Raw genomic sequence first — 55816 nt, forward strand, 5'->3', positions numbered from 1 at the left:
CTGCGCGTACAGGGCGCCCACGTAGGTCCCGTAGGAGATGCCCCAGGCGGAGATCTTCCTCTCGCCGAGCGCCTCGCGGAAGCGGTCCATGTCGCGGACCTGGTTGGCGGTGGTGAAACTGCGCAGCTCGGGGCCGCCGTTGCGGGCGCACGCCTCGGCGATGCGCCGGGAGCGCGCCACGTTCTCGGTGATCTCGCCGTCCGGGCCCGGCCAGGACCGCAGGCTGGTCAGGTACCGGTCCTGCGGGTCGAGGGCGCAGCGGGCCGTGGTGCTGGCGCCCACTCCGCGCGGATCGAGGGCGACGAGGTCGTACGCTCCGGCCAGTTCGCGCTGGAGGGCCGCGCCCTTCTGCGTGAGGCGCTGCACTCCGGAGCCGCCCGGGCCGCCGGGGATCACGATGAGCGTGCCGCGCCGGGCCTCGGGGCGGTCGCTGCGGATGCGGGAGACGGCCACGGTGATCTGCCGGCCGGCGGGGTGTGCGTAGTCCAGCGGTACGGGCAGCTCGGCGCACTCCTGGGCGGCGGGCCCGTCCGGCTTGGCGCAGGGGTGCCACGTGAGCTGCGGCGCGGACCGCGTCGGCCCGGCGAACGCCGGTGCGGCAGCCGCGGTCAGTCCGGTGGCCACGGTGGCCGTGGCGAGGGCGAGGAGGAGGGCCTTCTTGGGGTAAGTCGTCATGGCGCAAGCCTCGTTGACCGCGCCCCGGGCCCCCATCCGGCGGCCCGGTCGGCCCGCGGTGGGGATAACCCCCGGCTCTCCCGCGGCCGGCGGCGGTCAGGGCAGCGGGACTCCGCGGGCCGTGATCCACAGCTGGTACCACTCCTCGTGGGTGAGGTCGGGTGCGCGCAGGGCGGCGTCACGGCAGGCGCGGATCCGGTCGGGGCGGGCCGTGCCGATGACCGGGGCGATGGCGGCGGGGTGGCGCATCAGCCACCACAGCAGGACCGTCTCGGGGGTCGTGTCCTTGCGCCGGGCGAGCCGTACCAGCAGTTCCGCGGTGGCCTGTTCGGCCGGGGTCTGCTGGAGCCCGGTGAACCGGCCCTGCGCCAGCGCGCCCCAGGCCTGGAGCCGGATCCCGTGGTCGCGGCAGTGCTCCAGGGTGCCGAAGGGGAACCCGCCCCGCCCGAATTCGGGCGTGTTGACCAGCACCCCGGCCTCGACCCAGTCGCGGCTGTACAGGCTCATCTCCAGCTGGTTCGCCACCAGCGGTACGTCGAGCCGGGCCTGGAGGTGGGCGATCTGCGGCGCGCCCATGTTGGACACGCCGAAGCTCCGTACGAGCCCTTCGCGGTGCAGGGAGGTCAGCGCCGCCGCGATCGCGTCCACGTCCGCGAGGGGATCGGGACGGTGCAGCAGGAGCACGTCGATGACATCGGTCCGCAGCCGGGTCAGGCTCTCCTCCACGCGCTGCCTGATGCTCGGCCCCCGCAGGTCGTACATTCCGGGGAGACTCCCGTCGCCCAGCCGGATCCCGCACTTGGTCTGGAGCGTGATGCGCTCGCGCAGTCCCGGGGTCCGCGCGAGGACCTCGCCGAACACCGCCTCGGCCTTGCCGTGCCGGTAGATGTCGGCGTGGTCGAAGGCGGTGATCCCGCTGTCGAGGGCGGCGCTGACGGCCGCCTCGGCGGCGTCGATGTCGGCGGGCCCGTACGGCTCGGGCCCCCAGCTCCCGCCCAGCCCCATGCACCCGTACAGCACCCGTTCACCCGCACCCGCGTTCGTCGTCACGGCCCCACCCTAGTCGTGCTCGTCTCGGGTGAAGAACCCTCCCCGGGGCGGCCCTGAGCGGCCCCGTGGGGGCCCTCGGGGAGGGCGTGGACGGCCGTCCACCGCGGGCGCGGGGAGGTGGGCCGCAGCCCGGCTCACACGCCCGCGAAGGGCCGCCCAGACCTGCCGCACACCTGCTCTGACCTGGGCTTTCATGGTGCACGGCCCTAGAATGGGAGCCTCGGGAAAGGGGACTTGATGCAGCAGAACGTGGACCGGAGCATCCGCACGACGGAGGACGTACTGAGCCTCCTGGACGGCCTGTTCGCACCGCAGGCCGACCGCTGGACGGCCGGCGGGGCCGACTGGTGGGACGGCTTCTACACCGACCGGTCGAAGCCGGTGCCCTTCTTCGTGGCGAAGCCGGACGAGTCCCTGGAGTCCTACCTCGAACGGGGCCTGATCTCCCCGGGCCGCGCCCTCGACCTCGGGTGCGGACCGGGCCGCAACGCCCTGCGGCTGGCCTCCCTGGGCTTCGAGGTGGACGCCGTGGACCTGTCACCGGCGGCGATCGCGTGGGCCGGTGAACGCGCGCGGGAAGCGGGGGCCGACGTCCGCTTCCACTGCGGGGACGCCTTCGCCCTCACCTCGGCCGCGCTGAGCGGTCCGTACGACCTGGTCCTGGACTCGGGCTGCTTCCACCATCTCCCGCCGCACCGCCGCGTCAGCTACCTCGCGCTCCTCGACCGGGTCCTCGCGCCGGGCGGCCATCTGGCCCTCACCTGCTTCGCGGCCGGCGCGATGGGCTCCGAGCTGCCCGACGCGGACTTCTACCGCACGTCGGGCCTCCAGGGCGGTCTGGCCTATACCCCGGAGTCCCTGCGCCACATCTTCCGCGACCTCACGGAGGTCGAGCTGCGCCGAATGCGCGACGAGCCGTCGGACTCACCGCTGTTCGGCGAGTCCTTCCTCTGGGCGGTCCTGTTCCGCCGCCCCGCGGGGTGAGGCCTACGGCGCGATCGGCAGCTGCCGCTTGTGCTCCGTGAGCCGGTAGCGGCGGGCGATGATCTCGAAGGCGCGCTCGTCCACCGGCTTGCCCTCCAGGAAGTCGTCGATGTCGTCGTACGTGACCCCGAGCGCGTCCTCGTCGGCCTTGCCCGGGTCGAGGGTCTCCAGGTCGGCGGTCGGTGTCTTCCACACCAGTTCGGCGGGGGCACCCAGGGCGTCCGCGACCGCCCGCACCCGGCGCTTGGTCAGGCCGGTCAGCGGGACGAGGTCGGCGGCGCCGTCGCCGAACTTGGTGAAGAAGCCGGAGACCGCCTCGGCGGCGTGGTCGGTGCCGACGACCAGGCCGTCGTGCGCGCCGGCGACCGCGTACTGCGCGATCATGCGCTGGCGGGCCTTGATGTTGCCCTGGACGAAGTCCTGGTGGTGTGCGTCCCGGAAGGCCACGCCGGCGGCGACGGCGGCGGCCAGGGCGGCGTCGCTCGCCGGCTTCACGTCGACGGTCAGGACGTGGTCGGCGCGGATGAAGGACAGGGCGAGCTGGGCGTCGTGCTCGTCGGCCTGGACGCCGTAGGGCAGGCGCATGGCGTAGAAGACGGCCTCGTGCCCCGCGGCGCGGGCCCGTTCCACGGCGAGCTGGCACAGGCGTCCGGCGGTGGTGGAGTCGACGCCGCCGCTGATGCCGAGGACCAGGGAGCGCAGGCCGGTCGAGGTGAGCCGCTCGGTGAGGAAGGCCACCCGGCGCTCGATCTCGCGCTCCGCGTCGAAGGTCTCGCTCACCAGGAGGTCCCGGGCGATCTCCTGCTGCAGTGCGGTGGGCGCCGGCTCGGTCACGGCTTCTCCTCGGGGTCGCGCGTACGGTACGCGGGGTGCTGTCACGAAGACCCTAGTCGACGCCGCGCAGGGGCCGCGCGGGGAGCCCTCGGGTGGGCCCGGGTGGAGCCGTGACCGGGCCCGATTGCCGTTCTGACCGGCGCATACTCAATGATGTCGGCATGCAGAAGCACATAGGGGCCGGGCGCAGGTCGCTCCGTGGCCGGTTCGGCCGCACGGCGGCGACGCTGAGCCTGTTGACCTCGGTGGCGTGTACGTCGGCGCAGGCGCCCGCCACGCTCTCGGACGCCGGGAACCCGGACGAGGTGACCGTCGCGACCTGGAACATGTGCGGGGTGCGGCAGTGGAGCTGCGAGGGGACCGGCAGCCCGAAGGACAAGTTCGAGCAGCTGCGCACCCTGGCCGGGGACTTCGGCGTACGCGTCGTGCTCCTCCAGGAGGTGTGCTCGGACGACCTGCTGTCCTCGGCCCGGCGCCTGGGCACGGAGTGGCACAGCGTCTTCGAGCCGTACGCCGACGTGGACGCGGCGGGGCGCGGTACGCCCGTGGACTGCACGGGGCAGGGCAAGGGCCGGGCCGGCTACGGGCTGCTGGCCGCCTCCCGGCTCACCGACGTGGAGCTGGTCCCGACCGAGCAGCCCACGGTGGGCCTGCACCGCGGGATCCTGTGCGCCCGGGTCCCGGCCCAGGGGCTGCGGGTGTGCAACGCGCACATCGCGCTGCGGGAGAGCGACGACAAGCACCCCGAGTGGGACTTCCGGGACGACCAGCTGAGCTCGCTGGTCGCCTCGGCGGGGACGGACGCCCGTACGGTCTTCGGCGGCGACTTCAACGCCCCGCCGCCGGTGGGCACCGGGAACAAGTCCGCGTGGATCTGGCCGGCGGAGGCGTACACGACGTACCGCGAGTGCGACCAGAAGGGCGACTCCCGGATGGGGCGCCCCACCCACCAGGACGGCTCGAAGATCGACTACCTGTTCACGCTGCTGCCCCGCACCGCCTGCAAGGTGGTGGACACCAAGGCGTCCGACCACCGGCCGCTGGTGATGCGGGTGAACCGCCCCGCGGCCGGGCCGACGGTCCCCGCGCCCGGCGTCAGTACCTCTGGTTGAGGTACCCGCCCTGCGTGGGCACGTGGTAGGCGTTCACCAGGGTGAAGGGGACGGCCACCCACGGGGAGGCGTTGCCGACCGCGTCCACCGCGACGGCCTCGACGAAGTGGTCGCCCTCGTTCCAGGCCCAGCCCGGCTCCCACACCCAGGCGCCGTCGGACCGCACCTCGCACGTCCCCAGGCTCACGCCGCCCTCCTGGAAGTCCACACGGACGGCGCCGGGCGCGTAGCCCGTGAAGCCGACGCCGGGGCCCGGCACCTGCTGGTGGGCGGCGGGAGCGGTCACCGAGAGCACGATGCGCGGGGCCGGTGCCGGCGCCGGCAGAGGTGCCGGTGCGTACCCGGCCACGGCCGCGGACTCGGGCTCCAGCGCCGTGAAGATCACTTCGGTGCGCTCGGTCTGGTAGTTGTTCGCATCGGCGGCGAAGAGCCTGACCACATGCCTCCCCTTGCCCCACGGATTGGCGCGTTCCCAGGCCCAACTGCCGTCGGCGGCAACGGGCGCGGTTCCCTGGTGCTTGCCGTCCTCCCAGAAGCTGACCCGGACGGCGCCCGGAGCGGACCCCGTGAAACGGACGGCGTTCGCGGGTACCCGCTCGTCCGCAGCTGGAGTCACGACCACCGGCCTGGGGAATGACTCGTCCCTGACCTGGGAGGTCTCGGTGAGGTACGCGTCGATGGCCGAGGTGTCGCGCTCCGGCTGCTCGTAACCGTTGCGGACCAGGCCGAACCGGGGGGTGATCCCGTCGACGAGGAGGTTCAGCACCCCCATGATGGCGGGGAGGTTGCGCAGCGTGACCTTCCCGTGGTTCGTGATGAGGGGAGAGTCGTTGAAGACGAGGTTGAAGTTCTCGTGCCCCTGGAACAGTCCGAGGAACGGCTCCACCTGGCGCTGGTACTGCTCGTCCTGGGGGGAGGTGACCAGGTAGATGTTGGCCGAGCGGTTCGCCCCGCTGCGCACCAGCTCGGGGAGCACCGCGTCGAGGACGCGCACGTTCTCGTCCGTCACCTGTCCCATCATCATCCGGGCGGCACCCGGCATGTCCTCCCTGACGTACGTGCCGATCAGGAACTGGGGAACGCTGCCCACGATGTTCCTGAAGCCGTACTTCAGCCCGAAGTACAGCGCCGCGCTGCCCCCCTTGGAGCTGCCGAACATGGTGACGTCGTCCGGCGTCAGGGACAGCGCGTTCATGACCCGCGAGATGAGTCCGGCGATGGACCGTTCGAGGCTGAAGTCCATCCCCTTGCAGAGGTAGTAACTGTTCTCGCCGTCGAACAGGTCCCGGATCCACAGGATGTTCGACCGGAGGTTGTTGAGCACTCCGTTCGACCAACCGTACTCACCGGGTGCGGTGAGATTGGCGAAGACGACGACGAGATGCCGGTTTCCGTTCTTCGCGTGGGAGAACCGGTACTCGACGGGCACCGCCCCGGAAGAGTCCACGCCCGTGAAGACGGCGCGCGCGTTCTGGGCTGCGTTAGACATGCTCGGAATCCATTCTTCTCACCGGCTGCCGCGGCACCTGGCCGAGGGTGCCTCCGTTCCAGGGACCCGCCGCGGAGGCCGTCCGGCCGCCGGCCGCGCCGACGGCCGGTGCCTGTGCCCGCGCGGGGTCGAGGTCTCCTCCGGCGATCAGGATGCGGTCGGCCAGCCGGGCCGCGGCGTAACCGTCGTCGAGATCGCAGAACTCCTGCTGGAACCAGCGGTAGCGCGCCGCGTAGGCGTGCTGGATCCCGTCGATGTTGCGGATCGCCGCGATCAGCTCGGGAGAGCTGGACAGCAGCGGGCCCGGCGCGGACCGCTCGAAGTCGAAGTAGAAGCCGCGCAGGGTGTCGCGGTAGTGGTCCAGGTCGTACGTGAAGAAGAGGATCGGCCGTCCCGTGTTGACGAAGTCGAACATCAGGGAGGAGTAGTCCGTGATCATCACGTCGGTGATCAGCGCGAGGTCCGCCATGTCCGGGTAGTCGGAGACGTCGAAGACGAACCCGTCGCCGGCGCCGGGCACGGGGTCCACCACGTTGGGGTGGCGCCGCACCAGCAGGACGTGGTCGTGCCGCAGCTGCGCGCGGGCCTCGTCGAGGTCGATGCGGAAGTCGAGCTTGTACTTTCCGGGTGCGTAGAACTGGTCGTCGCGCCAGGTCGGCGCGTACAGGATGACCTTCTTGCCCTGCGGGAGGCCGATGCGGCGGCGCACTTCCGCCGCCCGCTGCCCGTCCGCCCGGCGCAGGACGTCGTTGCGGGGGTAGCCGCTCTCGACCATCTCGCCGGGGAAACGGAAGGCCCGCTGGAGGATCGGGGTGCTGAAGCTGTTCGGGGACACGAGCATGTCCCAGTTCTGCACCTCCTTGTCCACGCGCTCCAGGTACCGCTTGTCCGCGAAGTGCACGGCTTCGATGTCGTGGCCGATCTTCTTGAGCGGGGTGCCGTGCCAGGTCTGCACGACGACCTGCCCGTCCCGCTTCTCGAACCAGTCGGGCAGGTGGTTGTTGGCGACGACGTACCGGGCCCGGGCCAGGGACTCGTACCAGTCGGGCGACCACATGCGGACCGGGCGGGCCGTGGGCGGCACCGCGACCTGGTCGTCGCGCACCACCCACAGGTGTTCGAGGTCCACGCCCCGGCGGACCATCTCCTCGTGCAGGGCGCGCGGGCTGTCGGAGTACTGGGTGCCCTTGAAGGCGTCGAAGAGCACCGCCGGCTTCAGCGACTTGCGCCGGGCGGCCGGGTAGGTCTTCGTCCGCATCAGCTTCTGCCGGTACGGGCCGCGGGCCTCGTCCGGCATCGCCGAGTGGACCAGCAGCGAGAGCCGGTCGTACGCCTCGGACTGGAGTTCGTAGCGCCGCTCGTCGGCGGTCATGTCCCTGGGGAGCTTGGGGATCAGGTCCTGCGTCATTTTGACCATGAGGTCGTTGGGCCGGTCCTCCGCGGCGACGGCGGACGGATCGTAGCGGCGCAGGAAGAAGTCCCACCGGCCGGCGGCCAGCGGTATGTTCCCGGCCAGCGTGCGCATCGCCGCGGGAGTGACGACGAAGCGGAACTGCTCTCCCTGCCAGCTGATCGGGACGGCGCGCTCCGCCCCGTGGGCGCGGGAGCGTACGACGATGTGCGAGGCGGCGTACTCGGAGGCGCTGAGCATGTCCTGCGCCGCGTAGCTGACGATGACCTCCAGGGAGCCGTCCTGGCGCCAGGTGGCCGAGGTGGCCATCGGCAGGGTGTCCCGCTCGAACAGCACGACGTAGCCGGAGCCGTTGCGGTGCACGAAGACCTCGCGGTCCCTGGTCGCGGTCTGCAGCCCGGCTGGTACCCGGTAGTGGCCGTCGGTGGCGTCCTCCGCCATGACGGGGTAGATGGCCGCCTTGCGGCCCTCGACGTGGAGGGTGGTCTTCCAGCCGTTGGCGCCGGTGTTCCAGCTCTCCGGAACGCCGTCCGTGGAGTGAGCGCGGTGCCCGGGGACGAGCGCTTTGACCGGGATGCGCGTCACGAAGGTGAACCATCCCTCGCCGCCGGGCTTGAAGTGGACCCACGAGTCGTGCCGTCCGGCACCGGTCATGCTCGTCACCCGGAACTTGCCCCACTCGGGGAGCTTCGCCCCCAGGTAGACACCCCGCAGTTCGAGGTGCTCGCCGTCGATCCGGTGCCGGGTGATACGGCAACGGACCCTCTCCACCCGGAGTTTGAGCACGCCCTGTATGAAGAGCGGCACGACGCGCGTGTTCTTCTCCACGTACCGGTAGGGCGGATTGGCCGCGCTGCCCGCACCGCCCCGGGCTATGCCCTTGTAGCGGAACAGCCCGCGGCTGAGGACCCCGGCCGCCACGTCCCAGGTGCCCTCGACCCACTCGCCCTTACGCATGAGGCGGGCGGGGTCGAAGCGGACCTGGAAGCCGGACCAGTCGTAGCAGTAGCGGTTCTGCTGGGAGTATTCGGTGGCCTGCGGGTAGTAGGTGGTCTTCGCCTTGGCGACGACCACCCGGCCCTGCTTCTTGTTCCGCAGCGCGATCGCCTTCATCGACATGTGCCGTTTGTGCACGTTGATGAAGCGGACGTACGCGGACCCTTCGAGGGTCAGCTGACCGGAGTCGTCCCAGCGGGCGCCGGACAGCGAGCCGTGCAGCGACAGTTCCTTGTCCAGCCGGTAGGCGCTCTTGTCGAGCCCGATGGAACGGTCGCCCAGGTAGGGGTAGTTGAGGTAGCGGTGGAAACGCCGCTGGACGGGCATGGGTCCGCCCTTGCGCTCGAACTCGACGACGTCGAGGAGCTCCTTCAGCCGGCCCTCGCGCACCAGCAGCCATTTGACGCGGGCATCGGCCGGCAGCTCCTGGATGATGTCCTCGTCGGCCTCGTCCAGGAACTCGTTGGCCCACCGCATGAACGCCTCGCGGTATTCCTCGTCGGCGTCCGGGAGCACCTTCAGGTGCAGCATCAGGTCCGACTTCAGGCAGGCGAGGTCGTACTTGCGCTTGTGGTCGGAGTAGGACCGGGCGCGGTGTCCGGCGAGGAACCGGCTGACCGACTGGACGGCGGCCACCCGGTCCTGGAGGTTGCTGAACTCGGTGTGCCGCTGGGTGATGGAGGGCGCGGCGCCGCCCTCGCGCCGGCGCCAGAAGTAGACGATGTCCGTGAGGATGTCGACCTTGGCGGCGCGGAAGTGGGCGAACATGTTGACCCAGGAGTCCTCGTACATGACCCCCTCGGGGAACGCGATGTAGTGGTAGTCCCAGAAGGACCGCCGGAACACCTTGTTCCACACCGTTCGGTCATAGATGAGGTCGGGCATCTTGGTGATGTGGGTGCCGCGCTTGCTGCTGCGCATGGGCGCCTTGTGCAGCGGGGACTGCCACCGCTTGGTGGAGTTCATCATCTGGACGTTGCCGGACACGAAATCGGAACCGGAGGCTTCCAGGGTCTGCACGAGCAGCTCGTAGGCGTACTCGGGGATGACGTCGTCGCCGTCGACGAACGCGAGGAACTCGGCCTGGGGGTGCGCCGCGCGGATGCCGACGTTCCTGGCGTGGCCCGGCCCCATCGGCTCCTGGCGCAGGAGCCGGAAACGCGGGTCCCGGCGGGCGAAGTCCGCGGCGATGGCGGTCGAGGAGTCGGTCGAGCCGTCGTCGACCATGATGACTTCGAGGTCCCTGAACGTCTGCCTGGCGATGGACTCCAGGCACTCCTGGAGGTACATCTCGACGTCCTGGAAAGGCACCACAACGCTCAGGCGGGGCATACCTGCCACTCAGAAAACTCCTCGATCGTCACACTTCTGCCGGAGTGTGGGGAATTGCCACGGCACGCAGCCGGACCCGCCCCCCGTTCCGGACACCTGCCGCACCCCGCCCACTCGTTCCGCCCCGCCCACCCACGACCCGCACACTTATGCGACCTTCACAGGATCTGCGCAGCGTAGGCCAAATGCTCGACGGCGAGCAACTATTCACAGGCCCTTCACGCCCTCGAAGCTTCACGTATGCGAATGGATGTGGGACGCCCGCTATGGGCCGGTCGCGCCAACTCCCCGATCGTGCGGGGTGCCCCGCGCGGCGACGGGCCGTCACCCGCCGGGGCACCGGCAAGTCCAGTGACCTACGTCACCCCACCTGGCGCCAGGACCCGAAGGCGAGGCCCGCGTCCATGAGGTCCTGACGGGCGATCCGCAGCCCGCCGTCCGTGTCGAGCATCGCGATCGTGACCGAGCCGCGGGCGTCCAGCGCGATGGCCGGCAGCCCGGCGCACCGTTCACCCACGGGGGCCCACCAGGCGCCGTACTGCTCACCGTGCGTGGGGTAGGCGGCGATCTCCGGATGCCCCTCGGCGCCCCGCTGCAACAGGACGGTGCAGTCGTAGCCGTTGATGCGCGTGCGGGCCACGCCCATCGGGCCGACGCCACCCGCCCCGCCCAACGGCATGAGGGCGGGCGACGCCCCTGCAGGGGCCTGCGGACGGTAGGCGATGACACCGCCGTCAGCCGGGTGGCGCCAGAAGTAGGTACCCGTGCCGGGGGCCGTCTCGTAGGAGCTGTACGACCCTTCGACGGCGTCGGCCTGCATGCGCCCGAGCCACCGGAAGCCGCTACCCGGCCTGTCCTGGCTCCAGTACGAGGCCCCGCCCCGGAAGGGGGCGAGGAACTCGGCCCGGCCGTGGGCCGTCACCAGGGGAACGACGGCGCCGCGCACCCACTGGCCCTGGTAGTCCGTCCAGCCGCCCCAGACGCCCTTCGCGTCCCGCGTGCGGCCGCGGACGCCCGCCCCGAACCGCGTGGCGACGACGTGGAGCGCGCCCGCGCCGTCGGGGAGCACCACGGGGTCCCCCTCCGGAGCCGGGGCGGGGGCCGGCCCGGCCTCCCGGGCGGGCTCCGGGAAGGGGTTGCCCACCGCCCGCCAGTCGCCGAGCGGGCGGCCGGTCTGGTACTGGGCGGCGAGGATCAGTTCGCGGCCGCCGGGAGCCCCCTCGCGGCGGCGGGTTCCGGCGAACCAGACGAACCCGTCGGCGTCCTGGGTCAGCGTGAACCGGCCCGCCCATCCGTCGACCGGGAACAGGTCCGGTCCCTGCCAGAGGTCCGAGCCGGGCGCCGACTCCGTCCAGCGCACCAGCCCTTCGGCGCAGGACGCGTAGGCGGTCAGCCGGCCGTCCCGGCCCAGGCGGAGCCAACCGGGGGCGGTGTGACCGGCGTCGGCCGCGGCGGCTATCTCGGAGGCCGGGACCGCGGGCGCGGCGGACGTGTCGTCCCGACCCGCTTCCGCTCGTCCGCGTCGCGCCATGTCCTGCCCACTCCTGTCCACATCCGCCCTTTTTGCCCGCCCGGCCCGGCGGGTCGTGGGCCAATGTACGGCAGTGCGGCGATCGGCCGCCGACGGGGGCGGAGTCCTTCGCTCCGCTCCCTCGCGGGGCCCCTCGGCTCGTCGGACCTCAGGCGGCGCGGACCTCGGGCGGCGCGGACCTGAGGCGGCGCCGACCTCAGGCGGCTCGGCTGAAGTCGGCCGCCAGGCGGGCGAGGGTGGTGCGCATCCCGGCCCGGTTCACCTCGGTGCGGCGCTCCGGCTTGGTACCGGTGAACACCGAGCCGAGGAGACCGGCCAGGCGGGCGCTGCGGCCGGTGCGCAGGTCGCGCCAGCCCTCCGTGACCCGGGTGCCCTCGCCGGCCGGCTCGAAGCGGTATCCCCAGCGGGCGATGGGGAGCCCGAACACGGCGACGTCGAAGGTGAACTCACCGGTCCCGTCGGGCGAAGCGGCCGGGGCGCGCAGGGCCGTGACCCGGCACACCGTGAACCAGACGAAGGGGCCGCTGCGGTTGAACCCGACGAAGCGGCTGCCCGGGCGGACCGGCGGCCGGGGCACCCAGACCCGTCGGCACTCCGGACTCCAGCGGCCCATGTTCCGCACGTCCGAGACCACCCGGTGGACCTCCTCGGGCGCGGCGTCCACCTCTACGTGCTCTTCCAGGCTCCACTGGGACCCGCTCACTTCGCTCCCCCTCCAGGCGACCGTTCGCACGGGGAAGTCTAGTCAGGGCGTCCGCGGGCCCGGGCCCCCGGGCTCAGGGGAGGTCGTCGGTGGGCGGGTCCGCCTCGTAGACGTGCGAGGGGTCCGAGTCCCACTCCACCAGCCCGGTGCCGCCGAGGACCACGTCGTCGGGGTCCGGCATGCCGGCCCGCCGCAGGAACTCGATCACGTCCTCGTCCGAGCGGGCCAGACCGAGGGACTCCTCCGTGTGGGCGGTCCGCAGGGTGACCTGGCGGCCCCCCGACGGGAGGATCCGATGCACGACAACCGGGGCATGATGCATGCCTCCAGCCTCGCCCGGCCGGCCCGGCCCGGCACCCCGGGGGGTCAGGGCGTACGGCCGACGGTGGCGGCGCCCTCGGCCGTCGCCGGGATGCGGAACGTCGCGGGGTCGGGGTACGTCGCCCGCTCGGCCCGTACGACCTCCTCGATCGCGGCCCGGAAGCCGGGCTCGAAGAGGTCGACGGCCAGCAGCAGCCGCAGCCCCCGCAGGGTCGGGTCGAGCAGCGGGCGGCCCATCCGGGCCCCGCCGCCGCTGATCCCGGTGAAACCGGCCCGGGCCGCCTCCCACCGCGCGGCCACGCGGTCCTCGAAGCCGGCGCTCGCGTAGCCGACGATCAGCGCCAGTTCGGCGAGGAACCTGCGGGTCCCGAGGGCCATCTCCTCCGCGCCCTGCAAGGTCTGGACGGGGCCGCCGGCCACCTTGAAGTCGTCGCTGCTCCGCCTGGGGCCGCGCGCCTCGTACACGGCGAGCGCCTCCTCGAAGAGCCGCCCCGCCCCCTCGACCGCGTGCATCGCCTTCACCAGTCGGTCGATGTCGATGTCGGTCTCGCGCTTCACTCTGCCTCCTGGGCCGCAACGGTGCTGGACAGACCGTAGGAGGCGGAGCCCGCGCTGCGGAACACCCGTGCGGGGGTCAGATCTTCGAGTCCTCGGCGCCGCCCGGGGCCCCTCCCCCGGTGAGTGCCCCAACCGGGTAGGCCCTCTTGTGACTTGGGGCCCGGGTCCCAACAATGCTCATGACAACCGGAGGATCTTCGGTTGCATGGTCATCAGAGGGGAACCCCCACATGAACAAGCCTCTCGTCGGCGCCTTACTCTCCCTGGTCCTCACGGGAGCGGCCGTCACCCCCGCCCTGGCCGCACCCACGGCGTCCACCGGGTCCACCGCGCCCGCGGCCTCCGCCCCGTCCACGGCGCCCGCCGCATCCGACGCCACGGCCACCACCGGCACCGCCGCCGCCACCCCCGCCACCACCACCGCGGTCAACTTCGCGGGCACCGTCGCCCTCAGCAACTGCTCCGGCTCGGTGGTCCGCGCGCCCGGCTCCCAGCCGGACGACCTCGCCCTCGTCCTGTCCAACGGGCACTGCCTGGAGACGGGCTTCCCCGGTCCCGGCGAGGTCGTCAAGGACCAGCGGTCCAGCCGCTCGTTCTCCCTGCTCAACTCGGCCGGCTCCAAGGTCGCGACGCTGCGGGCCAGCAAGATCTCGTACGCGACGATGACCGACACCGACATCTCGATCTACCAGCTGACCAAGACCTACGCCCAGATCCAGAGCCAGTACGGCATCGGCCCGCTGACCCTGAACGACGTGCGCCCGACGCAGGGTTCGGCGATCAGCGTCGTCTCCGGCTACTGGAAGCGGATCTACAACTGCAACATCGACGGGTTCGCCTACCTCCTCAAGGAGGGCGACTGGACCTGGAAGGACTCGGTCCGCTACACCTCGTCCTGCAACACCATCGGCGGCACCTCCGGCTCGCCGGTCGTCGACGCGGTCACCGGCAAGGTCGTCGCCGTCAACAACACCGGCAACGAGGACGGCGCGCGCTGCACCGTGAACAACCCGTGCGAGGTCGACCAGAACGGCACCGTGACGGTCCGCCAGGGCATCAACTACGCCCAGCAGACGTACATCATCGTCCCCTGCATAGGCCCCAAGAACGTGATCGACCTGAACCGCCCCGGCTGCACCCTGCCCAAGCCGTAGCGTTCCGCGGTCCCCGCCCGACCCGAAAAGCCACACGGCCGGGCCCCGGGCGGGGATACTCGGACGCGTGGAACTGCACATCGATCACCGCTGGCTGCTGGAGCGGCAGGAGGCGCTGTTCAAGGACGTGGAGGTGACCGACCACTCCGCCCTGGTCGCCGCCGTCGCCCGGCACCGGGTGAACACGCCCAGCCTCGAAGTGGACACCCCCGACGCCTACTGGCGTGCGGCCGCGCTGCTCGACGCCATCGTCCTGCTCCGGCCGCTCCCCGACTCGAACGAGTACTTCGCCTACGGGGTGGCCGTGGCCTACATCGAGGCCTCGGGCCACGCGGTGAATGGCTCCTACGAGCAGTGGCGCGACCTCATCACCGACATCCGCATGCTCCGCGTCACGGTCTACGACGTGGCCGCGCGGCTCCGCTCCTGGCAACCCGCCTGAGAGGCGCCAGGTGCGGGGAGGGCCGAAGGGGCGGGGGTCAGCGCCTGCGCTGGGCGGGCGTGCCCACGAGGAGCGCGTCCGAGACGAGCCGCGCACCGCGCGAGAGGCGGCCCAGCTGCTCCAGCTCGACGGCGTACATCCGGATCGAGTTCTCGATCACCGACTCCGCTATGCCCATCATGGGCAGCTCGGCCCGGCTGGTCTGCAGGGCCGCCCGAACGGCGCGCATCTCGTGCTGGAGCTGGAGCTGCACGTGCCGGGCCAGCAGCGCGTGGTGGCGGGTCAGCGTCAGGTAGCCGCCGTAGCGGGCCGGGAGCAGGTCGCGCAGCCAGCGCGTGGCCGTGCGCTCCCAGTCGTGCGTCCCGGGGGCCTTGACCTGCATGGGCCAGTCCGGGCTGCTCGTGATGGTGGCCGTCTGGGGCATTCTCGTCACTTCCGAGGGTGTCGAAGCTCTGATCGAGACGTTTCTGGGGGGCGGCCTCGGCCCAGGGGTTGACCGAGGCCGCCATGGGCGCTCTGCGGGATCCGAGGGCCTGGACTCGACACCCGGTCGCGGCGTGAGGAGGTTCGCCGTACCGGGCGTCCGTTCAGGAGGACGTGGGGTCGTCCTCCTTGGCATCTGGTGGATCCGGAGCGCCGTCGTCAGTAAACATATATACCGTCGAGTACGCAAGGGTATGAAAAATTTCATGCACGTCGATGGCTGAATATCCCCTGGTGGAGACGGGCGCCGGGCGCCTTACAAGAAGAAGCCGTGTTGGTCGGCGACGTGCTCGTAATCCTCAAGGCGCGCCTGCGTCCGCTCCGGGTCCGCGTCGGCCATCGCCTGGAGCAGGGCCGCGGACAGCATCCCGGGCGCCGCGTACGAGTCGAACACCAGCCGGGACCCGGTCCCCGCCGTCAGTGCCACGTCCGCCTCGTCCACCAGCGGCCCCAGGGTGGGATCGGTGATCAGGACCACGCGCAGCCCCGTGCTGCGGGCGGCCCGAATGGCCGAAAGCGTCTCCTTGGCGTGCCGGGGCATGGCGAAGGCCAGCACCCAGGTCCCTCCGGCGGCCCGGGACTGGAGCAGGGCGTCGAAGGCCACGCTGCCGCCGCGGGTCACCAGGCGCACGTCGGGGTGGATCCGCCGGGCCGCGTACGCGAAGTACTCCGCCAGGGAGACCGAGATGCGCAGTCCGAGCACGGTCAGCGGCACCGAGGCGGCCAGCTCGCGGCCGATGTCCAGCACCTGGTTGGTGTCGGCGAGCAGCCGGCGTACGTTCTCCAGGTTCTGGATCTCCGCGTCGACGGCGGCCTGGAGCTCGTTGCGGCGGATCTGCTCGCGGGTGTCCGTGGCGCCGGCCACGGCGCTCAGCGCGATGGGCTGGAGCACGTCGCGCAGGGCGGGGTAGCCGCTGAATCCGAGGGAGGCGGCGAAGCGGGTCACGGAGGGCTGGCTGACGCCGACCCGTTCGGCGAGCTCGGTGATCGAGAGGAACGCGGCCTCGGTGAGGTGGTCGATCAGGTACTGGGCGATCCGGCGCTGGCCAGGTGACAGGCGGCGGCCGTCGAAGAGCGCGAGGAGCCGGTCGGCCGGAGGACGGACCTCCTGGGGCGACTGGCCGCTCGGCTTGATCGCAGCCGCCTGCGCGCGTGCCTGCTGGCCCGATGACACCGGTTTCTCCTTACTCATGTCACTCGCGCTCAAACATAGCTCACCCCCTGTGGCCGATGATGATCAGTCCTGGGCCCGCGCGGTCACCGGCGCATCGGTGCGGTCGCCCAGGAACTCGTACCAGCGGCGCTGCAGGCACAGGTAGCGGGTGTCCGCCTCGGCGAGGTCGAGGAAGGAGCCGATCGTCGAGGTCAGCCGCTCGGACAGGCCCTGGTCGGCGAGGGTTCCGTCGTCGGCGAAGGCGTGGTGGGCGCCCGCCAGGCTGAACATGTCGGGGTAGACGCGGGCACCGAGGTGTTCCAGCGGGACGCGCAGGGCCCAGAGCCCGCGGTTGCCGCCCACCATCGAGGGCGAGGCCGAGAGCAGCAGGCTCTGCTTGTCCTTGAAGGGCTGGGGCCGGTAGCGGGAGACCCAGTCGATGGCGTTCTTCAGTACGCCCGGCAGGGAGGCGTTGTACTCGGGCGAGGCGATGACCAGCGCCTGCGCGGCCCCGATCCGCTCGCACAGGGCGAGGGCCCCCTTCGGCAGCCCGTCGTCGGCCTCCACGTCGCCGTCGTACGGGGGCATGGGGAAGTCGGCGATCGTCGCGGCGTCCGCGACGGCGCCGGCCCGGGAGACCAGGGCGGCGGCCAGGGACGCGAGCCGGGCGTTGACCGAGCCGGTGCGGGAGGACCCGGACAGGACCAGGACGCGCAGGGAGCTCCGGGCGTGGGGGACGTCGTGCGGGCGGGCCGGGTCCGCCGGGAAGAGGTCGGTGTCGCTCGGGTTCATGGGCTCCTGCTCTCTGCGTCTCTCGGGCGGGGCGGCCACGTGCGGCGGGACCCGCACACGCCGGTGTGCGGGTCCCGTCCGGGCCGCCGGGTCACTTCGCGCCGGGGTGCTCCCAGCGGTAGAACTCGTGGGCCATCGCGTCCTTCGGGCTGCGCCAGGTGTCCGGGTTGTGCGGGCTGATGTAGGCGGTGAGCCGGTCGCTGAGGTCGCGGAACTCCGGGTGGTCGGTGACCTGGGCGATGGCGGGGCCGGGGGGCCGGTCCGACTCGATCAGGTGCATGTAGACGTCGCCGAACTGGAACAGGCTGCGGCTCGTGACCCCGACCAGCTGCGGCAGTTCGCCCGCGTCCGAGCTCGCGAAGAGCTCGGCGATGTCGGGAGCCGATCCCGGCGCCATGCGGGCCACGATGAGAGCGCGGTGCATCCGTTGCTGCCTTTCGTTTCAGAGACGGCTGACGGCGGGAGTGCGGCTCTCGCGCTCGCGCTGCTCGATCTTGTCCCGGATGAGGGCCATCTGGATCGGGGAGTTGCGGTTGATGTTGTCGGTCATCCACGCGTCGTCCACGGGCGCGTCCGGCTTCATCGCGAAGTCCTGCGTCCACTTCATCCGGGTGCCGCCGGGCACCTTGAAGTACTGCCAGTGGATGTCCATGTGCGCGAACGGGCCGGTCTCCACCCGCCGGGCGCGGACCGAGAGGCCCGCCCGGTCGACGGTGCGCTCCGAGACCCAGCTCCACACCTTGCCGTTCTCGTCCGGGTGCATGGTCAGGCGGAACCGGGTGGTGTCGCCCTTCTGTTCGAGGATCTCCAGCGACGCGTACTCGCTGAAGAGGTCCGGCCAGCTCGGGAGGTCGTTGGTCATCTCCCACACGAGGTCCACGGGCGCGTTGACGGTGATCTCGTTCTCGGTGTGTCCAGGCATGTCAGGCTCCGGTCATCAGGCTGTCGTTGACGAGGTCGAGGAATTCTGCGGGGGTCTTGCAGCGGTCGGCGTCGGCGGGCAGGGCCCGTCCGTGCGCTCGCTCCAGCTCGCCGACGATGCCGAGCAGGCCCAGCGAGTCGAGGCCGTACTCGTCGAAGGCGCGGTCCGGGCGCTGCGCCAGGTCGGCGGGGTCGACGGTGATGCCGGCGGTCTTCATCAGTACCGCCAGCTCCTCCAAGGTCAGTCGGTCGGGCACGACGGTTTCTCCCTTCCTGTCGGTTCCTGCGAGGGGACCCCGCGGGTCCCCTCGCGCCACGGCCCTACGCGGTCCTCGCCTGAGAGCCCTTGCGCAGGACCAGCGCGGAGTTCGATCCCATCCGGCCGCGGCTCAGTACGAGCGCGGTGCGCAGCTCCGCGGGGCGGGCGCCGCCGGTCACGACGTCGAGGTCGTGGCACACCTCGAAGACGTTCGGGGTCGGCGGGATGACGCCGTGCTCCAGCGCCAGTACCGCGGCCGCGGTGTCGAGGGACGGCGCCGCGCAGTAGGCCCGGCCGGTACCGGACTTGGGCGCCGTGACCGGCACCTTGCGTCCGTGGTCGCCGAGGGCGTCGGCGAGGGCGGCCGCCTCGGCGGCGTCCGCCTGCACCGTCCCGAGGGCGTCGGCGAAGACGACGTCGATCTCCTCGGGGGCGCAGCCGGCTTCTCGCAGCGCCCCGCGGATGGCGTGGGCCAGGCCTTCGCCGGACTCGTCGGGGCGCCGGGTGCCGCTGAAGGTCGCGGCGTGGCCGGCGAGTACGGCGCGCACGGTGGCGCCGCGGCGGCCGGCCTCGGCCTCGTCCTCCACGACGAACATCGCGCCGCCCTCGGCGGGGACGTACCCGCAGGCCTTGTCGGTGAAGGGCCGGTAGGCGCGCTCCGGGTCCTCGCTGGTGCTCAGTCCCTCGTACTCCAGCTGGCAGACGATGGAGTACGGCGCGAGCGGTGCCTCCGTGGCCCCGGCCAGCATGGCCCGGCTGCCCTGGCGGATCGCCCGGGCGGCGTGGGCGAAGGCGTCCAGCCCGCCCGCCTCGTCACTGGCCACCACCCCGCAGGGGCCCTTCAGCCCCCGCCGGATGGAGATCTGGCCGGTGCTCGCGGCGTAGAACCAGGCGATCGACTGGTAGGGGCCCACGAAGCGGGGGCCCTGCTCCCAGAGGTGCTGGAGCTCGCGCTGGCCGAACTCGCCGCCGCCGGAGCCGGCCGCGGTGACGACGCCCACGGAGAAGGGATCGCCCTCGTAGTCGGCCCGGCCGAGCCGGGCGTCCTCCAGGGCGAGGTCGGCCGCGGCGAGGGCGTGGTGGGTGAAGCGGTCGGTCTGGACGAGGAAGCGGTCCTCGACCATGGCGCCCGGGTCGAAGCCCCGGACCTCCCCGGCGACGCGCAGCGGCAGGTGCTCGCAGCCCGCCCGGGTGACGCGGTCCAGCACGCTGAGGCCGGACTGGGTCGCCTTCCAGAAGGCGTCGGCGCCGACGCCGTTGGGCGCGACGACCCCGATGCCCGTGATGACCGGACGGCTGGTCACGCGACCGCCTCCTTCGGCGTGGTCATGACGACGGCGGACTGGAATCCGCCGAACCCGCTGCCCACCGAGAGCACGCTGCGCAGCTTGCGGGGCCGGGCCACGCGCGGGACGTAGTCCAGGTCGCACTCGGGGTCGGGCGTCTCGTAGTTCGCGGTCGGCGGGACCACCTGGTGCGTCATGGCGAGGACGCAGGCCGCCAGCTCGATCGCCCCGATGGCGCCGAGGGAGTGCCCCACCATGGACTTGATGGAGGTCATCGGCGTCTTGTAGGCGTGGTCGCCGAGGACCCGCTTGACCGCCGCGGTCTCGTGGCGGTCGTTCTGCTTGGTGCCGGAGCCGTGCGCGTTGACGTAGTCGATCTCGTCGGCGGCGATCCCGGCCTGGGCGAGCGCGGTCTCGATCGCGCGGGCCATCTCCAGGCCCTCGGCGGTCAGCCCGGTCATGTGGTGGGCGTTGCCGAAGGTGGCGTAGCCGCCGATCTCGCAGTAGACGGTCGCACCGCGGGCGCGGGCGTGCTCCAGCTCTTCGAGCACGAGGACCGCGCCGCCCTCGCCGAGGACGAAACCGTCCCGGTCGGCGTCGAACGGCCGGGAGGCGTGGGCCGGGTCGTCGTTGTTGGGCGAGGTCGCCTTGATGGCGTCGAAGCAGGCCACCGTGATCGGCGATATGGGTGAGTCGGAGGCGCCCGCGATGCACACGTCCATCCGGCCCTCCGCGATGGAGTGGACGGCGTACCCGATGGCGTCGAGCCCCGAGGTGCAGCCGGTGGAGACGGTCTGGACCGGTCCGCGCGCTCCCGTCTGCTCCGCGACGGCGGAGGCGAGGGTGGCGGGCGTGAACGCCCGGTGCAGGTGCGGGCCCGCCAGCTTGTGGTCCACGTCCCACCAGGAGCCGGACTGGCTCACGGCCACGTAGTCGTGCTCCAGACGGGTGGTGCCGCCGACGGCCGTGCCGAGGGAGACGCCGGTCCGCCAGGCCTCGTCCGTGGTGAGGTCGAGTCCGGAGTCACGCACGGCTTCGCGGGCGGCGACCAGGGCGAACTGGATGTACCGGTCCGCCCGGGCCACCTCGTCCTCGCCGAGGCCGTGCGCGGCGGGGTCGAAGTCGACCTCCGCGGCTATCCGGGAGCGGAATCCCGCCGGGTCGAACAGGCTGATGCCGCGTGTCGCCGTACGGCCGTTGGAGAGCAGGTCCCAGAAGTCGCGGACGCCGATCCCGCCGGGCGCGACGACGCCGACTCCGGTGACGGCCACCCGCCGGGCGGTCACGAGACCGCTCCGGTTCGGTCCGGGGGCTGCTCCCAGGCGGTGCTCTCCGGGTGCGGGGCCTGCTCGGTGTCGACGTGGCCGAGCTCGGGGCGCGGGGCGAGCGGGCCGAGGTGGAAGACCATGCGGGCTTCGGTGTCGCCGACGTTGCGGAACCGGTGGCGCGTGTTGAGCGGGACAAGGAGGCCCTGGTCGGTGCGCAGCGGGTGGGCCTCGCCGTCGAGGTCGACCTCCAGCCGGCCGGCGACCACGTACACGAACTCCTCGGAGTACGGGTGGTAGTGCTCGGCGATCGACTCCCCCGGGGCCATGATCGCCAGGCCCATGAAACCGCTGGTGGAACCCACCGAGGTCGGGGTGAGGACGGCCCTCAGGTCGCCGCCGCGCCGGCGGTTGGGCGGCGTCTCGCTGAGGTCCACGATGCGTGGGCGCTGTCTGGTCATGGCGGGTTCCTCCTGGCGTGTGGGGAGCCTGGACGTGGATGGGGTCCAGGGTGGAGCTCGGGGTGGACCGGGGAGGATCAGGACTGCGCGGGGGCCCGGCGGTCGGTGATCAGGGTCATGGTGTGGTGTGCGGCGCGGGCCCGCCCGCCGGGCCCGGCCGTCAGCCGGTCGAGCACCGCCGCCGCGCGCGGGCCGAAGGCGCCGGAGCTGATCTCGGGCTCGGCGTCCAGCGGGCCCCGCACGTCGATGAGGCGGACGACGATGTCGTCCCGCTGGAAGATGCTGCTGCTGCGGACGGGGTTCTGCGCGCGGTGTGCGGCGGCCGCTTCGTCCTGGCGGGCCAGGAACCTCGCGAGGGCCGAGCCGCAGCCGGGCTTGGCCGGGTAGAACAGCGCGTGGCGCTGCACGTCGTCGGACTCCGGCTCCGGTGCGGCGATGTGGTGGACCGCCGGGAGCGCGGCCCGCATGAAGAACATCCGGGCGGACTCGGGGTCGTTCAGGTTGCGGTCCTGTTCGAGGTAGGGGTTGATCGCCTCCTCCACCGCGCGGACCTCGGGCTGCTCGGAGACGTGCCGCAGGGCCGTCACCAGGTCGCCTTGGACCTCCACCGTCCGTACGACCCGGTTGCCGTGCATGAAGAGCGAGGTGCGGCACAGGCGGGTGCGGGCGTCGACCCGGGCGGCCGGGGAGGCGTAGCTGGACAGGATGGCCGCCACGTCGCGCTCGCTGCCCGGCTTGACCGTGAAGGTGAGGGCGTGGCGCACGATGCCCGCGCCCAGCCGGGGGGTGGTCTGCAGGCGCGCCGTGGTCGGACGGGCCGCCTGGTCGTAGCCGCGGCCGGTCTCGCGCAGGACGGTGAACTTGAGCGGGCGCATGTTGCGCGCGCACGCGCCCAGCGGTTTGACCTGTTCGGCGTGGTGCTCGCTGTTGACCCATGCGAGGTACTGCGGCGCGCTCTCCCACTCACTGGTGATGAGCCACTGGGAGGGGTCCTCGAAGGACTGGCACAGCTGGTCGCTGATGTGGCCCGGGACCGACGCGATGTCGTGGCGGAGCTGTTCGTACGCCTCGAAGAACTGCTGCTGGGTCCCCTCGTGGAGGTCCATCAGAAGGACGACCCGGAGCATGGAGCCGTCGAAGGCTGACTGCGACACCCGTTCGGACAGGGTGGTTGTCATCTACTCACTCCTTCATGAGGGGGTGGAGATCCATCGCGTACGGACCCCTCGTCCGTCACCGGTGGCGTCCGCCCGGGCCGGCGGCCGCCTCGGTCGGGACGGCAGGCCGGCGCGTCTGACGGGGGCGCCGCTGTCGCTCATCGTCATCCGGGTGGGGACGTACCGCTACATGTCCGGATCAAGCGGGTGACAACCGGCGAATCAACTGGGCCTGATCTCCGATCGCGGGCATAAAGAGTCCACTCCCCCACACAGAAATCAGGAGCCCGCGCTGATGGAAGACAACGCCGATGTTCGCGTACCGGTTCTCGTCGTGGGCGGCTCCCTCGTGGGCCTGTCCACCTCGCTTTTCCTGAGCCGCCACGGAGTGAGGCACCTGTTGGTCGAGAAGCACTCCGGTACCTCCGCGCACCCGCGCGGCCGCGGCATCAACGCCCGGACGATGGAGCTGTTCCGCACCGCAGGGGCCGAGCGCGCGATCCGCCGGGCGGCGTCCGTACTGGAGGGCAACCAGGGCATTCTGCAGGCCAGGTCGTTGATCGACGGCGATCACAACTGGCTGATCAAGTCGGTCGACCCGTCCGGGGCGCTGGCCCGTTTCAGCCCGACCGGCTGGTGTCTGTGCAGCCAGAACAACATCGAGCCGGTCCTGGCCGAGCAGAGCCGCGCGCAGGGCGCCGACGTCCGGTTCTCCACCGAGCTGATGAGCTTCGACCAGGACGCGACCGGGGTGAGCGCCGTGGTGAAGGACCGGGAGAGCGGCGAGCACTCCACGGTGCGCGCCGACTTCCTGATCGCGGCGGACGGTCCGCGCAGCCCCGTCAGGGAGCAGCTGCGGATCCCCCAGACGGGTAACGGCGAGCTGTTCCACAACGTGAGCATCACCTTCCGCTCGCGGCGGCTGGTCGAGGTGCTGGGCGACCTGCGGTTCATCGTCTGCTACCTGATGCGCCCGGGCGCGGACGGGGCGCTGCTGCCGGTGGACAACGAGACGCAGTGGGTCTTCCACGCCCCCTGGCACCCGGACCGGGGCGAGACCCTGGAGGACTTCACCGACGAGCGGTGCGTGGACCAGATCCGCGAGGCGATCGGCGTTCCCGACCTGGACGTGGAGATCGGCGGCAAAGCTCCGTGGCATGCCGCCGAACGGGTGGCGCAGCGGTACGGGTCCGGCCGGGTGTTCCTCGCCGGGGACGCGGCCCACGAGATGTCCCCCACCGGGGCCTTCGGCTCGAACACGGGCATCCAGGACGCGCACAACCTGGCGTGGAAGATCGCCGCGGTCCTGGACGGGTCGGCCGGCATCGGGCTGCTCGACACCTACGAGGCGGAGCGGCTGCCGGTGGCCAGGGCCACGAGCGAACGGGCGTCGGCCCGTTCGGCCGAGCACAGCCACCCGGGGTACGCGCCGCCGCCCACCCTGGGCGGCGGGCCGGGCAGCGGGGTCCTCACCACGGCCATGGGCTACTGCTACCCGCAGGGCGCGCTGGTGGGCGGCGACCCGCAGCGGCCCGTCATCCCCCAGACGCTGCGGCTGACGGGCGACACCGGCACCCGGGCCCCGCACATGTGGCTGACCAGGGCCGGCGAGCGGATCTCGACCCTGGACCTCTACGAGCGCTCCTTCGTGCTGCTCAGCGGCGCGGGGACACCGTGGCGGGCGGCCGCCCGGCGGGCGGCGGAGCGGCTGTCGGTACGGCTGGACGCCTACGCCATCGGATCGGGCCCGGAGGCGGACCTGGTCCCGACCGGCGGCCCCGACTGGAGCGAGGTCCACGCGATGAGTCCCGAAGGCGCCGTCCTCGTACGGCCGGACGGGTTCGTGGCGTGGCGCTCGGAGGGCGCGGTGGCGGATCCCGCCGCGGCCCTCCACGAGGTCCTCTCGACGGTGCTGCGCCGCGGATGACCACGTCCCCGCCCCTTCCGCCGGTCGCGTGCGCGGCCGGCGGAAGGGGTTCAGCGGCAGGCCCAGCAGCCCGCCCAGCAGCCGGCGCCCGGCCGGACGGCACGGCGGCGGCCGGCCCCGGCTCCGGCTCCGGCCCGCACGTCGGCGCGTTTGCCGTCGCGGTCTGCGGGCGTCCGGTGCGCCGCGTAACACGCGACGACGACCGCGATCGCGGCCAGTTCCTCGGGGGCGGCATGGCCCCTCTCCACACGCAGCAGGCTCGCTATCGGGGCATCGTTCGACATCGGCACGGCCTCTCTCACGGGGGCTGCGCGTGCGCCCGGTCGCCTCGCGAGGGGCGCACCGGCTCGGCGCCGGCGCGGGCGGCACACGTGCGGCTCGGCGCGCTGGCGGGAGTTCCGCATCGGCGAACCGGCCTGCGAAGTCCTGTCGGGTCACCAGGACTCCTGACGTCAACGACGCTACAAGCGCGCGGCGTACCCGCCACTCGGACGAACGCCGGTGCGCGCCGACGCCCCGTCGCCGCGGTTCCGCCGGCGGGGCGGCCGTGAGCGCCCACCGGGCCCTGCTCTGCCGGGGCTGCGCGGGCAATCTGTACGCCGTCTGCACCATCGGCCGGGGCCCCGGCGGGGAGGCGGTCGGCGAGTGGGAGGTCGACCACGAGATCCCCGTGCCGTGCCCGCTCTCGGGGCTGCTGCCCCTCACCGGGACGGCGGCGTCCGTGCACGACCTGCCCGGCGCGCGGGAGGTCCTCGGTCCGCCCGACTGAGCGCCGCGCGCGCTGAGCTCCGCGCGATGGAGCTCCGCACGATTGAGTTCGGCGCGTTGGGCCCAACGGGTGACGTGCGCCCAGCCCCTCGGCGCGGCCTCGGCCGCGCCGAGCGTTCAACGAATGAACCTCCGTGACCCGCAAGCGCATTGCCGGTTCGAAGTCTTGACGCCCGTGGTGCCGGGGAGCACAGTGTCCAGCGCAGCCGCTTGAGAGCGCTCTCAAGAGGCGAGTTCCGCCGGCTCTTCCCCCCGCAACGCGCCTCACGGCGCCTCAGAGAGGGCACCCATGCGTCAGACATCCGGTAGGAGACGACCGTCCGTCCGGCAGGCCGTCCTGGCCGCCTTCAGCACCGTCGCCCTGGCCGCGGCCGCCTCGGCGGCCGTCACCCTGCCCGCGGGAGCCACGGCTCCCCCCACCCCGGCCGGCTGGTCCCAGGTGTTCCTGGACGAGTTCAACGGCCCCGCGGGCTCCGGCGTGAACACCGCCGACTGGCAGTACACGACCGGTACGAGCTATCCCGGCGGACCGGACCGTTTCGGCACCGGCGAGATCGAGACGATGACCGCCGACCCCGCCAACGTCTCCCTCGACGGGTCGGGCAACCTGCGCATCACCCCGCGCCGGGACGCGGCCGGCCAGTGGACCTCGGGCCGCGTCGAGACCCGGCGATCGGACTTCCAGCCGGCGCCCGGCGGGAAGCTGCGCACCGAGGCCCGCATCCAGATGCCGAACGTCACGGGCCCCGCGGCCAAGGGCTACTGGCCGGCGTTCTGGATGCTCGGCGCCCCCTACCGGGGCAACTGGTGGAACTGGCCCGGCATCGGTGAGCTCGACATCCTGGAGAACGTCCAGGGCATCAACAACGTCTGGGCCACGATGCACTGCGGCACGACTCCGGGCGGCCCGTGCAACGAGACCTCGGGCATAGGCGGCCAGCAGGTCTGCCCCGGCACCAGCTGCCAGGGCGGCTTCCACACCTACGCCGTGGAGTGGGACCGGTCGACCGCCGTCGAGCAGATGCGCTTCTACGTCGACGGGATCAACTTCCACACCGTACGGGCCGATCAGGTGGACGCCACCACCTGGACCAACGCCACGAACCACGGCTACTTCATCATCCTGAACGTCGCCATGGGCGGCGGCTTCCCGGACGCCTTCGGCGGGGGGCCCAACGCGGGCACCGAGCCCGGCCACCCCATGGTGGTCGACTACGTGTCCGTCCTGACGGCCGGCGGCGCCACCCCGCCGACGACCCCGCCGCCCACCACGCCCCCGCCCACCACCCCGCCGGCGGGCCACCGCGACGCGTACGCCGCGATCCAGGCGGAGTCGTACGACTCCCAGGCGGGGGTGACGAAGGAGACCACCGCGGACACCGGCGGCGGCCAGGACCTCACCGCGCTCGCCAACGGCGACTGGGCCCTGTTCCGGGGCGTCGACTTCGGCGGGACGGCCGCGAAGCAGTTCTACGGGCGCGTCGCCTCCGGCGCCGCGGGCGGGGTGAGCGGTCTGGTCGAGGTACGCCTCGACAGCCGGACCTCGGCGCCGGTCGGCAGCTTCTCCGTGGCGAACACGGGGGGCTGGCAGAGCTGGCGGACGGTACCCGCCAACATCAGCCCCGTGACCGGAACCCACGACGTGTACCTCACCTTCACCAGCGGCCAGGGCGCCGACTTCGTGAACGTCAACTGGTTCGACTTCGGTCACTGACCGGTCCCGGCCGGCGCCGCGGACCCGCACCGCGGGGCCGGCCGGACGGGGACCCGCGCCGCCGGGAGCGCCCTCGTGCTCCCGGCGGCACGCGTTACCCTGCTGACCGGCGCGGCGGCAGCCGCCCGCCCCCGGACACCCAGGAGGAGCACGCGTGCCCGAACAGCGCCCCGGGGACCGCCCCACGCTGGAAGCGGTGGCGGCGCGGGCCGGCGTGTCGCGGGCCACCGCCTCCCGCGTGGTCAACGGCGGCGACGGGGTGCGCCCGCACCTGGTGGACAAGGTGCGCACGGCCGTCAGGGAGCTGGCCTACGTACCCAATCCCGCGGCCCGGGCGCTGGTTACCCGGCGCACCGGCGCGATCGCGGTGATCATCGCCGAGCCCGAGACCCGGATCTTCTCCGACCCCTTCTTCTCCCGGCAGGTGCGCGGCATCAGCAAGGAACTGACCGCGCACGACATGCAGTTGGTGCTCCTGCTGGTCGAGGACCGGGGCGACTACGAGCGGATCGAGCGGTATCTGGCGGGCGGCCACGTCGACGGGGCGCTCGCCTTCTCCCTGCACACCGACGATCCGCTGCCGGCCATCACCCGCCGTCTCGGCCTGCCCACGGTCTACGGCGGCCGGCCGGGCTGGACCACCGGGCCCGGCGAGGAGCCGGACGAGACGGTCGCGTACGTGGACGCCGACAACCGCGGCGGCGCACGCGAGGCCGTACGGTACCTGCTGGCCCAGGGGCGCGAACGGATCGCGCACATCGCCGGACCGCTCGACCAGACCTCCGCCGCCGACCGGCTGAGCGGGTACCGGGACGCACTGGCGGACACTCATCCCGCGCTCGTCGCCCTGGGGGACTTCACCGTGGCGGGCGGGGCCCGTGCGATGGCCGAGCTGCTGGACCGGCACGGCGGGAACGGCGGCCCGGCGCGCGGCGGGTCCGGCTCCGGGATCGACGCCGTCTTCGCGGCGAACGACCTGATGGCGACGGGCGCGCTGCGGGTGCTGCGCGAGCGCGGCCACGCGGTTCCCGCAGAGGTGGCCGTGGTCGGCTTCGACGACGCCGAACCGGTCGCGCAGGCCGCCGACCCGCCGCTGACGACGGTGCGCCAGGACATCGAGGGCATGGGGCGGTTGATGGCGCGGCTGCTGCTGGGCTCCCTGGACGGGGGCGGCGGGGCACAGCGCAGGCGCGCCGCCCCGGACCCGGTGATCACCACCACGTCCTTGGTGCGGCGCGCCTCGGCCTGATGCCGGATCAGCCGGGACGGCCTCGATCAGCGGCCCGGGCACTGCTTCCAGGAGAAGTGGTACACGCTGTTGATGCTGCCGTCGGTGGAGTCCAGCGCCATGAAGCTGGTCTGGGACGGGTCGGAGGTCCCGACCTCGGCGCGCAGCTCGGTGTTGATGTTGAAGTAGCGCTGCTCGCCGCAGGGCGCCCAGGCCAGCGCCTCGATGCCCGTGGTGTCGGTGGCCTGCCAGTTGTCCTCGAGCGCGCCGTTGAACTTGTGGGTGCGGTACGCGGTCTGGCTCATGCCCTGGAAGTAGTAGCTGGCCTTCTGCGTGCCGATCGCGCCCTCCTGCAGGCTGCCGAAGCCGCGGTAGTCGACCTTGGCGACGGCGTAGGTGTAGCCCTGCGGGACGTGGACGTTGAGGGAGAGCTGACAGTTCTTGCGGCCCTCGACGGCGGGGGCTCCGCCGCCGGCCTGGGCCAGGTACTCGCTGTAGGTGACGGTGAAGGCCGAGTTGTCCGGTGCGACCGCGACGGCGGCACTGCCCGGACGGCAGCCCGATCCGTTGACGGAGGCGACGTCCACGGTCACCTGGTCGTTGGGGGCCTGAGCTGCGGGGGCCGGGGCGAAGGCCACGGCCGAGGGGGTGAGCGCGACGAGGGCCGCGGTCACGGCGGCTGCGGTGAATCCGGTACGGAGCGACTTGATCACGTCGACAGGGATAGCGCCCCGCGGTGGCCGGGGGCGGGCGGCGCGCGGGTGGAGGGGGCGCGCTCTCACCTCTATGGCCGCAGCGATTCACCCGGAGAAAGGTCCCTTTTCTCCTAGTATCGGCGGACATCGATCCGACCTTCAGCCGAGGAGTTCCATGTCCCGCGCCCGCCGGTCCGCCGCAGTGTCGGCATGGGTGATCGCCTCCGTCCTCGCCCTCACGGCGGCGGCGCCCGCACCGCGGCCGCAGCCGCAGCCCCGGCCCGACGAGGCCGCCGTGCTGGGCGAGGAGCACGCCCGGGCGCACGCGCGGCTGCGGCAGGCGGCCCAGGGCACCCAGGGGTACCCGCAGGCGAAGCGCACGGCGAGCCTGGCCTCGCTGGAGCAGTCCCAGCGCGCGGCCAACTCCCGTTTCGACGCATCGCGGTTCGGAAGGTTCACGCAGTTCTTCCCCTCGCCCGACTTCGGTGTCCACGTGGCCCTGCTGCCCACGGGCAAGGTGCTGCTCTTCTCCTTCGAGCGCGTGCAGGCCGATCCCACCAAGGAGACCGGCCCCACGAACACGGTCGGCCGGACGAACGCGGGCCGCGCCTCTCTCTGGGACCCGGCCCGGGGGACCGGGCCGGCGGCCTTCAAGAACGTGCCGCCGCCGGTGGTGCTGATGCCCGACGGAACCTACGCGCCGCGCCCGGCGCCGTTCTTCTGCGCCGGGCACTCCTACCTCCCCAACGGCATGGTGGGGGTCTTCGGCGGCAATGTCGGCGGGAAGGGCGGCAGCGGCGCCAAGCTGTCGTTCGTGTTCGACCCGTGGACCGAGACCTGGTTCCGCAACCGTGACATGGCCGTGGGCCGCTGGTACCCCTCGGTGGTGACCGGGGCGGACGGCCGCCAGATCATCATGTCCGGCCAGTCCGAGCGCGGGACGGGCACGCCCACCCCGGTGGTGGAGCGCTTCCCCGCGCTCGGACGTCCGGTGCCCTGGCGGCCGTACGACATCCCCCTGGACGTCGCCCCGGAGCGGCTCCGGTCACAGGCCCCCTTCCGCAACGACTATCCACACCTGTTCTCGCTGCGGGACGGGAAGATCTACGGGCTGGGCCGCGACGCCGACCAGCAATGGCTGTTCGACCCCGTCAAGGACGTGCGCACCGACCTGCCGCGGCGGCCCGCCGACTTCCGGGGGTACGGTTCGGCCGTGCCGCTCCCGGCCGGCTTCCGCGGCCCGGACTCCGTCCTGGTGCTCGGCGGCGATCCGCGCGACCCGCTCACGTACCGGCTGTCCGGTGGCCGCTGGAGCATCGAGGAGCCGAGGGCCTTCGGCCGGACCCAGGACACCACCCTGCTCCTGCCGGACGGCACGCTGCTCACCGTGAACGGCGCCCTGGACACCCGGGACTACGGCCACGGCCCGTTCAACCCGAAGGCCGACCTGAAGTACCGGCAGATCGAGCTGCGCGACGCGCGCGGCCACTGGAAGCCGGGGCCGGCCCAGCGGCTGCCCCGCGGCTACCACTCGAACGCCCTGGTCCTGCCCGACGGCCGGATGATGGTCACCGGCGACGAGCTCCAGCAGATCGCCAACGACCCCGACATCGGCGACGGGATGGACGGCAGCATCGAGCTCTACGAGCCCGCCTACCTGCACCGGGGCGCCCGCCCGGCGCTCGACCGGGCACCGGCGGGCGAGCTGGGCTACGACGCGGACTTCGAGGTGGAGAGCTCGACGCCCGCTGACGTGAAGCGCGCCGTGCTGCTGGCGCCGACGACCGTCACGCATTCGGTGAACACCAGCCAGCGCCATCTGGAGCTCCGGCTGACCGGGATCCACGGCTCCGCGATCGGGCTGCGCACGCCCCCGGGCGCGGCCGACGCCCCGCCCGGGTACTACATGCTCTTCCTGCTCAACGCGAAGGGCGTGCCCAGCGCGGCGAAGTGGGTGAAGCTGGGCACTCCCTAGCCGAGGCGTACGACGGCCGCGCGCCCGCCGGTCCGGACGAAACCGGCGAAGGGGCCCGCCGCGAGGGCCGCGTCGTAGGTGTCCAGGGTGAGGGGCGGGCCGTGCGGCGGTTCGAGCACGGCCGGTCCGTCGAGGGCGACGATCAGCAAGGTCTCACCGGGCGGTGCGGTGAGGCCGAGCCGGCCCCGTACGACGGCGGTCTGCGCCGTCGCGACGCCCCGGCGGTACATGACGTTGAAGTTCACGACGGGGCCCGAGATGAGCCGGCAGTCGGTCGGCTCGTCGCCCGGGAAGTCCTGCGGTGCGAACCGCTCGTCGACCAGGCGCCGTACGCCGCCCACCGTGAGCTCCATGCCCGCGCCTTCGGCGAGGGTGAGGGTGCGGTCGATGCCCGGGAAGGCGGAGAACGGCCCGTCGGCCGCCACCTCGGCGAGGCTCACCCGCCAGTGGAACGCGTCCGGGCCGGCGCCCTCGGGGTGGGCCGCGATCTCCCGGGTCACTCCCCCGCCGTTCTTCCAGGCGGCGGCGGGGCGCTCGGCCGCGCGCAGGATCCGGATCCCGCCGCTCACGCCCTGACCCCTCACGCCGTCGCCCCGGTCAGCCGCTCGCGCAGCTCCTCGGCGTCGGCGAGGAACCAGGTCTGGCGTCCGCGGTTGCACTCGCGGACGAAGTCCCGCAGCGCCGCACTGTCCGCCGTGTGCCGGGAGACGTCCCCGAGGACCACGAGGCCCACCCGGTACTGGGCGAACTTCTGGATGATCTCGCCGGCGACGCGGCTGCTCAGACGGAAGAAGGCCTCGTCGAAGCGCGCGACGGGGATGACGACCCAGTGGGCGCCCTGGTAGGAGGCGTCACCGACGCAGTCCAGGGCCTCGCGTTCGCCCGCGATCGTCTCGCCCTCGGCCCCGCACATCAGCACGGGTATGTCGTTGATCGTCTGAAGGGTGCTCATGCAGGCCGAGGCTAGTGCTTCTCCATCGAAGGGCGCAGCCGGGCCAGCAGGGCGTAGAGCGTCGCGCTCTCCGCCTCGTCGAGCGTGTCCAGTGCGCCGTGCATCGCCTGCATCTCCTGCCGGACGCGGCGGATGACCTCACGGCCCGCGTCCGTGGCCACGACGTTCTTGACGCGGCGGTCGGCGGGGTCGGGCTCGCGGCGCACCAGTTCACGGGCCTCCAGGCGGTCGACGATGCCGGTCACGTTGGAGGCGTCGCAGACCAGCAGGGTGGCGAGGCCGCGCATGGGCACGGGGCCGTCGAGCTGGGCCAGGACCCTGGCCTGGGTGGAGGTGAGCCCGTACTGGGCGGCGGCCGCCGCGAACTCGCGCCATTGGGCGGTGCCGATGGCGGCGAGCAGCTCCAGGAGCTGGAGCTTGGTGGGGGCGGGCGTGGCGGTGTCGCTCATACCGGGAGCGTACCCAGGTTGCTTCACATTATCAATTATTTACTTGACCACCTGAACTATTGAGGTCTACCGTCGACGGAGTTACTTGATGACGTCAAACATCTGCGTTAGGTCCCGCCACCCATGAGCACCCCCTCCTCCGCCGCAGCCCCGGCCTCCGGGCACAGGAACGAGACGGTCATCGTCTTCGCCCTGAGCCTCGCCGCCATGGTCGTGTCGATGATGCAGACCCTCCCGGTCCCGATCCTCGGCCTCATCCGCGACGACCTCGGCACCTCGACCGCGAACGTGAGCTGGGTGACCACCGCCACGCTCCTGTCGGCGGCCGTCTTCACCCCGCTCCTCGGCCGCTTCGGCGACCAGCACGGCAAGAAGCCCACCCTGGTCGCCGTGCTCGGCGTGATGGTCGCCGGCTCGGTCATCGCCGCGCTGGCCTCGTCGCTTCCGCTGCTGATCCTGGGCCGGGTGCTCCAGGGAGCCGCCACCGCGATCTTCCCGCTGGCCCTGTCGGTCCTGCGCGAAGAGGTCCGGCCGCAGAAACTTCCGGGCGCGATGGCGCTGGTCAGCGGCACGCTCGCGTTCGGCAGCGGCCTCGCGCTGGTCGCGACCGGGCTGCTCACCTCCGGGTCCGGCGCGGACTACCGCAACGCGTTCTGGATGGCGACCGGCTTCGCCGCCCTCGCCCTGCTCGCCGTGGTCTTCCTGGTCCCCGCGACCCGCCACAAGACGGGCGGCCGCACCGACTTCCTCGGCGCGCTGACCCTCGGCATCGCCCTGCTGCTGCTCCTGCTGCCGATCTCCCAGGGCCACGAGTGGGGCTGGACCTCCGGCCGCACCCTGGGCAGCTTCGCCGGCGCCGCCGTCATGACCGCCGTGTGGGTGCTGACCGAGCTCAAGGTCCGCGAACCCCTCGTCGACATGCGGATGTTCGTCCACCGCCCGGTGCTCATGGCCAACCTGGCCGGCATCCTCGTCGGCTTCGGCATGTTCGCGAACTTCCTGGGCGTCTCGTACCTCGTCCAGATGCCCGAGGCGCTCACCGGCTACGGCTTCGACGCGTCGATCCTGCGCGCCTCCGTGCAGTTCCTGCTGCCGGGCGCCATCGTCTCGCTGCTCGCCTCGCCGATCGGCGGCCAGATCGTGCGCCACCGCGGTCCGCGCGTCGCGCTGGGCCTGGCCGCCGCGCTCGGCGCGGTCGGCTTCGGCTGGCTCGTCCTGGACCACCAGCACAGCATCTCGGTGATCGGCGCGGGTCTGGTCGTCGGCGCGGCCGTCAGCTTCGGCTACGCCGCCATGCCGGCCGTCATCATGGCCAGCGTCCCGCACCACCAGAGCGGCATCGCCAACGGCATCAACTCGATCTCCCGCTCGACGGGCAGTGCGATCGGCAGCGCCATCGTCACCACGATCCTCGCCTCGCAGACCATCGAGCACCTGCCGGCGGGGGTCCCCCCGCTGCCGGCGGAGTCCGGGTTCACCCTCACCTTCGGGATCGGGGCCGTGGCCTTCGCCCTGGTCGCGGTGATCAGCTGGATCGGGCTGCGGGGCGGACACGGCACCGTGACGGCGGCGTCGGCTCCCGCCGGGACCGCGCACGGGGCCGGACCGGCCGAGAAGGCGGAGACGGCGGAGAAGGCGGAGACGGCGGACGAGGCCCCCAAGGCCGACGCGACCGCGACGGCCGACGCCGGCCGCTGAACCGCCCGGCTCCCCCGCCGCCGCTTCCCCCGCCCGTCCGCCGCGTGTCCCGCGGCGGGCGGGGCGCCCGGCCTTGCATGGTGGGTGCATGAAGGCTACGGACGTCATCTCCGACGGGTTCGGACGCATCGCGGAGGCCGTGCACGAGGCCGTGGACGGCCTCCCGGCGGACCGGCTGAACGCGCGCACCGATCCGGGCGCGAATTCGATCACCTGGCTGATCTGGCACCTGACCCGGATCCAGGACGACCACATCGCCGACGCGGGCGGCCTGGAACAGGTGTGGCGCTCCGGGGGCTGGGCAGGCCGGTTCGCCCTGCCACTACCGGCCGAGGCCACCGGGTACGGCCACTCGGCGCGGGAGGTCGCCGCCGTCCGCGTCGACTCGGACGAGCTGCTGCTGGGCTACTTCGACGCCGTGCACGAGCAGACCCTCGGTTTCCTGCGGTCGTTGACCGCCGCCGACCTGGACCGGGTGGTCGACGAGCGCTGGGACCCGCCCGTCACCCTCGGCGTACGGCTCGTCAGCGTGCTGGCCGACGACCTCCAGCACGCCGGGCAGGCGGCGTTCCTGCGCGGTGTGCTGGAGCGGGGCCAGGGCTCCTGAGCCCCGGCCCCGCTCCCCCACGCGTCGTACGCGGGCCCGCGCCCTACGCGCCGCTCGCCTCCAGCATGTCCTCGCGCTCGACGATCTTCACGCGCTCGCGGCCCTGCGGCTCGCCCAGGGCCTTCTCGGCCGCGTCGAGCCGGTGCCAGCCCTCCCACGTCGTGTAGCGGACGCCGCGCTCGCCGAGGAAGGCCTCGACGGCCTCGGGCGCCGGCGCGTCCGGCGTGCTCAGGCGGCCCTCCGCGTGGTCGGCCAGCAGGTTCGCGACGGTCTCGTTCGCGTCGCCCTTGGTGTGGCCGATCAGGCCGACCGGTCCGCGCCGGATCCAGCCGGTCACGTACGTCGACTGCACGGGGGCACCGGCTTCGATCACGCGGCCGCCCTCGTCCGGAACGGTGCCCGAGGCCACGTCCCAGGGGAGCTTCGGCAGCTCGTCCGAGAGGTAGCCCACGGCCCGGTAGACGGACTGCACGTCCCAGTCCGTGAACTGCCCGGTGCCCTTGACGTTGCCGGTGCCGTCGAGCTCGGTGCGCTCGGTGCGCAGACCGACCACCTTGCCGTCCTCGCCGAGCACCTCGACGGGCGACTCGAAGAAGTGCAGGAAGAGCTTGTGCGGCCGCTCGCCGATGTCCCGGATCGCCCAGTTCTCCAGGGTCTTGGCGACCATGTCGGCCTGCTTGTTGGCGCGGCGCGTGGCTATGGAACCCTCGTCGTAGTCGATGTCCTCGGGGTTGACGATGACCTCGATGGTGGGCGAGTGGTCCAGCTCGCGCAGCTCCATGGGGCTGAACTTGGCCTGGGCCGGACCGCGGCGCCCGAAGACGTGCACCTCCAGGGCCTTGTTGGCCTTGAGACCCTCGTAGACGTTCGGCGGGATCTCGGTCGTCAGCAGCTCGTCGGCCGTCTTCGCGAGGATGCGGGCGACGTCGAGCGCCACGTTGCCGACGCCGAGCACGGCGACCTTCTCGGCCTCCAGCGGCCAGGTGCGCGGGACGTCGGGGTGCCCGTCGTACCAGGACACGAAGTCGGCGGCGCCGTAGGATCCGTCCAGCTCGACGCCCGGGATGGTGAGCGCGCGGTCGGCCGTGGCTCCCGTGGAGAAGATCACGGCGTCGTAGAAGGAGTGCAGCTCGTCGAGGCTGATGTCGTTCGGGTAGTCGACGTTGCCGAAGAGGCGGACCTGCGGCTTGTCGAGCACCTGGTGCAGGGCGGTGACGATGCCCTTGATCCGCGGGTGGTCGGGGGCGACGCCGTACCGGATCAGCCCGAATGGCGCGGGCATCCGCTCGAAGAGGTCGATGGAGACACCGGGCTCGGCGGCGGCCTCGGACTTCAGCAGCGCGTCGGCGGCATAGATACCGGCGGGGCCGGCACCGACGATTGCTACCCGGAGAGGGCGAGGCATGGCAGGGGTTCCCTTCGAGCGACGGCAGGGTGGATCAAGGGGAACCCTAAACGAAGGTAAGCCTAACCCGGCACCCGGTTTCACCTTATGACGTCATAATCAAAACTTATGACCTCCCAAAGTCCTCCTTGGGATCACCACGAATGCGCTGGTCAGCAGCGACGTCACCTGACAGACTGAAACGGCTTGATCACCCCAGGAGGACAAATGGCTGACGAAACCGACACCCCGCAGGACGAATCCCCGGCCGACGAGGCCAAGCGCAAGTTCCGGGAGGCGCTCGAGCGCAACGCCGCGAACGCGCAGTCCCAGCAGTCGCACCAGAGCCGGGCGAAGGTCCAGGGCTCCAGCAGCGGCCCCGGCGGCAAGAACAAGAAGGTCCGCCGCAAGACCGGCTGACCCACGGGACTTCGGCACACCGCGAGAGCACTTCGCAGTACGAGGAGATTCGGTCTCGCCGCCGCGGCGGCGGGACCGCGGCATTGAGCCACCCGGGTGACGGAGGATAACCCCGCGCACTGTCGGCAGTTGATCAGCGCGTCCCGCCGAGGGCAGCTATCCCACGCGACAGTGCGACCGAAGGATCCTCCACATGCTCAAGAAGTTCATGGCCACCGCCGCCGTCACCGCCTCCGTGCTCGGTGCCGGCGCCGCAGTTGCCACCCCGGCGATGGCGATCGGCAACGACAACGGCGTCAACACCGTCAACGGGAACGACGCCGCGCAGATCTACGGCAACCAGGAGACCGAGGGCAAGATGAGCCCTCAGCTCAGCGCCGTCCAGGGCTCCCTCAACAAGCTCTGCCTCGCCCTGCCGGCCAAGGTCAACGTCCAGTCGCTGGTCGGGGTCATCGCCAACGTCGGCGTCCAGGACGTCAACGTGCTGGCCAACCCGCAGAACCAGCAGTGCGCCGAGAACTCCACCCAGGCGAAGGGCGACGACTCCCTCTCCCACATCGCCAGCAACATCCCGATCCTCTCGGGCAACCTCTCCCAGGGCAGCTGACCGGCGCGGCTGCGCCCCGGTGTCACGCGGCAGGCGTGGCACCGGGCTTTTCCTTTGGTCTAGACCTTGACAGGTCCAGACCATTTCGCTTCAGTGGGCAGCGTTGTCCCCACGGCAACTCCCCCCACTGAAGGAGTAGTTACGTGATACGTGCGCTTCGCCGCCGCGCCCTCTCCATGGCGGCCGCCGCGGTCCTCACGGCCGGCCTCGCCATCGCCCTCCCCTCCGCCCCCGCCGCCGCGGCGGCCGCCTGCGCGGGCCCCTGGGCCTCGTCGGCCGTCTACACGAACGGCATGAACGCCTCGTACGGCGGGCACAACTGGCAGGCCAAGTGGTGGACGCAGGGCGAGACGCCCGGCACCACGGGCCAGTGGGGCGTCTGGTCGGACCAGGGCGTCTGCGGGAGCGGGGGCCAGGAGCCGGACCCGGGTCCCGTCGATCCCTCCGGATTCGTGGTCTCCGAGGCCCAGTTCGACCGGATGTTCCCGAACCGGAACCCCTTCTACACCTACAACGGCCTGGTGTCGGCGCTGTCCGCCTACCCCGGCTTCGCCAAGACCGGTGACGACACCGTGCGGCGGCGCGAGGCCGCCGCCTTCCTCGCGAACGTCTCCCACGAGACGGGCGGCCTGGTGCACATCGTCGAGCAGAACACCGCCAACTACCCGCACTACTGCGACGCGGCACAGCCCTACGGCTGCCCCGCGGGCCAGGCCGCGTACTACGGGCGCGGCCCGATCCAGCTGAGCTGGAACTTCAACTACAAGGCGGCCGGCGACGCCCTCGGCATCAACCTCCTCGCCGATCCGTACCTGGTGGAGCGGGATCCGGCCGTCGCCATGAAGACGGCCCTGTGGTACTGGAACACCCAGAACGGCCCGGGCACCATGACCGCCCACGCCGCCATGGTCAACGGCGCGGGCTTCGGCGAGACCATCCGCTCCATCAACGGCGCCCTGGAGTGCAACGGCGGCAACCCCGCCCAGGTCCAGAGCCGGATCTCGGCCTACCAGAGCTTCACGCAGCTGCTGGGCGTGACCCCCGGGAACAACCTCGGCTGCTGAACCGGTCGACTGCCCGCGGCCGTCAGCGGGCGTTGAGCGCCGCGGCCAGCTGGGCCCGTGAGCGCACGTCCAGCTTCTGGTAGATGCGGGTCAGCCGGGCCTCCACCGTCTTGACGCTGAGGAACAGCTTCGCCGCGGCCTCCTGGTTGCTGGCGCCCCGGCTGACCAGCAGCGCCAGGCGGGTCTCGGCCTCGGTCAGGGTCGAGGCCGCGGACACCTGCGGGCCGCCCGTGGCGACGCCCGCCTCGCCCTGGGCCGGTTCCCTGGCGAGCTCCGCCCAGGGGACGGCCCCGGCCCGGCCGAACACCTCGGCCGCCGCCCGGAGCGCGTCGCGGGCGGGTGCGCGGCGCCGGCGGCGGCGCTCCACCCGGGCGAGGGCGAGCAGCGTACGGCCGCGTTCCAGCGGGAGCTGGAGGACGTCGAAACGCTGCGCGGTGGTTTCGAGCAGGTGGACGGCCGCGTCGGCCTCGCCCCGCGCGGACAGGCACAGTCCGCGGGCCCGGTCGAGCGCCGCGACCACGCCGGTGCGGCCGAGGCCGACGGCCACCCGGCGGACGGAGTCGATCAGTGCGGCGGCTTCGCCCGGTTCGTCGGCGGCGACCAGGGCCTCGGCGAGCTCCCCGTGCCAGCGCAGGATCGAGGGGTCCACCACCTTCTGGGCGGCCTCCAGCTCGGCGACACGGCGCAGGGTGGCGACGGCCTTCGTCGCCTCTCCCGTGGCCAGTTCCACCAGGCCGAGGGCGTGCAGGCTACGGGACAGGAAGACCTGGTCGTGTTCCTCCTGCGAGGCCTGGATCCCGCGCCGGGCGTAGCCGGCGGCGCGCGCGAAGCTGCCGCCCATGGCCTCCGCCATCGCGGCGACGTACCAGGCGGGGCCCGGTGAGAGGCCGGCCTCGATGGTCAGCTCCAGGGCGCGGCGGGCGCGGGCGGAGGCCGCCTCGCAGCGGCCGCTGCGCAGTTCGACCTCGGTGAGGCTGCGCAGGACCTCGAAGACGTCCTCGGCGGAGCCTGTGCTCTGGACGGCGGGCAGCAGGACCATCAGCTGCCGGCGGGCGTCCTCCAGGCTGTCGTCGAAGAGGGCGTGGCGGACCGCGAGGTACTGGGGCGCGTTGCGCATGCCGAGCGGCACCTCGGGGGCGGGCAGGGCGAGGGCCTCGGCGAGGATCGCCTCGGCGCCCGGGTCACCGAGGATGCGGCCCATGCGGGCCCGTACCGTCAGGGCCATGGCCTCGGCGACCTGGTCGCCGCCGAGGGCGGCGAGGGCACCGGCCCGGGCCGCGGCGTCGCGGGAGCGGACGGGGTCGCCGTCGCTGAGGTTGTGCTTGGTGGCGATCCGCAGCTGGACGGCGGCCTGGAGCGCGGGGTCCCCGGCGGCTTCGGCCATGGCGCAGGCGAAGGTCTCGTCGAGTGCGCCGAGGGCCTGTCCGGCCGCGTCGATCACGGCGAGCCGGGCCCGCACCCGGTCGGCGGGCGAGGCGTCGCGGGCCAGTACGGCACTGGCGGCGCGGCGCGCGAGGTCGGCGCGGCCGGCCCAGCCGGCGTCCTCGGCTGCCGTGACCAGGCGGGCGAGTTCCTCGCCGGCCAGCCAGGACGGCGTGCGTTCGGCGGCGAGCAGGCCCAGTTCGGCGGCCAGGGCCCGCTGGCCGCGGCGGCGGCAGACCTCGGCGGCCTCGGTGATCTCCGCGGCGAGCCACTGGTCGGGGGTGTCCACGGCGAGCGCGCGGTGGCGTACGGCCTGGACCTGGTCGTCGACGGCTTCGGCCAGGGCCGCGTGCCCGGCGGCGCGTTCCGGCCAGCCGGCGTCGGCGGCCAGCGCCGTGGGCAGGGCGCCCGCGGTGAACTCCACCCGGCCGTCCTCGCCCACCCGGACCAGCGCCGCTCGTTCCGCCTCGGCCAGCTCCGCCTCGGCGTCGGGGCGGCCGGCCCGGCGCAGCAGGGAGATGGTGGGGCGGGCCGCGAGGGCGGCGAGGAGCAGGGTGCGGCGGCACGGCGCGGAGGCCCCGGCGAGGAGCCGGCGGGCGACCTCGCGGGCCTGGCCGGAGACGGGCAGGGGGTCGGCGTGGTGGGCGCTGCAGTCACGGGCCTCGGCGGCTTCGGCCAGGGAGTGGCCGAGGGCGAGGGCGAGGCGCGGATTGCCGCCGCTGGCTTGGTGGATGCGGCCGGCGAGGCGGGCCGGGAGGCCGTGGCGGACGAGGAGTTCGGCGACCTCGTCGGCTCCGAGCGGGGGCACCCGTACGACGGGGACGCCGGGGCCGCAGAGGGGCTCGCCCACCGGGCCTCCGCCCTGGACGCATTCGGCGACCAGGACCCGTACGTGGGGCGGGGTCAGACGCAGGGCGAAGCGGAGCAGGTCGGTGCTCTCGGCGTCGAGCCACTGGGCGTTGTCCAGGACGAGCAGGACGGGCTGGCGGGCGGCGAGCGAGCGCAGCACCTCGACGACGGCGAGGCGCAGCGCGATGTGGTCGCGGCCGGCGCGCGGGGCGTCGGCCTCGCGGCGCAACAGGGCGATGGCGGTGCGCTGGGGGCCGGAGAGCTCCTCCAGGGCGGCGCTGGGCACGGAGGCGAGGAGGGCCGCGGCGGAGGCCTCGGGTATCCACTGGTCGGCCGCCTCCGGGGCGAGGCGCAGCACGGCCTCGCGGCGGGATTCGGCCGCTGCCGCGACGGCGCGGACCACCTCGGTCTTGCCCGCTCCGGCGGGTCCGGTGAGCAGGGCCCGGCCGTGCGCGGTCAGCGCGCGGTCGACCGCCTTGATGAGTTCACCGTGTCCGACACTTGCGACACTTGTGTCAGCGTGCCCCGTCGCCGCCACCACGCACAGCCACCAGCCTCTCGGTCCCCAGCTCCTGTGCCTTTCCTGTGAGAGGCGACAATACGAGGTCGGATGGCGGGCGGACCCTGATTGTGACGCAGAAATCAGTCACGTGACCGGAAAACCCGCCGGGCCTGCCGATACGCGATGTATGGGCAGGTCCGACGGGCTGGTTGGTCCGTACTATCGGCCCGTCAGGCCGAGGTGAGGGCCGGACCGGGGGCCGGCTCCCGAGCGCTGACTAGAAGGTCAGGTTCCAGGAGTCGATCTTGCCGGTGTCGCCGCCGGCGTTGTCGTTCACGCGCAGCTTCCAGGTGCCGTTGGCGACCTCGGTGGAGGCGTCGACGGTGTAGACCTGGCTGATGTTGTCGGCGCTGCCGCCCGCGCGGTTGTGCAGGGTGTAGACGGTGCCGTCCGGGGCGATCAGGTCGACCTTCAGGTCACCGATGTAGGTGTGCACGATGTTCACGCCCACCTTGAGGGTGGCCGGGGCGTTGCCGGTCACACCGCTGACGGTGATCGGGCTCTCCACGGTGGTGTTGTCACCGATGGCGAAGTCCGTGGTGTTCTCGAAGCCCGCAGTGGGCGGGGTGGAGGTCACCGCGGCGACGGTCGCGGCGGCGTCGGCGAGACCGGTGCCGCAGCCGCCGGTGCAGGTGCCGGCCAGCGGGCGGGCGTTGCTCTTGATCGCGGACTCGATCTGCGCCGGGGTCAGCGCGGAGTTCGCCGACTTCAGCAGGGCGGCGAGACCCGCGACGTGCGGGGCGGCCATGCTGGTGCCCTGGTAGGGCTTGTAGAGCTCGGCGCCCGGGGTGGTGGTGCCCGCGTTCAGCGTGGAGAGGATCGCGTTCTCGGGGGTGGTGACGGTGCCGGGCGTGTCGGTGGCGCGGCGGGTCTCACCGCCCGGGGCGGCGACGTCGATGATCGAGCCGTAGTTCGAGTAGTACGAGCGGTCGCCGGCGCGGTTGCTGGCGGCCACGTTGATCACGTTGTTGCAGCTGGCGGGCGAGAAGCCGGCCGCGTCGGAGTTGCTGTTGCCGGCGGCGACCACGACGGTCGTCCCGCGGGCGACGGCGGCGTTGATGGCGTTCTGGTAGGTCGCGGTGCAGGCACCCGCGCCGCCGAGGCTCATGTTGATGACCTTGGCCGGGGTGGCGTTGGCCGGGACACCGCTGACGGTGCCGCCCGAGGCCCAGGTGATGGCGTCGACGATGTCCGAGGTGGCACCACCGCACTTGCCGAGCACGCGGACGGGCTGGATCTTCGCGCCGTACGCGATGCCGGCGACGCCCTTGGCGTTGTTGGTGGCGGCGGCGATGGTGCCCGCCACGTGGGTGCCGTGCCAGGAGGAGTTGCTGGCGGTGGAGCCGGTGCCGCACTCGCCGGCGGCGCTCCAGTCGCCCTGGTCGGCGGGGTTGTTGTCGCGGCCGTTGCCGTCACGGGCGGCGGTGGAGCTGGCGATGAAGTCGTAGCCCGCGACGATGTTCGCGGCGAGGTCCGAGTGGGCGACGTAGCCCGTGTCGATCACGGCGACGGTGACGCCGGAGCCGGTGGTCTTGTCCCAGGCGCCGGGGACGTTCATGCCGGCGGTGGACTCGAAGAGGTCCCACTGCTTGGCGTACTCGGTGTCGTTCGGGGTGACGGCCGTGGGGTAGGCACGGGAGTCCGGCTCGACGTAGGCGACGTCCGGGTCGGCGCGGAACTGGGCCATCACGTCGGCCGCGTCGGCGGGGGCGACGGTGCCGCCGAGGCTGACCAGGGCGGCTCCGGTGCCGAGGCGGCGGTCGAACTTCGCCTTCTTGCCGGCCTTCTTGCCCTTGGCGCTGGCGTCGTCGGCGGCCGCGCTGTTGGAGCTCGCCTCGGAGGCCGAGGACTTGTATCCGACGATGAGGTTCTCGACCGGGGCGGTGGGGGCGACCGTGGCGGCGGGGGCCGCGGCGGGGGTCTCGGTGGCCAGGGCCACGGAGGCGGTCGCGGAGCCGGCGAGCAGGGTGACCGACATGGCCACCACGGATATGAGCCTACGTCTGGATGCGTGCACGGTGTTCCCTTTCGCGGGCCGTTTCCGGGCAGGCCGGAGCGGCCGGTCGGTGCAGTGTGGGAGGTACCGGCGGCTGCGGGGCCGGGAGCGAGCTGGTCGAACTCGTCCCGGCCGCCGCCGCGCGCCACGTTGCCCCGGCCTCGACGGCGGGGCAGGGCAACGGCGGTCCCGGCGCTCCTCCGGGCGGTTCGGCACTCACGCCATGTGGGGTTGGCGTGTGGTCCGTTCAGCGGGGAAAGATCGCCGGTGGGCAGACAGTAGGCAACACGCGGATGAACTGGATACGGGGAAAACCCTTGTCGGCCCCCTGCGGCTCCCCCGGGGGTCCTGCGCGGCCCGGGCACGGCGGGTGGCGCGGGGCGGCTGACCACCCTGTGGATGCCCGGTTGACGCCGGTGGCGCCACCGGCGACCGTGACCGCCATGGGGAACGAACGCCGGCTGCTCGCGCTTGTCATCTGCCTGGTCCTGGGCGGCGGGCTCGGCGCGGCCGTCCTGGGGGCCTCGCGGGCGGCCGGTCCGCACGGCGGAGCGGCGACCGGTCCACACGCCGGGGCGGCCGGCCGGCCGAGTCCCTCCGCCTCGGTGGACATGCGCGACGTTCCGCCCGCACCGCCCGCCCCGGCCCCGGCCGCCGACGCCTCGGGCGGATCGGTGGTCGTGGACTGCGGCCGGGGCGAGCAGGGCCACTACAACGAGGACAACCTGGTCGTCTCGCCCGGCCTGCGGGCCGGCGCCCACCACACGCACGCCTACGTGGGGAACCTCTCCACGGACGCGATGTCGACCGACGCCTCCCTGGACGCGGCCGCCACCAGTTGCGCGGGCGGCGACCGGTCGACGTACTACTGGCCCGTCCTGCGGCGGCCGGACCGCCCGGGCAGGCGCCCGTACGAGCTCGCGGCGGGGCACGGGAACGCGGGCGAGATCCTGCGGGAGGCCTCGGTGCGGGTGGAGTTCCGCGGCAGTCCGGTGAGCAAGGTGGTGGCGATGCCCCGCTTCCTGCGCGCGGTCACGGGCGACGCCGTCGCCCACACGGCCGGCGACGACACCGATGTCCGGGCCCGCTGGGGCTGTTCGGGCTCCCCCGACCGGTCCACCACCCGCTACCCGCGCTGCCCCGGGGGCGAGCGCGTCACCCGCACCCTGGTCTTCCCGAGCTGCTGGAACGGCATCGACACCACGGGCGAGGCACACCGCTCGCACCTGCTGTTCCCCGCCGGCAACGGCGTCTGCCCGCCGGACACCTTCCCGGTGCCCGAGCTGCGCGTCTCGCTCGCCTACGAGGTCCCCCCGGGCGTGGCCGTGGCCCTCGACTCCTTCCCCGAGCAGCGGCACAGCCCGAAGACGGACCACGCGATGTTCGTGAACGTGATGACCGAGCGGCAGATGGACGAGCTGGTCGCCTGCCTCAACGAGGGCCGCCACTGCCGGACCTGAGGCCTGTGTGACCCAGGTCACATGAACCGTTCCCGGGTCGTCGGCGTGTTCCGACCGCACCACGTAAGCGTGGAAGACGGAGAGGGACGGAGAGGGTGAGATGGCCGGACCACTGTGGCCCCGCGCTCGGCGGGGCTCGACCGATGAGGCGCTGATCAAGTCGGTCCACGAGGAGCACGGCCACGCCCTGCTCGCGTACGCCACGCGGCTGACCGGGGACCGGGCCGCCGCCGAGGACGTCGTCCAGGAGACCCTCATCCGGGCCTGGCGGCACTCGGAGGTCCTGGTCAACGGGAAGGGCTCGGTGCGCGGCTGGCTGCTCACCGTGGCCCGCAACATCATCACCGACCGGTACCGGGCCCGGGCCGCCCGGCCGCCCGAGGTCTCCGGGGCCTCGGCCCCGCCGCCGGTGGAGGAGGACCACGCCGACTCGGTGGTGGACAGCATGACGGTCCTGGGCGCCCTGGACCGGCTGTCCCAGGAACACCGGGACGTCCTCAAGGAGTTGTACTACCGCCAGCTCAGCGTCGCCGAGGCGGCCGACAGCCTCGGCATCCCCGCGGGTACCGTCAAATCGCGTTCGCACTACGCGCTCAAGGCCCTGCGGGACGTTTTCAAGGACGACGGTTTCAGGGACAGCGTGTCCAGAGAAGGCAAACGACCGGGCAGGCCGCCCCAGCAGCCCGCCGGACTGCGCGAGGTGGTGGCATGAACCGGCAGCGGCACGAGGAGGAACTGCTCGGCCCGTACGTGCTCGGCGTCCTGGCCGACGAGGAGGTCCGCCGGGTCGAGGAGCACGTGCACGGATGCGTGCGGTGCCGGGAGGAGGTGGGCGCGTTGCGCGAGATGGAGGCGGCGTTGGGCGAGGTGCCCGAGGAGGCGTTCCTCGACGGTCCGCCGCCGGGCGGCGACCTGATGCTCCAGCGCACCCTGCGGCAGATGCGCGGGGAGCTGGCGGGTGCCCGGCGCCGGCGCGCGGGGCTCGCGGGGCTGGCCGTCGCGGCCTCGCTGGCTGCGGTGTTCTGGGCGGGCACGCGGCTGGGCACGGACGACGCGGGGGCGGTCGCCCTGCCGCCGCCGTCCCCGACGGCTTCGGCGCAGCCTTCGCCGCCGCCCGAGGGGACCAAGCTGCTCTCCGCCGCCGATGCGGGCACGGGCACGCGGATGACCGTACAGATGACTCCGGCGATGAAGTGGGTGCGGCTGCACGCGGCGGTCACCGGACTGCCGGCGGGCGAGCGGTGCCGGCTGATCGTCCTGTCCAAGGACGGTACGCGCACCACCGCGGGCAGCTGGGTCGTCGGCCAGGAGAACGGCAAGGGCAAGGGCGCGGCGCTGGACGGTTCGGCGGCCGTGGACCAGGCGGACGTCAAGGCGATCCTCGTCGAGAACGAGGCGGGCAGGACGTTCGTGTCCGTACCGGTCTGACGGGGGCCGCGGTTCCGGCCCGAGGCCGCGGCACCTGGCGGGACGGGAGCGGCACGTGACGGAGCCCGGGAGCATATCCAGCTCCCGGGCTCCTGTGTGCCACCCAATTGCGCACACCGGCACGTTGAAGAGTGCGGATCATTCTGAAGTCGACGTGTTCTGCCTTTGAACTACCGCGCCACGAGGAGAGGCGCAGAGGGGACTTGAACCCCCATCCATCGATGATCGTCCACGCTCGGTCGATCCGGTGTTCGGCGGCGAATACTGAGACTGGAGCGAGAATCTGAGATTGAGGGGCCGCCTCTACCGGCTTGGGCCACCCCGGCACGCTGTGCCGGGGGAGGGATTCGAACCCCCAACTGACACCCCTGTTCAGCTTCAACATCAGTTTCAGCTTGCGCTCTCGCGCACCCCCTGCAGACATACAGAGGGAGTCGTCGGGGCTACCTGAACAGATAGCCGAAGACCGCGTCGCCGACCCGCTGGTCGGTGACCTCGGTGCTGTTGGCCTCCTCGCGGGCGAACTTGACGGCCTGCTGGAGCTTCTCCACGCGGTCGAGGAGCTCGTTGACCCGCCGGGCGGGCAGCGCGCCGGAGAACTTCACGGTCGTCCAGTAGCCGACCGGAACGTCCTCGTAGTAGACCTCGACCTGCGCCGGGTGCTTGTCGGTGGCCTCGGCCTTGACGTGGTTGCGCGGCACCTTCTTCGTGCGGATCGTGCGCACCGGGTCCGTCTTCCAGGAGTCCGTGGACGGGTCCAGGTTCCAGGATTCGGAGGCGTCGAGCACCGGCAGCTTCCGGACGAAGGTGTGCATGTCCGTGAGCTGCTTCTCCAGGAAGAGGAGGTAGGGCACGGGCACCTGCGCCAGCAGGACCGTTCCCTCCACGACGACGTCGGCGGCCGCGGTGCGGTTCGCCCAGTCCTTGGTGGCCGTCACGTCGAACAGGCGCGTCAGCGTCCCCGCCGTCGCCCGCAGCACGTCCTCGGCCTTGATCTGCACCCGCGTGGACTCGGGCGGCAGTTGCTCGCCCTCCTCGTCCTTGGGCTGGTACGTCCGGGAGATACCGGCCAGCAGGGCGGGCTTCTGGACGTCGTGGTGAGCCTGCGTGAGCTCCTGGAGCGACTTGGACTTGACGCCCTTTTCCACTGCGATGATCTGATTCAGCTTCGGCACGGGCTGAACGTAGCAGCCTCCACCCCGCGTTCACATCCGGGTTTCTCCGGACGCGCGATCCGAACAGGCGGACCGATCATCACATTGCGGTCCATGCCATCCTGTGACGTCACAACTCGCCGGACGGAATCGGCGGACGTCCGGGGAATATGGGGAAGGTCCATGAGGCTCTGCTTCCTGGTGGAGGAGCACTACCGCCACGACGGCATGCCGAACGAGGTGATCGGGCAGCTGACCGCGTGGGGACACCGGGTGGACGTGGTGCACCCGGGCGGTTCGTTGCTGCGCATGACCGAGGCCGTCGACACTGGCGCGCACGACGCCTGGGTGCTCAAGACGGTCTCCGGCGGTCCGGGCCTGACGCTGCTGGAGGCCGCGGCCTCGGCCGGGATGACCACGGTCAACGACGCCCGGTCCATCCGCGGCGTACGGGACAAGGCGCTGGCCGCCGCCATCGGCCGCGGCCGGGGACTGCCCCTGCCGCCGACGTACGCGGTGGCCCGCCCCGAGTTGCTCAGGGAGATACCGGCGGCGCGGTACCCGCTCGTCGTCAAGCCCGCCGACGGCAGCTCGGGACGGGCCGTGCACCTGGTGCCCGCGCCGGAGCGGCTGGAGGCGTTGCTCCCCGTGCTCGCGGGCGAGGGCATGCTCATCGCCCAGCCCTACGTGCCCAACTCGGGCACCGACATCAAGGTGTACGCGGTCGGCGGGGAGCTGTTCGCCACCGAGCGCTGCTCCCCGCTGCACCCGGACCCGTCGGTACGGGAGCGCCGCGTACCGCTGTCGGCCGAGGTGGCGGCGATCGCCACGCAGGTCGGGGCGGTCTACGGGCTGGACCTGTACGGGGTGGACGTGCTGCTTGGGCCCGACGGGCCGGTGGTCGTCGACGTGAACGACTTCCCGAGCTTCCGTCAGGTGCCGGACGCGGCGGCGCGGGTGGCCCGGGCGGTGCTGGGGCTGGCGAAGGCGGGGGCGGGGGCCGGACCGGCCGCGCCGCCGGTCGGCGCGGCGCGCCCGCTCGCGCTGCCCGTGTCGATTCCGGCGCAGGCCTCGGCTCCGGTGCACGCATCCGCTCCGGCGCAGGCCTCCGCTCCGGCCCAGGTCTCGGCCGGGACGGGTGAGTGCGCATGAGGATCGGCCTGATCACCCCGGAGCCCGGTCATCCGGTGCTGGCGGCCACCACCGCGCTGCTGGCCACGGAGCACGTCGTCGAAGCGGTCGACCCGGCCGCGCCGGGGGACGCCTGCCTGCGGCCGGCCGACGTGTACCTGCTGAAGGCCCGGACCCCGCAGGCGCTGGACCTCGCGCGGGAACTGGAGCGGCGGGACGTGCCCGTGGTGAACTCCGCCGCGGCGACCGCACTGTGCCAGGACCGCACCGAGATGGCCGCGCTCGCCCTGCGGGCCGGGCTGCCCTTCGCCGCCACGCGCACGTACGCCTCGCTCGCGGTCTACGCCAGCGGGGCCTCGGTCCCCTCCCCCGTCGTCGTCAAGAGCCGGCGCAGCCACCGCGGCGACCTGGTCGCCCGCGCCGACGACGCACCGGCGGTGCGGGAGCTGGCGCTGGCCTGGCCGCAGGAGCCGGTGGTGGTGCAGGAGTACGCGCCGAACAGCGGCTGGGACCACAAGCTGTGGGCGATCGGCGACCGGGTCTTCTCGGCACTGCGCCGTTCCGAGCTGGCCCCCGAGGGGGACGGCCCTACCCCGCCGCCGGCCCTCGGTGAACTGCCCTCCGGCTGGACCGCCCTGGTGCGCGAGGTGGGCGTGGTGTTCGCGCTGGACGTCTACGGAGTGGACGTCATCGACACCGGCGGCGGCACCCCGCTGATCGTGGACGTCAACGCCTTCCCCGGCATCCGCGGCCAGAGCGGCGCCCCCGAGGCCCTGGCGGAGCTCGCCCTGCGCCGGGCCACGGGAGGGACGCGGACGGGGTTCTGAGGGGTGGGGCAGGGGACCGGGCGGGGCGCAGGGGGCCGTCCGGCCCCGCTACGTCCGTCAGCGCGGCCGGACGGGGGAATGCGGCGGGTGCGAGGGCCGCGGCCCGGTGTCGTGGCGCGGACGGGCGGCGGGCCCGGTGAGGATCGGGGCATGGGCGTCGCCTTGCCGGTCCTCTTCGCACTGTTCGCCGCGTTCAGCAACGCGCTCGCCACCGTGCTCCAGCGGCGGGCCGCCCTCACCGTGCCGCAAAGCGCCGGATTCCGCTTCAGCCTGGTCCTCGACCTGCTGCGGCGGCCGCTGTGGCTGGGCGGGATCCTGGCCGTGATCGCGGCCGGGGCGGGGCAGGCCGCGGCGCTGGCCACGGGCGCGCTGGCCCTCGTACAGCCGCTGTTCGTCCTGGAGCTGCCGCTCGCCCTGCTCATCGCCTCGCTGCCGGCGCGTCAGCGGCTGCCGGGGGCGCTGTGGCTCGCCGTGGCCGCGGTGGTGGCGGGGCTCGGGATCGCGCTGGTGGCCGCCTCGCCCGTGGGCAACCGTACGGACGTGCCCGCCGCCCGGTGGTGGGTGGCCCTGGCGGCGTGTGCGGTGGCCGTCGCCGCCTTGGCCGCGGCCGGGCTGCGCCGTCCGCCCGGCCGCTCGCGGGCCGGCTGCCTCGGCGCCGCCACCGCCGTCTGCTACGCGCTCACCGCCGCCCTGATGAAGTCCGCCGTGCACGTCCTCGACGACGAGGGCCTCGGCGGCTTCCTGACGACCTGGGAGACGTACGCCTTCGGCGCGAGCGGCGTCTGTGCCCTGCTGCTGCTCGAACACGCCATGCAGGGCGGCCCCCTGGTCGCCTCGCAGCCCGCGCTGACCCTCGGTGACGCCGGTGTCAGCATCGCGCTGGGCGTGATCCTCTACGAGGAACACCTGCGCTCGGACTGGTGGTTGCTGCCCCAACTGCTGGGCGTCACCCTGATCTGCGCGGGGGTACTGGCCCTGGCCCGGGCCGGGGAGGGCGCACCGTAGGGGGATCCGGCCGCCGCCCCTATGAGGTGGGCGGCCGCCCCTGTGGGGTGGGCGAGAGGCCCGTGACGTCCTGGACGTGGCGCAGGCTGGGCTCCAGCAGGACGCCGTGGAGCTGCTGGAAGACCTGGCGGGCCGCGACCGCGTTCCAGTCCGCCGGGAGCAGTTCGCTCGGCAGGCCCGGGTCGAGGTACGGCAGGCGGCGCCACTGAGTGAGCATCGGCACGTAGTGGCGGAACGCCTCCGCCGGGTCGAGGGCCGACTGCGCGGCCATGCGGGCCGCGACGGGCGCGTAGGCCTCGGTGAAGACCGCGTACTGCGCCTGGATCGCCGGGAAGTCCCACCACGAGCTCACCGTCTCGGGCAGGTCGCTGAACGCGGCGTAGTCGGCGGCGAACAGGTGGACGTAGTCGCTGAGCCCGAGCCGGACCAGCATGCCGCGCGCGTCGTCGAGCAGCCGGCCGGGGGCCAGCCACACGCCGGGGGCGATGTTGCCGAAGCCGAGCCAGGTCAGGCGGGTGCGCAGCTGGTAGCGGTGGGAACGCTCGGACTCCGGCACGGAGAAGACCGCCATGGCCCAGCCGTCCGCGAGGTCGGCGGGCTCCAGACTGGCGAAGATGCGCCGGTCGCCCTCGTCGAAGACGGGGTGGACGGCGGGGCTGAGCCGGTAGCCGGTGGCGCCTCGGCGCTCCGGTTCGAGGACGCCGCGCTTCTTGAGGCGTGAGATCGCCGAGCGCACCGCCGGGCCGTCGACGTCCAGCTCCCCCATCAGCGTGATCAGGTCCGCGATGGAGATCCACCCTCCGAGACGGCGGAGGAACGCCCCGTAGACCGTGTTGATCAACGAGCTGGGCCTGAGGGGGCTCTCGGACATGATCGCCTTCCGTTGTACGCGGTCGCGATCATATCGAGCCCTTCCCGGGCGGTCCGGGGCCGGTCCGCTCCCCCTGCGGGCGCTCGGCGGTCCTCTTCAGCCCTCGGGGATGCACACCCGGACCGATGCGCCGGTCGCATGGGCGACGACGGAGAGTTCGCCGCCCAACTCGGCCGCCAGGAGCTGCACGATCAGCAGTCCGCGCCCCGCCTCGGAGTCCGGATGCACCTCCGCGCGGGGACAGGGCGGCCGCGGTGGGCCGGGGCCCCGGTCGGCGACCTCCAGCCGGAGCCAGCCGCCGCCGGCGGCCACTGCGACCCGCATCCGCCCACCGCCCGCGTGCCGCACGACGTTGCCGACGAGCTCGCTGACGGCGAGCAGGAGGACGTCCGCCGCGTCGACGGGCACTCCCCACGCGTCGAGCGCGTGGCGCACACGGGCCCTGACCTGCGGAACGCTCGCGGCGATGGGGTCGGCGACCCAGTGGACGAAGCTGCGGACCGCGGGGATCGCGGGGCTGCCGGTGATGGTGAGCATGACGTGCTCCCGGAGAGGGAAGGCGGCGCGGCCGCCGGGGTGGCTCGTGTAGCCGATGCGAAAGCCGGACGGATCCTGGGCTTGTGGTCAGCGGAAACGCATCGCTAGAGTCGTGATTACACGTGTAACACGCTACGCCGCCTCCGCCGACCTGCGCAAGCATTCCGGACAAACGACCCCGAAGCCTGCCACAGACCCCACCCCCGTGGCCGCTGTGGCCCACATCAGCCGCACCCGCCCCGAACACACTTGGAAGGGCCGCAATGACGCAATCTCCTCCGGCCGCATTCGACCTCGCCGACATGACCTGGCCGCCCCCGCCGTACCAGTCCCCCGTGCCCCCGGTGACGGACACCGACGGGGTGCGCCGCTTCGACGGCGTCACCTACGCCACCACCCCCGGCTACCGCCCCCGCCTGCTCGACGTCCTGACCCCGGCGGGCGAAGGGCCCTTCCCCGCGGTCGTCTGGATCCACGGCGGCGGCTGGCTGGAGGGCGACCGCCGCTACCCGCCGCCGACCGTGCCCGCCGCGCTGCTCCACGGTGCGGTACTCGCGGCCGGGCTCGCCCTCGTCTCCATCGACTACCGGCACAGTCTCGAAGCGCCCTTCCCCGCCCAGCTGCACGACGTGAAGGCCGCGATCCGCTACGTCCGCAGGTTCGCCGGCGTCTTCGGCATCGACCCGGACCGGATCGGCGTCTGGGGCGAGTCAGCGGGCGGGCACCTGGCCGCGCTCGCGGGGCTCGTCGGCCCCGACAGCCGGGACGGCGCGGCCCTGGAGGGCACGCAGGGGGTCGGCTCAGGCGACACCGGGGTCCTGGCGGTCGTCGACTGGTACGGCGTCTCCGACGTGGTCGCCGCCGCCGAGCACCCCATGCCGCAGATGCCCGGCGGCGCGGACTTCCCCAACCCGTACGAGGCCCTGCTCGGCGCCGGCGCGGCCGAACGCCCGGACCTCGCGCGGGCCGCGAGCCCGGTGATGTACGTCGAAGGCGCGAATCCGCCGCCGTTCCTGCTGGTCCACGGCACCCGGGACGGCCTCGTCCCCTACAGCCAGAGCGAGATCCTGGCCGCGGCTCTGAGCGGCGCCGGAGGCGAGGTCATCCTGCGGCCCGTGGTGGACGCGGACCACATCTTCCTCGGCGCCCCGGAGATCGCGCCGATCGTGGAGGAGAGCGTCGCCTTCCTGACCCGGCACCTCGGCGCGAAGGCCTGACCTCCCGTCCCGCTCGCTCGTTCCGTCGTGGGGGCGCGGCCCGGCCGCGCCCCCACGTCCCCTTCCGAGCCCACGGCCGCGGCCGTGGGCAGTGAACGGGAAGGGCCACGGGGCCCCCGGCCGGTCAGGTGGTCTCGCGCTCGACCAGGACCGGTTCCACCGGCGGCACCGGCGCGGCCTGGCCGGTCTCGATCAGCTCGTGCAGGGCCTGCGCGATCTGCGCGGCCGACGGCATGTCCAGGCGGACCGTGGTGAGCGGGGGCTGCTGGAGGGCGGCGAGGACGAGGTCGTCACAGCCGACGAGGGCGACCTCGTCCGGTACGGCGATCCCCTCCGCCTGGAGCGCGTGGAGCAGCAGGGCGGCGTACTCGTCGTTGTAGGTGAAGACGGCGTCCAGGCCGAGGCTCCGCCAGCGCCGGGCGAGAGCGGTCGCGGACTCGCGCGTGTAGGCCAGTTCCACGGGGGTGACGGTCGCCATGTGCCGGGCCGCGACCGACTCGGCGCCGGCGAGGCGGGGCCGGGCGAGGGTGTCCAGGCCCCGCTCCTGCGGGATGACCACGCCGATGCGGGTCCGGCCGCGCGCGATGAGGTGCTCGGCCGCGGTGGCGCCGATCCGGGCGGGGTCGAAGCCGACGGTGTGCACGCCCTCGACGGGGTGCGCCGCGAAGGCGAGCAGGCCGCGCACCCCGGCGCGTCCCAGCACGTCGGCCGCCTGGGCGGTGAAGCGGTCGCCGTCCAGGGCGACGACGGCCACGGGGCGCAGTTCGGCCCAGGCCCGGGCGGCGTCGAGCGGGTCCGCGAAGCGGCCGGCGTGGAGCACGGCCGTGTAGCCGAGCCGGTCGAGCTCGCTGTGCAGGTCGTCGGTCCAGTCGCTGACGAGGCGCCCGATCGCGGAGACCGACGCGGGCATCAGGACGAGGTTGCTGCGGCCCGCGCGCAGGGACCGGGCCGCGGCGTGCGGTACGTAGCCGAGCTGTTTGGCGGCGTCGAGCACCCGGGCCCGGGTGCTCGCGCTGACCCGGTGGCCCTGGGTGTCGTTCAGGACGAAGGAGACGGTGGCGCGCGAAACCCCGGCGAGGCGGGCCACGTCGGCGCTGGTGACGGATGCGGGGACGTGTGTGTCCTTGGCCATGACGTCCCTCGACGCTCCTTCTGGTGGGGCTGACTCCTTTCGTCAGGTTACACGAGTTAGATCAAGGGAGCGGAGGGCTGCACGGACGTGCGGGCGGCCCCGTACAGGAGCCGGGAGGCGCCGGCGAGGTCACCGAGGGCGCTGACGACCGCATCGAAGCGCATCGTGGTGCGCTCCCGCGCGTCGTACGGCCGCCAGTGCGGCATCTGCGGGTGGTTCGGGTCGCCGGTGCGGACGAAGGCGATCCACGCCTGGTGCATGGTGCGCGCGAGGCCGTCGCGGACGGCGGGATCGAGCCCGGCCAGGAAGGGCGCGTGCGACCACCGGTCGAAGTTGTCGAAGACGAAGGGCAGTTCAAGGCAGTGCGCCGCGGCGAGCCTGCCCTCGTACGCGGGGGTGGGCAGGTCGAACTGGTAGGCCCATACGGGGCGGCCCGCCTCGGCCCTGGCCTCGGCCAGCCGGACGGCGGGGACGCGGAAGAGCTCGTCCGTGATGAGGTCCATGAGCACGTCGGCGGGGCGGGCGCCGGGCCGGGCGTGCGCGTAGGCCGCGTACACGTCCGCGGCGGCCCCGGCCCCGAAGGTCTCCGCGATCCGGTCGGTCACCTGCTCCCGGGTGGCCGCGGCGTATCCCTCGTCGAGGGCGAAGCCGAAGGTGGCCTCTTCGCGCGTCCAGCCGATCATGACGTCGATGTCCTGCGCCGCTCCGTGCAGCAGGGCCTGCGCCGGGTGCCGTTGCAGGGTGACGCCGTCGATCACGGGCAGGAAGGGCGTCGGCCAGTACCCCCACCGCATGGTGCGCGCGAACAGCCCGGCGCCCGCCGCGATCAGCTGCTGCCAGGGCAGGGCGCGCAGGTGCGTCGTATCCTCGGCGCCGGCCAGCTCCAGGTAGGCGGCGGTGCGCTGTCGGCAGGCGTCGGGGCCGGGGAGGTCCAGGCCGAAGGGCGGGCTCTGCAGGATCACGCGCCGGATCAGGCCCTGGGCCCGCGGATGTCCGGCGAGGGCGGCCGTGGACACCGCGCCGCCCGACTGGCCGGCGACGGTGATGCACTCCGGGTCGCCGCCGAAGGAGGCGATGTTCTCCTTGACCCAGTGCAGGGCGGCGAGCTGGTCGGTGAGCCAGAAGTTGGCCTCGGGCGCGGCGGGTGCGCCTTCGGCCTGACCCGTGCCCTTGCCGTCGCCCTCACCGCTGACCTCGCCCTCGCCCTCGCCCTCGACCTCGCCCTCGCCCTCGTCCTTGCCCAGGTAGAGGTAACCCAGCGGCCCGATGCGGTAGTTGAGGCTCACGACGACGAGGTCGCCGTGACGTGCGAAGGTCTCGCCCGAGTAGCCGGGCAGGGAGCCCGAGCCGGAGACGAAGCCGCCGCCGTGGATCCAGACGAGGACCGGGCGACGGGTGTCGTCGGTGGCGGGCGTCCAGACGTTGAGGGTCAGGCAGTCCTCGTCGAAGGGGGGCGAGCCGTGTCCGCCGAGCACCGGGTCGCCGCCTTCCCGGTACATCTGCGGGGCGCCGGGACCGTCGGCGGTGGCGTCCCGCACGCCGCTCCAGCCGGGGTGGGGCCGTGCGGGCCTCCAGCGGAGGTCGCCGACGGGCGGTGCGGCGTAGGGCACGGCGCGGAAGACGGCGACTCCCTCCTCGGTCGCGCCGCGCAGGCGCCCTGCGGGCAGTTCCACGACAGGGTGTTCCCCGCCCGGGGTGTGGGGCATGAGCCGTTCCTTCCTGCCTGCCGCGCACGGGACGCACGCCGACAGCGCGATTATGGCGCCTTTTTATTGACCGTTAATTATCAGCGATATTTCTCCGCTCTGGCCTGGTTACACGTCCAGGCAGAACGCGACACCGCGATCGGTCACGATCTGCACAACGACCTGCCCCAACCCTTGGCGGCGGCTGGAAATGGATGCTACACAGTCTCCAACGCACTTGGTGACACGTGTAACAACACGGTGTGAACCGCGTTCGTCTGCCGCACCCTCCGGCGATGTCGCCGCCCCGCGCCCGCTTTCGGGACGCCCCCTCTCCCCCACGCACGCCACCTCCCCGCTCCGTCCCCCGAGGAGTCGTCATGGCCACGCACGAAGCCGTCGATACCCCCGTCCCCACCCCAGCGGAAACCCCCCGCCAACGCGGGCTCCTGGCCCTGCTGCTGGTGGCCAACTCCGCCATGATGGCGCTCTACATGGGCGTCGGCTCGGTTCTGCTGCCCACGCAGATCGCCGCCGTCGCGCCCGACGACAAGGTCGCCGTCCTGGGCCTGATCGGTGGGATCAGCGCGATCTTCGCCACCGCCTTCAACCCCATCGCCGGCGCCCTCTCCGACCGCAGCGGCCGCCGCAACCCCTGGATCCTGGGCGGCGCCCTCGCCTCG

At 72.7% G+C, this 55816-nt stretch carries 54 protein-coding genes (2 of these 54 running past the window's edge); 22 read left to right on the forward strand and 32 right to left on the reverse strand.

The genetic code is table 11. The features are described 5' to 3' along the window. Together ACF059_RS05635 and ACF059_RS05640 are read right to left on the reverse strand one after the other, a co-directional pair. Nucleotides 1–675, reverse strand: partial view of an alpha/beta hydrolase gene (locus tag ACF059_RS05635; protein WP_392051782.1) — the 5' portion only. Its footprint begins 834 nt before the window's first position; only the first 675 of its 1509 coding nucleotides appear in the window; it begins with the start codon at nt 673–675; the stop codon falls past the left edge of the window. Between the two features lie 96 nt (nt 676–771). Beyond that, nucleotides 772–1725, reverse strand: a complete 954-nt coding sequence (locus ACF059_RS05640) for an aldo/keto reductase family oxidoreductase (RefSeq protein WP_392051785.1) — start codon at nt 1723–1725, stop codon at nt 772–774. A 249-nt stretch (nt 1726–1974) separates the two neighbouring features. Here ACF059_RS05640 and ACF059_RS05645 point away from each other — a divergent pair, with 249 nt between their 5' ends. Then, complete coding sequence (locus tag ACF059_RS05645) at nt 1975–2709, forward strand: class I SAM-dependent methyltransferase (RefSeq protein WP_392053081.1); 735 nt, start codon at nt 1975–1977, stop codon at nt 2707–2709. 3 nt (nt 2710–2712) lie between these two features. Here the strand turns inward: ACF059_RS05645 and nadE are convergent, their stop codons facing one another. Further along, nucleotides 2713–3543, reverse strand: coding sequence for an ammonia-dependent NAD(+) synthetase (nadE, locus tag ACF059_RS05650; RefSeq protein ID WP_360889870.1), 831 nt, complete (start codon nt 3541–3543; stop codon nt 2713–2715). Between the two features lie 161 nt (nt 3544–3704). Between nadE and ACF059_RS05655 the strand changes: the two genes are divergently transcribed. Beyond that, nucleotides 3705–4655 (forward strand): endonuclease/exonuclease/phosphatase family protein, encoded by a 951-nt coding sequence (locus ACF059_RS05655; protein WP_392051789.1) that lies wholly within the window; start codon nt 3705–3707, stop codon nt 4653–4655. Here ACF059_RS05655 and ACF059_RS05660 read toward each other — a convergent pair. The 6 genes from ACF059_RS05660 to ACF059_RS05685 all read right to left on the reverse strand — a co-directional run bounded on the left by ACF059_RS05660 (nt 4639) and on the right by ACF059_RS05685 (nt 12996). Continuing rightward, nucleotides 4639–6144, reverse strand: coding sequence for a hypothetical protein (locus ACF059_RS05660; RefSeq protein WP_392051792.1), 1506 nt, complete (start codon nt 6142–6144; stop codon nt 4639–4641). The genes ACF059_RS05655 and ACF059_RS05660 overlap by 17 nt on opposite strands. Further along, the gene (locus tag ACF059_RS05665; protein WP_392051795.1) at nt 6137–9865 is read right to left on the reverse strand and encodes a CDP-glycerol glycerophosphotransferase family protein; all 3729 of its coding nucleotides are present in this window, start codon (nt 9863–9865) and stop codon (nt 6137–6139) included. The genes ACF059_RS05660 and ACF059_RS05665 overlap by 8 nt, the downstream gene beginning before the upstream one ends. Nucleotides 9866–10244: 379 nt before the next feature. Next, entirely contained in the window at nt 10245–11414 is a 1170-nt protein-coding gene (locus ACF059_RS05670; protein ID WP_392051798.1) for a hypothetical protein, read from the reverse strand. A 196-nt stretch (nt 11415–11610) separates the two neighbouring features. Further along, nucleotides 11611–12117, reverse strand: a complete 507-nt coding sequence (locus ACF059_RS05675; RefSeq protein WP_392051801.1) for an SRPBCC family protein — start codon at nt 12115–12117, stop codon at nt 11611–11613. 73 nt (nt 12118–12190) lie between these two features. Next, a complete protein-coding gene (locus ACF059_RS05680; RefSeq protein ID WP_392051804.1) occupies nt 12191–12439 on the reverse strand; it encodes a hypothetical protein in 249 nt (82 codons plus the stop codon). A 44-nt stretch (nt 12440–12483) separates the two neighbouring features. Then, nucleotides 12484–12996: a hypothetical protein gene (locus ACF059_RS05685; RefSeq protein WP_392051806.1), complete on the reverse strand. Its 513-nt coding sequence runs from the start codon at nt 12994–12996 to the stop codon at nt 12484–12486. A gap of 230 nt (nt 12997–13226) precedes the next feature. Between ACF059_RS05685 and ACF059_RS05690 the strand changes: the two genes are divergently transcribed. Together ACF059_RS05690 and ACF059_RS05695 are read left to right on the forward strand one after the other, a co-directional pair. After that, nucleotides 13227–14150, forward strand: a complete 924-nt coding sequence (locus ACF059_RS05690; RefSeq protein WP_392051809.1) for a serine protease — start codon at nt 13227–13229, stop codon at nt 14148–14150. 67 nt (nt 14151–14217) lie between these two features. Next, on the forward strand, nt 14218–14592 hold the full coding sequence (locus ACF059_RS05695) for a toxin Doc (RefSeq protein ID WP_392051812.1): 375 nt from the start codon (nt 14218–14220) through the stop codon (nt 14590–14592). Nucleotides 14593–14629: 37 nt separating this feature from the next. Here the strand turns inward: ACF059_RS05695 and ACF059_RS05700 are convergent, their stop codons facing one another. From ACF059_RS05700 to ACF059_RS05745, 10 genes are all read right to left on the reverse strand, one after another. Then, on the reverse strand, nt 14630–15016 hold the full coding sequence (locus tag ACF059_RS05700) for a hypothetical protein (protein ID WP_361948994.1): 387 nt from the start codon (nt 15014–15016) through the stop codon (nt 14630–14632). A gap of 315 nt (nt 15017–15331) precedes the next feature. Next, on the reverse strand, nt 15332–16249 hold the full coding sequence (locus ACF059_RS05705; RefSeq protein ID WP_392051815.1) for a MurR/RpiR family transcriptional regulator: 918 nt from the start codon (nt 16247–16249) through the stop codon (nt 15332–15334). A 63-nt stretch (nt 16250–16312) separates the two neighbouring features. After that, the gene (locus tag ACF059_RS05710) at nt 16313–16945 is read right to left on the reverse strand and encodes an NADPH-dependent FMN reductase (RefSeq protein WP_392053084.1); all 633 of its coding nucleotides are present in this window, start codon (nt 16943–16945) and stop codon (nt 16313–16315) included. A gap of 166 nt (nt 16946–17111) precedes the next feature. After that, nucleotides 17112–17444, reverse strand: coding sequence for a TcmI family type II polyketide cyclase (locus ACF059_RS05715; RefSeq protein ID WP_360889841.1), 333 nt, complete (start codon nt 17442–17444; stop codon nt 17112–17114). Nucleotides 17445–17462: 18 nt separating this feature from the next. After that, complete coding sequence (locus tag ACF059_RS05720; protein ID WP_361949000.1) at nt 17463–17942, reverse strand: SRPBCC family protein; 480 nt, start codon at nt 17940–17942, stop codon at nt 17463–17465. A 1-nt stretch (nt 17943) separates the two neighbouring features. Continuing rightward, complete coding sequence (locus tag ACF059_RS05725; protein WP_392051818.1) at nt 17944–18198, reverse strand: acyl carrier protein; 255 nt, start codon at nt 18196–18198, stop codon at nt 17944–17946. Between the two features lie 64 nt (nt 18199–18262). Then, nucleotides 18263–19504 carry a beta-ketoacyl synthase N-terminal-like domain-containing protein gene (locus ACF059_RS05730; protein ID WP_392051820.1) on the reverse strand — a complete coding sequence of 414 codons (1242 nt, stop codon included), beginning with the start codon at nt 19502–19504 and terminating at the stop codon, nt 18263–18265. Continuing rightward, on the reverse strand, nt 19501–20772 hold the full coding sequence (locus tag ACF059_RS05735; protein WP_366868453.1) for a beta-ketoacyl-[acyl-carrier-protein] synthase family protein: 1272 nt from the start codon (nt 20770–20772) through the stop codon (nt 19501–19503). Before ACF059_RS05735 ends, ACF059_RS05730 begins: the two co-directional genes overlap by 4 nt. Next, a complete protein-coding gene (locus ACF059_RS05740; protein ID WP_360889827.1) occupies nt 20769–21212 on the reverse strand; it encodes a cupin domain-containing protein in 444 nt (147 codons plus the stop codon). The genes ACF059_RS05735 and ACF059_RS05740 overlap by 4 nt, the downstream gene beginning before the upstream one ends. A 77-nt stretch (nt 21213–21289) precedes the next feature. Next, entirely contained in the window at nt 21290–22390 is a 1101-nt protein-coding gene (locus tag ACF059_RS05745; protein ID WP_392051823.1) for a SchA/CurD-like domain-containing protein, read from the reverse strand. Between the two features lie 274 nt (nt 22391–22664). On the opposite strand from ACF059_RS05745, the gene ACF059_RS05750 reads away from it, so the two are divergent. Beyond that, nucleotides 22665–24296: an FAD-dependent oxidoreductase gene (locus ACF059_RS05750; protein ID WP_392051825.1), complete on the forward strand. Its 1632-nt coding sequence runs from the start codon at nt 22665–22667 to the stop codon at nt 24294–24296. Between the two features lie 50 nt (nt 24297–24346). On the opposite strand, the gene ACF059_RS05755 is transcribed toward ACF059_RS05750, so the two are convergent. After that, nucleotides 24347–24580, reverse strand: a complete 234-nt coding sequence (locus ACF059_RS05755; RefSeq protein WP_392051828.1) for an acyl-CoA carboxylase subunit epsilon — start codon at nt 24578–24580, stop codon at nt 24347–24349. 263 nt (nt 24581–24843) lie between these two features. On the opposite strand from ACF059_RS05755, the gene ACF059_RS05760 reads away from it, so the two are divergent. The 3 genes from ACF059_RS05760 (at nt 24844) to ACF059_RS05770 (ending at nt 28027) form a co-directional block, all read left to right on the forward strand. Then, nucleotides 24844–25065: a hypothetical protein gene (locus tag ACF059_RS05760; protein ID WP_366869447.1), complete on the forward strand. Its 222-nt coding sequence runs from the start codon at nt 24844–24846 to the stop codon at nt 25063–25065. Between the two features lie 288 nt (nt 25066–25353). Next, a complete protein-coding gene (locus ACF059_RS05765) occupies nt 25354–26778 on the forward strand; it encodes a glycoside hydrolase family 16 protein (RefSeq protein ID WP_392051831.1) in 1425 nt (474 codons plus the stop codon). A gap of 154 nt (nt 26779–26932) precedes the next feature. Next, the gene (locus ACF059_RS05770; RefSeq protein WP_392051834.1) at nt 26933–28027 is read left to right on the forward strand and encodes a LacI family DNA-binding transcriptional regulator; all 1095 of its coding nucleotides are present in this window, start codon (nt 26933–26935) and stop codon (nt 28025–28027) included. Nucleotides 28028–28053: 26 nt separating this feature from the next. Here the strand turns inward: ACF059_RS05770 and ACF059_RS05775 are convergent, their stop codons facing one another. Then, nucleotides 28054–28719, reverse strand: a complete 666-nt coding sequence (locus ACF059_RS05775; RefSeq protein ID WP_392051837.1) for a DUF4360 domain-containing protein — start codon at nt 28717–28719, stop codon at nt 28054–28056. Nucleotides 28720–28876: 157 nt separating this feature from the next. Here ACF059_RS05775 and ACF059_RS05780 point away from each other — a divergent pair, with 157 nt between their 5' ends. Further along, nucleotides 28877–30676 (forward strand): galactose oxidase-like domain-containing protein, encoded by a 1800-nt coding sequence (locus ACF059_RS05780; RefSeq protein WP_392051840.1) that lies wholly within the window; start codon nt 28877–28879, stop codon nt 30674–30676. Here ACF059_RS05780 and ACF059_RS05785 read toward each other — a convergent pair. Genes ACF059_RS05785 through ACF059_RS05795 form a run of 3 tightly spaced genes read right to left on the reverse strand, consistent with a single transcriptional unit; the run spans nt 30673 to nt 32077 of the window. Beyond that, nucleotides 30673–31245, reverse strand: coding sequence for a HutD family protein (locus ACF059_RS05785; RefSeq protein ID WP_392051843.1), 573 nt, complete (start codon nt 31243–31245; stop codon nt 30673–30675). The two genes, ACF059_RS05780 and ACF059_RS05785, sit on opposite strands and share 4 nt — an antisense overlap. 11 nt (nt 31246–31256) lie before the next feature. Further along, complete coding sequence (locus tag ACF059_RS05790) at nt 31257–31628, reverse strand: DUF4180 domain-containing protein (RefSeq protein ID WP_392051846.1); 372 nt, start codon at nt 31626–31628, stop codon at nt 31257–31259. Between the two features lie 11 nt (nt 31629–31639). Continuing rightward, nucleotides 31640–32077 (reverse strand): MarR family winged helix-turn-helix transcriptional regulator, encoded by a 438-nt coding sequence (locus tag ACF059_RS05795; protein ID WP_392051849.1) that lies wholly within the window; start codon nt 32075–32077, stop codon nt 31640–31642. Nucleotides 32078–32200: 123 nt separating this feature from the next. Between ACF059_RS05795 and ACF059_RS05800 the strand changes: the two genes are divergently transcribed. Both ACF059_RS05800 and ACF059_RS05805 read left to right on the forward strand, forming a co-directional pair. Further along, nucleotides 32201–33775, forward strand: a complete 1575-nt coding sequence (locus ACF059_RS05800; RefSeq protein ID WP_392051852.1) for an MFS transporter — start codon at nt 32201–32203, stop codon at nt 33773–33775. 88 nt (nt 33776–33863) lie between these two features. After that, on the forward strand, nt 33864–34382 hold the full coding sequence (locus ACF059_RS05805; RefSeq protein ID WP_392051855.1) for a DinB family protein: 519 nt from the start codon (nt 33864–33866) through the stop codon (nt 34380–34382). Between the two features lie 43 nt (nt 34383–34425). Here the strand turns inward: ACF059_RS05805 and ACF059_RS05810 are convergent, their stop codons facing one another. Next, the gene (locus ACF059_RS05810) at nt 34426–35787 is read right to left on the reverse strand and encodes an FAD-dependent oxidoreductase (protein ID WP_392051858.1); all 1362 of its coding nucleotides are present in this window, start codon (nt 35785–35787) and stop codon (nt 34426–34428) included. 207 nt (nt 35788–35994) lie between these two features. On the opposite strand from ACF059_RS05810, the gene ACF059_RS05815 reads away from it, so the two are divergent. The 3 genes from ACF059_RS05815 (at nt 35995) to ACF059_RS05825 (ending at nt 37857) form a co-directional block, all read left to right on the forward strand. Continuing rightward, a complete protein-coding gene (locus ACF059_RS05815; protein ID WP_392051861.1) occupies nt 35995–36186 on the forward strand; it encodes a DUF5302 domain-containing protein in 192 nt (63 codons plus the stop codon). Between the two features lie 193 nt (nt 36187–36379). Next, entirely contained in the window at nt 36380–36793 is a 414-nt protein-coding gene (locus ACF059_RS05820) for a rodlin (protein ID WP_392051864.1), read from the forward strand. A gap of 176 nt (nt 36794–36969) precedes the next feature. Continuing rightward, a complete protein-coding gene (locus ACF059_RS05825; RefSeq protein ID WP_392053087.1) occupies nt 36970–37857 on the forward strand; it encodes a glycoside hydrolase family 19 protein in 888 nt (295 codons plus the stop codon). A gap of 22 nt (nt 37858–37879) precedes the next feature. On the opposite strand, the gene ACF059_RS05830 is transcribed toward ACF059_RS05825, so the two are convergent. After that, complete coding sequence (locus ACF059_RS05830) at nt 37880–40669, reverse strand: AAA family ATPase (RefSeq protein ID WP_392051867.1); 2790 nt, start codon at nt 40667–40669, stop codon at nt 37880–37882. Nucleotides 40670–40907: 238 nt separating this feature from the next. Then, nucleotides 40908–42668: a S8 family serine peptidase gene (locus tag ACF059_RS05835; RefSeq protein ID WP_392053090.1), complete on the reverse strand. Its 1761-nt coding sequence runs from the start codon at nt 42666–42668 to the stop codon at nt 40908–40910. Nucleotides 42669–43129: 461 nt separating this feature from the next. Between ACF059_RS05835 and ACF059_RS05840 the strand changes: the two genes are divergently transcribed. The 3 genes from ACF059_RS05840 to ACF059_RS05850 all read left to right on the forward strand — a co-directional run bounded on the left by ACF059_RS05840 (nt 43130) and on the right by ACF059_RS05850 (nt 45574). Then, on the forward strand, nt 43130–44146 hold the full coding sequence (locus ACF059_RS05840; protein ID WP_392051870.1) for a DUF1996 domain-containing protein: 1017 nt from the start codon (nt 43130–43132) through the stop codon (nt 44144–44146). Between the two features lie 100 nt (nt 44147–44246). Then, complete coding sequence (locus tag ACF059_RS05845) at nt 44247–44858, forward strand: sigma-70 family RNA polymerase sigma factor (RefSeq protein ID WP_361954187.1); 612 nt, start codon at nt 44247–44249, stop codon at nt 44856–44858. Further along, entirely contained in the window at nt 44855–45574 is a 720-nt protein-coding gene (locus tag ACF059_RS05850; protein WP_392051873.1) for an anti-sigma factor family protein, read from the forward strand. Before ACF059_RS05845 ends, ACF059_RS05850 begins: the two co-directional genes overlap by 4 nt. 443 nt (nt 45575–46017) lie before the next feature. Here the strand turns inward: ACF059_RS05850 and ACF059_RS05855 are convergent, their stop codons facing one another. Beyond that, a complete protein-coding gene (locus ACF059_RS05855; RefSeq protein ID WP_366869235.1) occupies nt 46018–46749 on the reverse strand; it encodes a hypothetical protein in 732 nt (243 codons plus the stop codon). Nucleotides 46750–46911: 162 nt separating this feature from the next. Here ACF059_RS05855 and ACF059_RS05860 point away from each other — a divergent pair, with 162 nt between their 5' ends. The 3 genes from ACF059_RS05860 to ACF059_RS05870 all read left to right on the forward strand — a co-directional run bounded on the left by ACF059_RS05860 (nt 46912) and on the right by ACF059_RS05870 (nt 49691). Then, a complete protein-coding gene (locus ACF059_RS05860) occupies nt 46912–47880 on the forward strand; it encodes a RimK family alpha-L-glutamate ligase (protein ID WP_392051876.1) in 969 nt (322 codons plus the stop codon). Further along, nucleotides 47877–48686: a RimK family alpha-L-glutamate ligase gene (locus tag ACF059_RS05865; protein WP_392051879.1), complete on the forward strand. Its 810-nt coding sequence runs from the start codon at nt 47877–47879 to the stop codon at nt 48684–48686. Before ACF059_RS05860 ends, ACF059_RS05865 begins: the two co-directional genes overlap by 4 nt. A gap of 150 nt (nt 48687–48836) precedes the next feature. Beyond that, the gene (locus tag ACF059_RS05870; RefSeq protein WP_392051882.1) at nt 48837–49691 is read left to right on the forward strand and encodes a DMT family transporter; all 855 of its coding nucleotides are present in this window, start codon (nt 48837–48839) and stop codon (nt 49689–49691) included. 19 nt (nt 49692–49710) lie between these two features. Here the strand turns inward: ACF059_RS05870 and ACF059_RS05875 are convergent, their stop codons facing one another. Both ACF059_RS05875 and ACF059_RS05880 read right to left on the reverse strand, forming a co-directional pair. Next, complete coding sequence (locus tag ACF059_RS05875) at nt 49711–50562, reverse strand: PaaX family transcriptional regulator C-terminal domain-containing protein (RefSeq protein WP_392051884.1); 852 nt, start codon at nt 50560–50562, stop codon at nt 49711–49713. 96 nt (nt 50563–50658) lie between these two features. After that, nucleotides 50659–51099: an ATP-binding protein gene (locus ACF059_RS05880; protein WP_392051887.1), complete on the reverse strand. Its 441-nt coding sequence runs from the start codon at nt 51097–51099 to the stop codon at nt 50659–50661. A 263-nt stretch (nt 51100–51362) separates the two neighbouring features. Here ACF059_RS05880 and ACF059_RS05885 point away from each other — a divergent pair, with 263 nt between their 5' ends. Continuing rightward, nucleotides 51363–52316, forward strand: a complete 954-nt coding sequence (locus ACF059_RS05885; RefSeq protein WP_392051890.1) for an alpha/beta hydrolase fold domain-containing protein — start codon at nt 51363–51365, stop codon at nt 52314–52316. Nucleotides 52317–52440: 124 nt separating this feature from the next. On the opposite strand, the gene ACF059_RS05890 is transcribed toward ACF059_RS05885, so the two are convergent. Then, nucleotides 52441–53448, reverse strand: coding sequence for a LacI family DNA-binding transcriptional regulator (locus tag ACF059_RS05890; RefSeq protein WP_392051893.1), 1008 nt, complete (start codon nt 53446–53448; stop codon nt 52441–52443). Nucleotides 53449–53504: 56 nt separating this feature from the next. Beyond that, the gene (locus ACF059_RS05895; protein ID WP_392051896.1) at nt 53505–55154 is read right to left on the reverse strand and encodes a carboxylesterase/lipase family protein; all 1650 of its coding nucleotides are present in this window, start codon (nt 55152–55154) and stop codon (nt 53505–53507) included. A 359-nt stretch (nt 55155–55513) separates the two neighbouring features. Between ACF059_RS05895 and ACF059_RS05900 the strand changes: the two genes are divergently transcribed. After that, on the forward strand, nt 55514–55816 hold the start of the coding sequence (locus tag ACF059_RS05900) for an MFS transporter (protein ID WP_392051899.1). 951 nt of this gene lie beyond the right edge of the window; 303 of the gene's 1254 nt are visible here — the first part of the coding sequence; the start codon lies at nt 55514–55516; its stop codon lies beyond the right edge, outside the window.

This window comes from Streptomyces sp. NPDC016562 (genome assembly GCF_043076955.1).
Classification (GTDB): Bacteria; Actinomycetota; Actinomycetes; order Streptomycetales; family Streptomycetaceae; genus Streptomyces.

Coding starts and splice junctions, on each gene's coding strand:
- ACF059_RS05655 (WP_392051789.1), top strand. CDS start 3,705: ATGCAGAAGCACATAGGGGCCGGGCGCAGGTCGCTCCGTGGCCGGTTC.
- ACF059_RS05660 (WP_392051792.1), bottom strand. CDS start 6,144: ATGTCTAACGCAGCCCAGAACGCGCGCGCCGTCTTCACGGGCGTGGAC.
- ACF059_RS05670 (WP_392051798.1), bottom strand. CDS start 11,414: ATGGCGCGACGCGGACGAGCGGAAGCGGGTCGGGACGACACGTCCGCC.
- ACF059_RS05680 (WP_392051804.1), bottom strand. CDS start 12,439: ATGCATCATGCCCCGGTTGTCGTGCATCGGATCCTCCCGTCGGGGGGC.
- ACF059_RS05690 (WP_392051809.1), top strand. CDS start 13,227: ATGAACAAGCCTCTCGTCGGCGCCTTACTCTCCCTGGTCCTCACGGGA.
- ACF059_RS05700 (WP_361948994.1), bottom strand. CDS start 15,016: ATGCCCCAGACGGCCACCATCACGAGCAGCCCGGACTGGCCCATGCAG.
- ACF059_RS05715 (WP_360889841.1), bottom strand. CDS start 17,444: ATGCACCGCGCTCTCATCGTGGCCCGCATGGCGCCGGGATCGGCTCCC.
- ACF059_RS05720 (WP_361949000.1), bottom strand. CDS start 17,942: ATGCCTGGACACACCGAGAACGAGATCACCGTCAACGCGCCCGTGGAC.
- ACF059_RS05740 (WP_360889827.1), bottom strand. CDS start 21,212: ATGACCAGACAGCGCCCACGCATCGTGGACCTCAGCGAGACGCCGCCC.
- ACF059_RS05745 (WP_392051823.1), bottom strand. CDS start 22,390: ATGACAACCACCCTGTCCGAACGGGTGTCGCAGTCAGCCTTCGACGGC.
- ACF059_RS05750 (WP_392051825.1), top strand. CDS start 22,665: ATGGAAGACAACGCCGATGTTCGCGTACCGGTTCTCGTCGTGGGCGGC.
- ACF059_RS05755 (WP_392051828.1), bottom strand. CDS start 24,580: ATGTCGAACGATGCCCCGATAGCGAGCCTGCTGCGTGTGGAGAGGGGC.
- ACF059_RS05765 (WP_392051831.1), top strand. CDS start 25,354: ATGCGTCAGACATCCGGTAGGAGACGACCGTCCGTCCGGCAGGCCGTC.
- ACF059_RS05780 (WP_392051840.1), top strand. CDS start 28,877: ATGTCCCGCGCCCGCCGGTCCGCCGCAGTGTCGGCATGGGTGATCGCC.
- ACF059_RS05790 (WP_392051846.1), bottom strand. CDS start 31,628: ATGAGCACCCTTCAGACGATCAACGACATACCCGTGCTGATGTGCGGG.
- ACF059_RS05795 (WP_392051849.1), bottom strand. CDS start 32,077: ATGAGCGACACCGCCACGCCCGCCCCCACCAAGCTCCAGCTCCTGGAG.
- ACF059_RS05800 (WP_392051852.1), top strand. CDS start 32,201: ATGAGCACCCCCTCCTCCGCCGCAGCCCCGGCCTCCGGGCACAGGAAC.
- ACF059_RS05805 (WP_392051855.1), top strand. CDS start 33,864: ATGAAGGCTACGGACGTCATCTCCGACGGGTTCGGACGCATCGCGGAG.
- ACF059_RS05810 (WP_392051858.1), bottom strand. CDS start 35,787: ATGCCTCGCCCTCTCCGGGTAGCAATCGTCGGTGCCGGCCCCGCCGGT.
- ACF059_RS05815 (WP_392051861.1), top strand. CDS start 35,995: ATGGCTGACGAAACCGACACCCCGCAGGACGAATCCCCGGCCGACGAG.
- ACF059_RS05820 (WP_392051864.1), top strand. CDS start 36,380: ATGCTCAAGAAGTTCATGGCCACCGCCGCCGTCACCGCCTCCGTGCTC.
- ACF059_RS05825 (WP_392053087.1), top strand. CDS start 36,970: ATGGCGGCCGCCGCGGTCCTCACGGCCGGCCTCGCCATCGCCCTCCCC.
- ACF059_RS05835 (WP_392053090.1), bottom strand. CDS start 42,668: ATGTCGGTCACCCTGCTCGCCGGCTCCGCGACCGCCTCCGTGGCCCTG.
- ACF059_RS05840 (WP_392051870.1), top strand. CDS start 43,130: ATGGGGAACGAACGCCGGCTGCTCGCGCTTGTCATCTGCCTGGTCCTG.
- ACF059_RS05845 (WP_361954187.1), top strand. CDS start 44,247: ATGGCCGGACCACTGTGGCCCCGCGCTCGGCGGGGCTCGACCGATGAG.
- ACF059_RS05850 (WP_392051873.1), top strand. CDS start 44,855: ATGAACCGGCAGCGGCACGAGGAGGAACTGCTCGGCCCGTACGTGCTC.
- ACF059_RS05860 (WP_392051876.1), top strand. CDS start 46,912: ATGAGGCTCTGCTTCCTGGTGGAGGAGCACTACCGCCACGACGGCATG.
- ACF059_RS05865 (WP_392051879.1), top strand. CDS start 47,877: ATGAGGATCGGCCTGATCACCCCGGAGCCCGGTCATCCGGTGCTGGCG.
- ACF059_RS05870 (WP_392051882.1), top strand. CDS start 48,837: ATGGGCGTCGCCTTGCCGGTCCTCTTCGCACTGTTCGCCGCGTTCAGC.
- ACF059_RS05875 (WP_392051884.1), bottom strand. CDS start 50,562: ATGTCCGAGAGCCCCCTCAGGCCCAGCTCGTTGATCAACACGGTCTAC.
- ACF059_RS05880 (WP_392051887.1), bottom strand. CDS start 51,099: ATGCTCACCATCACCGGCAGCCCCGCGATCCCCGCGGTCCGCAGCTTC.
- ACF059_RS05885 (WP_392051890.1), top strand. CDS start 51,363: ATGACGCAATCTCCTCCGGCCGCATTCGACCTCGCCGACATGACCTGG.
- ACF059_RS05890 (WP_392051893.1), bottom strand. CDS start 53,448: ATGGCCAAGGACACACACGTCCCCGCATCCGTCACCAGCGCCGACGTG.
- ACF059_RS05895 (WP_392051896.1), bottom strand. CDS start 55,154: ATGCCCCACACCCCGGGCGGGGAACACCCTGTCGTGGAACTGCCCGCA.